This window comes from Aurantimonas sp. E1-2-R+4, from assembly GCF_036549515.1.
Lineage (GTDB): Bacteria > Pseudomonadota > Alphaproteobacteria > Rhizobiales > Rhizobiaceae > Aurantimonas > Aurantimonas coralicida_A.
This window is the reverse complement of sequence record NZ_JAZHLK010000015.1, coordinates 1-57,671: the sequence shown is the minus strand read 5'-3', so window position 1 is coordinate 57,671 and position 57,671 is coordinate 1. Positions and strand designations below refer to the sequence as shown.

Annotated in this window: 45 protein-coding genes, 1 pseudogene and 1 other annotated feature (1 of these 47 running past the window's edge); of the genes and pseudogenes, 17 read left to right on the top strand and 29 right to left on the bottom strand. The window is 64.3% G+C overall.

The features are described 5' to 3' along the window. Nucleotides 1–866 carry the 3' portion of a glycosyltransferase gene (locus tag VQ045_RS09200; protein ID WP_331829903.1) on the top strand. 442 nt of this gene lie to the left of the window's left edge, so the window shows 866 of its 1,308 coding nt (coding positions 443–1,308); its start codon lies off the left edge, out of view; it ends in the stop codon at nt 864–866. A 56-nt stretch (nt 867–922) separates the two neighbouring features. Here VQ045_RS09200 and VQ045_RS09195 read toward each other — a convergent pair whose 3' ends face one another. The 5 genes from VQ045_RS09195 to rfbF form a co-directional block, all read right to left on the bottom strand. Continuing rightward, the gene (locus VQ045_RS09195; protein ID WP_331829902.1) at nt 923–2,149 is read right to left on the bottom strand and encodes a class I SAM-dependent methyltransferase; all 1,227 of its coding nucleotides are present in this window, start codon (nt 2,147–2,149) and stop codon (nt 923–925) included. A 169-nt stretch (nt 2,150–2,318) separates the two neighbouring features. Further along, entirely contained in the window at nt 2,319–3,629 is a 1,311-nt protein-coding gene (locus VQ045_RS09190) for a glycosyltransferase family 2 protein (protein WP_331829901.1), read from the bottom strand. Next, a complete protein-coding gene (gene rfbC / locus VQ045_RS09185; RefSeq protein WP_327646725.1) occupies nt 3,626–4,156 on the bottom strand; it encodes a dTDP-4-dehydrorhamnose 3,5-epimerase in 531 nt (176 codons plus the stop codon). The genes VQ045_RS09190 and rfbC overlap by 4 nt, the downstream gene beginning before the upstream one ends. Continuing rightward, nucleotides 4,153–5,217, bottom strand: a complete 1,065-nt coding sequence (gene rfbG / locus VQ045_RS09180) for a CDP-glucose 4,6-dehydratase (protein ID WP_331829922.1) — start codon at nt 5,215–5,217, stop codon at nt 4,153–4,155. The genes rfbC and rfbG overlap by 4 nt, the downstream gene beginning before the upstream one ends. Continuing rightward, a complete protein-coding gene (gene rfbF / locus VQ045_RS09175) occupies nt 5,208–5,981 on the bottom strand; it encodes a glucose-1-phosphate cytidylyltransferase (protein WP_331829900.1) in 774 nt (257 codons plus the stop codon). Before rfbF ends, rfbG begins: the two co-directional genes overlap by 10 nt. Nucleotides 5,982–6,364: 383 nt before the next feature. On the opposite strand from rfbF, the gene VQ045_RS09170 reads away from it, so the two are divergent. Then, on the top strand, nt 6,365–7,177 hold the full coding sequence (locus tag VQ045_RS09170; protein WP_331829899.1) for a cephalosporin hydroxylase family protein: 813 nt from the start codon (nt 6,365–6,367) through the stop codon (nt 7,175–7,177). A 105-nt stretch (nt 7,178–7,282) separates the two neighbouring features. Here the strand turns inward: VQ045_RS09170 and VQ045_RS09165 are convergent, their stop codons facing one another. From VQ045_RS09165 to VQ045_RS09145, 5 genes and pseudogenes are all read right to left on the bottom strand, one after another. Further along, nucleotides 7,283–9,304, bottom strand: coding sequence for an O-linked N-acetylglucosamine transferase, SPINDLY family protein (locus VQ045_RS09165; RefSeq protein ID WP_331829898.1), 2,022 nt, complete (start codon nt 9,302–9,304; stop codon nt 7,283–7,285). Between the two features lie 372 nt (nt 9,305–9,676). Then, nucleotides 9,677–10,436, bottom strand: a pseudogene (locus VQ045_RS09160) (IS630 family transposase). 505 nt (nt 10,437–10,941) lie between these two features. Beyond that, complete coding sequence (locus VQ045_RS09155) at nt 10,942–12,126, bottom strand: acetate/propionate family kinase (protein ID WP_331829897.1); 1,185 nt, start codon at nt 12,124–12,126, stop codon at nt 10,942–10,944. 27 nt (nt 12,127–12,153) lie between these two features. Next, entirely contained in the window at nt 12,154–14,532 is a 2,379-nt protein-coding gene (locus VQ045_RS09150) for a phosphoketolase family protein (RefSeq protein ID WP_331829896.1), read from the bottom strand. A 31-nt stretch (nt 14,533–14,563) separates the two neighbouring features. Beyond that, nucleotides 14,564–15,403, bottom strand: a complete 840-nt coding sequence (locus tag VQ045_RS09145; protein ID WP_331829895.1) for a universal stress protein — start codon at nt 15,401–15,403, stop codon at nt 14,564–14,566. Between the two features lie 258 nt (nt 15,404–15,661). On the opposite strand from VQ045_RS09145, the gene VQ045_RS09140 reads away from it, so the two are divergent. Next, on the top strand, nt 15,662–16,345 hold the full coding sequence (locus VQ045_RS09140) for a phosphoribosyltransferase (protein WP_331829893.1): 684 nt from the start codon (nt 15,662–15,664) through the stop codon (nt 16,343–16,345). Nucleotides 16,346–16,419: 74 nt separating this feature from the next. Here the strand turns inward: VQ045_RS09140 and VQ045_RS09135 are convergent, their stop codons facing one another. The 3 genes from VQ045_RS09135 to VQ045_RS09125 all read right to left on the bottom strand — a co-directional run bounded on the left by VQ045_RS09135 (nt 16,420) and on the right by VQ045_RS09125 (nt 18,220). Beyond that, nucleotides 16,420–16,788, bottom strand: a complete 369-nt coding sequence (locus tag VQ045_RS09135) for a hypothetical protein (protein WP_331829892.1) — start codon at nt 16,786–16,788, stop codon at nt 16,420–16,422. A gap of 40 nt (nt 16,789–16,828) precedes the next feature. Beyond that, complete coding sequence (locus VQ045_RS09130; protein WP_327622629.1) at nt 16,829–17,164, bottom strand: c-type cytochrome; 336 nt, start codon at nt 17,162–17,164, stop codon at nt 16,829–16,831. A gap of 183 nt (nt 17,165–17,347) precedes the next feature. Then, nucleotides 17,348–18,220: a transporter substrate-binding domain-containing protein gene (locus VQ045_RS09125; RefSeq protein WP_327646715.1), complete on the bottom strand. Its 873-nt coding sequence runs from the start codon at nt 18,218–18,220 to the stop codon at nt 17,348–17,350. A gap of 71 nt (nt 18,221–18,291) precedes the next feature. Here VQ045_RS09125 and VQ045_RS09120 point away from each other — a divergent pair, with 71 nt between their 5' ends. Continuing rightward, complete coding sequence (locus VQ045_RS09120) at nt 18,292–20,322, top strand: glycosyltransferase (protein ID WP_331829891.1); 2,031 nt, start codon at nt 18,292–18,294, stop codon at nt 20,320–20,322. A gap of 61 nt (nt 20,323–20,383) precedes the next feature. Here the strand turns inward: VQ045_RS09120 and VQ045_RS09115 are convergent, their stop codons facing one another. Continuing rightward, entirely contained in the window at nt 20,384–21,088 is a 705-nt protein-coding gene (locus VQ045_RS09115; RefSeq protein WP_331829890.1) for a thermonuclease family protein, read from the bottom strand. Between the two features lie 55 nt (nt 21,089–21,143). Continuing rightward, nucleotides 21,144–21,788 (bottom strand): S24 family peptidase, encoded by a 645-nt coding sequence (locus VQ045_RS09110; protein ID WP_327622625.1) that lies wholly within the window; start codon nt 21,786–21,788, stop codon nt 21,144–21,146. A 280-nt stretch (nt 21,789–22,068) separates the two neighbouring features. Here VQ045_RS09110 and VQ045_RS09105 point away from each other — a divergent pair, with 280 nt between their 5' ends. Beyond that, nucleotides 22,069–23,097, top strand: coding sequence for a YihY/virulence factor BrkB family protein (locus VQ045_RS09105; RefSeq protein WP_331829889.1), 1,029 nt, complete (start codon nt 22,069–22,071; stop codon nt 23,095–23,097). Between the two features lie 182 nt (nt 23,098–23,279). Then, entirely contained in the window at nt 23,280–24,659 is a 1,380-nt protein-coding gene (locus VQ045_RS09100) for an L-serine ammonia-lyase (protein WP_331829888.1), read from the top strand. A gap of 61 nt (nt 24,660–24,720) precedes the next feature. Here VQ045_RS09100 and VQ045_RS09095 read toward each other — a convergent pair whose 3' ends face one another. Together VQ045_RS09095 and VQ045_RS09090 are read right to left on the bottom strand one after the other, a co-directional pair. Continuing rightward, complete coding sequence (locus tag VQ045_RS09095) at nt 24,721–25,812, bottom strand: SH3 domain-containing protein (protein WP_331829887.1); 1,092 nt, start codon at nt 25,810–25,812, stop codon at nt 24,721–24,723. 282 nt (nt 25,813–26,094) lie between these two features. Next, the gene (locus VQ045_RS09090) at nt 26,095–28,302 is read right to left on the bottom strand and encodes an FAD-dependent oxidoreductase (RefSeq protein ID WP_331829886.1); all 2,208 of its coding nucleotides are present in this window, start codon (nt 28,300–28,302) and stop codon (nt 26,095–26,097) included. A 160-nt stretch (nt 28,303–28,462) separates the two neighbouring features. Here VQ045_RS09090 and VQ045_RS09085 point away from each other — a divergent pair, with 160 nt between their 5' ends. Continuing rightward, a complete protein-coding gene (locus VQ045_RS09085) occupies nt 28,463–29,242 on the top strand; it encodes an EAL domain-containing protein (RefSeq protein WP_331829885.1) in 780 nt (259 codons plus the stop codon). 13 nt (nt 29,243–29,255) lie between these two features. Here the strand turns inward: VQ045_RS09085 and VQ045_RS09080 are convergent, their stop codons facing one another. The 4 genes from VQ045_RS09080 to VQ045_RS09065 form a co-directional block, all read right to left on the bottom strand. Then, nucleotides 29,256–30,464, bottom strand: coding sequence for an acetyl-CoA C-acetyltransferase (locus VQ045_RS09080; RefSeq protein WP_331829884.1), 1,209 nt, complete (start codon nt 30,462–30,464; stop codon nt 29,256–29,258). Continuing rightward, nucleotides 30,457–30,729, bottom strand: coding sequence for a hypothetical protein (locus VQ045_RS09075; RefSeq protein ID WP_331829883.1), 273 nt, complete (start codon nt 30,727–30,729; stop codon nt 30,457–30,459). Before VQ045_RS09075 ends, VQ045_RS09080 begins: the two co-directional genes overlap by 8 nt. A gap of 22 nt (nt 30,730–30,751) precedes the next feature. Beyond that, nucleotides 30,752–32,548 (bottom strand): acyl-CoA dehydrogenase C-terminal domain-containing protein, encoded by a 1,797-nt coding sequence (locus VQ045_RS09070; RefSeq protein ID WP_331829882.1) that lies wholly within the window; start codon nt 32,546–32,548, stop codon nt 30,752–30,754. Nucleotides 32,549–32,768: 220 nt separating this feature from the next. Beyond that, complete coding sequence (locus VQ045_RS09065; protein WP_331829921.1) at nt 32,769–33,296, bottom strand: MerR family transcriptional regulator; 528 nt, start codon at nt 33,294–33,296, stop codon at nt 32,769–32,771. A gap of 243 nt (nt 33,297–33,539) precedes the next feature. Here VQ045_RS09065 and VQ045_RS09060 point away from each other — a divergent pair, with 243 nt between their 5' ends. From VQ045_RS09060 to VQ045_RS09045, 4 genes are all read left to right on the top strand, one after another. Beyond that, entirely contained in the window at nt 33,540–37,292 is a 3,753-nt protein-coding gene (locus VQ045_RS09060; protein WP_331829881.1) for a peptidoglycan-binding protein, read from the top strand. Between the two features lie 129 nt (nt 37,293–37,421). Further along, nucleotides 37,422–38,345, top strand: a complete 924-nt coding sequence (locus VQ045_RS09055) for a sulfite exporter TauE/SafE family protein (protein ID WP_327622614.1) — start codon at nt 37,422–37,424, stop codon at nt 38,343–38,345. A 2-nt stretch (nt 38,346–38,347) separates the two neighbouring features. Beyond that, nucleotides 38,348–39,241, top strand: a complete 894-nt coding sequence (locus VQ045_RS09050; RefSeq protein ID WP_331829880.1) for a TIGR02186 family protein — start codon at nt 38,348–38,350, stop codon at nt 39,239–39,241. An 11-nt stretch (nt 39,242–39,252) separates the two neighbouring features. After that, nucleotides 39,253–39,768: a DUF3429 domain-containing protein gene (locus VQ045_RS09045; protein ID WP_331829879.1), complete on the top strand. Its 516-nt coding sequence runs from the start codon at nt 39,253–39,255 to the stop codon at nt 39,766–39,768. A gap of 16 nt (nt 39,769–39,784) precedes the next feature. On the opposite strand, the gene pdeM is transcribed toward VQ045_RS09045, so the two are convergent. After that, nucleotides 39,785–40,504, bottom strand: coding sequence for a ligase-associated DNA damage response endonuclease PdeM (pdeM, locus tag VQ045_RS09040; RefSeq protein WP_331829878.1), 720 nt, complete (start codon nt 40,502–40,504; stop codon nt 39,785–39,787). Between the two features lie 140 nt (nt 40,505–40,644). Continuing rightward, nucleotides 40,645–40,698: a sequence feature (sul1 is cis-regulatory element that is thought to sense ions involved in sulfur or methionine metabolism; They are found in Alphaproteobacteria), on the top strand. A gap of 84 nt (nt 40,699–40,782) precedes the next feature. Between pdeM and VQ045_RS09035 the strand changes: the two genes are divergently transcribed. Then, the gene (locus VQ045_RS09035) at nt 40,783–42,267 is read left to right on the top strand and encodes a SulP family inorganic anion transporter (protein ID WP_331829877.1); all 1,485 of its coding nucleotides are present in this window, start codon (nt 40,783–40,785) and stop codon (nt 42,265–42,267) included. An 11-nt stretch (nt 42,268–42,278) separates the two neighbouring features. Further along, complete coding sequence (locus tag VQ045_RS09030; RefSeq protein ID WP_327649711.1) at nt 42,279–43,127, top strand: universal stress protein; 849 nt, start codon at nt 42,279–42,281, stop codon at nt 43,125–43,127. Nucleotides 43,128–43,134: 7 nt separating this feature from the next. Here VQ045_RS09030 and VQ045_RS09025 read toward each other — a convergent pair whose 3' ends face one another. Further along, complete coding sequence (locus tag VQ045_RS09025; RefSeq protein ID WP_331829876.1) at nt 43,135–45,669, bottom strand: ligase-associated DNA damage response DEXH box helicase; 2,535 nt, start codon at nt 45,667–45,669, stop codon at nt 43,135–43,137. Between the two features lie 148 nt (nt 45,670–45,817). Between VQ045_RS09025 and VQ045_RS09020 the strand changes: the two genes are divergently transcribed. Beyond that, entirely contained in the window at nt 45,818–46,819 is a 1,002-nt protein-coding gene (locus VQ045_RS09020; RefSeq protein ID WP_331829875.1) for an NAD(P)/FAD-dependent oxidoreductase, read from the top strand. Between the two features lie 37 nt (nt 46,820–46,856). On the opposite strand, the gene VQ045_RS09015 is transcribed toward VQ045_RS09020, so the two are convergent. Continuing rightward, complete coding sequence (locus VQ045_RS09015) at nt 46,857–47,702, bottom strand: DMT family transporter (protein WP_331829874.1); 846 nt, start codon at nt 47,700–47,702, stop codon at nt 46,857–46,859. A gap of 79 nt (nt 47,703–47,781) precedes the next feature. Continuing rightward, a complete protein-coding gene (locus VQ045_RS09010; protein WP_327649717.1) occupies nt 47,782–48,522 on the bottom strand; it encodes an ArsR/SmtB family transcription factor in 741 nt (246 codons plus the stop codon). A gap of 90 nt (nt 48,523–48,612) precedes the next feature. On the opposite strand from VQ045_RS09010, the gene VQ045_RS09005 reads away from it, so the two are divergent. From VQ045_RS09005 to VQ045_RS08995, 3 genes are all read left to right on the top strand, one after another. Then, nucleotides 48,613–49,623 (top strand): ligase-associated DNA damage response exonuclease, encoded by a 1,011-nt coding sequence (locus tag VQ045_RS09005; RefSeq protein WP_331829873.1) that lies wholly within the window; start codon nt 48,613–48,615, stop codon nt 49,621–49,623. A 132-nt stretch (nt 49,624–49,755) separates the two neighbouring features. Continuing rightward, nucleotides 49,756–50,010: a DUF2188 domain-containing protein gene (locus VQ045_RS09000; RefSeq protein ID WP_331829872.1), complete on the top strand. Its 255-nt coding sequence runs from the start codon at nt 49,756–49,758 to the stop codon at nt 50,008–50,010. Nucleotides 50,011–50,190: 180 nt separating this feature from the next. After that, complete coding sequence (locus VQ045_RS08995; RefSeq protein WP_331829871.1) at nt 50,191–52,236, top strand: sensor histidine kinase; 2,046 nt, start codon at nt 50,191–50,193, stop codon at nt 52,234–52,236. Here the strand turns inward: VQ045_RS08995 and VQ045_RS08990 are convergent. The 4 genes from VQ045_RS08990 to gap all read right to left on the bottom strand — a co-directional run bounded on the left by VQ045_RS08990 (nt 52,219) and on the right by gap (nt 57,400). Beyond that, nucleotides 52,219–52,944, bottom strand: coding sequence for an SGNH/GDSL hydrolase family protein (locus VQ045_RS08990; protein ID WP_442879844.1), 726 nt, complete (start codon nt 52,942–52,944; stop codon nt 52,219–52,221). The two genes, VQ045_RS08995 and VQ045_RS08990, sit on opposite strands and share 18 nt — an antisense overlap. 130 nt (nt 52,945–53,074) lie before the next feature. Beyond that, nucleotides 53,075–54,271, bottom strand: a complete 1,197-nt coding sequence (locus VQ045_RS08985; protein WP_331829869.1) for a phosphoglycerate kinase — start codon at nt 54,269–54,271, stop codon at nt 53,075–53,077. Nucleotides 54,272–54,384: 113 nt separating this feature from the next. Further along, nucleotides 54,385–56,193, bottom strand: coding sequence for a potassium/proton antiporter (locus tag VQ045_RS08980; protein ID WP_331829868.1), 1,809 nt, complete (start codon nt 56,191–56,193; stop codon nt 54,385–54,387). A gap of 196 nt (nt 56,194–56,389) precedes the next feature. Beyond that, nucleotides 56,390–57,400: a type I glyceraldehyde-3-phosphate dehydrogenase gene (gene gap, locus VQ045_RS08975; RefSeq protein ID WP_327622597.1), complete on the bottom strand. Its 1,011-nt coding sequence runs from the start codon at nt 57,398–57,400 to the stop codon at nt 56,390–56,392. Nucleotides 57,401–57,671: the final 271 nt, after the last annotated feature.

Below are 57,671 nucleotides of genomic sequence, written 5' to 3'. Positions count from 1 at the left end.
AGGCACGCCCGGAGGCGTTCGGCATCGCCAATTCGGGCTTCGGCTTCGCCTCGCCCAAGCGCCGGGTGAGTCCCCGACACCCTTTGCGCTATGGCTATCTCGGCACGCTCGATTTCATCAAAATGCACCCGACTATCTTCGATGTGATCGATACGATGGACGGTGACGTTCGCGTCTCCATGTGGGGTCACCTTGACCCAACGGGGGAGGTCGCGGCCCGCGCCGCCGCTATGCGATATCCCGAGAGAATTCGGTTCGAGGGCTATGCCAAAGATCCGCGTGCGGTCCTGAAAGGGATCGACGTCTTCTTTTATCTCCTGAGCCCAGGCCACTACGGCACGGGCGAGAACGCACTGGTTGAAGCCATGTCGATGGGAGCTACGCCCATCGTGTGGGATAACCCGGCCGAACGAAGTATCGTGCGCCATGGCCGTAACGGCTTCGTCGTGGGGGATGTCGCCCAGTGCGCGTCGTTGCTCGACCGGATACGGCAAAACGCCGGCGAGGTGGCGAAGCTGGGAGCCGCGGCGGCTGCCGACATGGCAAGGTCGCGCACGCCCGCGAAAACGCTGGGCGTCTTCGCCGAGACCTATGCACGATTGGCCGACTACCCCCGCCAGCGCCGTGATTTTGTCGCAGCTCTGGGGCGCGATTCGCGCGCCTGGTTCCTCTCCAGCTTACGCGCGGACCCGCAAGAAGCGGGAAGGAGGGACAGCGCGCATCTGCTCTCCGAAAGCCGATCGAAGGGCAGCATTGGTCATTTTCGCGCCTGCTTTCCCGACGACCCAAGCCTCGCCCCCTCGGTCGGATCTGAACCATGGCAGACGTCGCACCGGCGTGACGAGACGCGAACCGTCGCGTCGTAAGCGTCCTCTGACTCGGATGCGCTGGGCTTGCGCCGACAGCATCTCTCCGCGACCCGTCAGATAAGGTTCATCCTCGGCACGGCAGTTACGAAGGCGCCACCCCACTCGCGGATGTAAGCCAATTGGGCCATGACCTCATCGGCGAGGTTCCAGGGCAGGATCAGGACACGGTCTGGCCGCGATGCCCGCAAGTGAGCTTCCGCGACGATCGGAATGCGGCTGCCGGGCATGAATCGTCCCTGTTTGACCGGGTTCTTATCCACGACATAGGGCAGAAGGTCGCGTTTCACGCCGGCGAAGTTGAGAAGAGTGTTGCCCTTGGCCGCCGCGCCGTACGCGCCAACGGTCAGGCCTTGGCGCTTGGCATCGATCAGGAAGTGCGTCAGATCGTCCCTGACCCGCTCGGCCGCGACCTGAAAGCCGCGATAGAAATCGGCGTCGTTCATGCCCGCGTTCGCTTCCCGCTCCCGTAGCGCCACAACGGAAGCGGACACGGGATGGGTGGCGGTATCGCGGCGCTGGGCGAACACCCGCAGGCTGCCACCGTGGGTCGGCAGTTCCTCGACGTCGAAAACCAACAGTCCGCTGAGGGTGAAGATTCGCTCCACCACTGTCAGTGACAAGTAGGAATAGTGTTCGTGGTAGGCGGTATCGAACTGCTTGTCCTGCACCATACTTAGCAAATGCGGGAACTCGAATGTCGCGACGCCACTCGGCTTCAGCAACCTGGCGAAACCTGCCACGAAGTCGTTGATGTCCGGGACATGCGCCAGCACGTTGTTTGCCGCTATGAGGTCGGCTTGTCGGCCCTGCTCAACCAAGGTTTCGGCCAGCGCATTGCCGAAGAAGCTCTCGATGATCTCGAGTCCTTTGACGCGCGCCGATGCGGCTGTGCCGGCGGTCGGCTCGATTCCATAGCAGGGGATACCGGCGGCGGCGACATATTGCAGGAGATAGCCATCATTGGCTGCGATCTCGACGACCGAACTTTCCGCTCCGAGGCCGAAGCGTGCCATCATCGCTTCCACATACCGCTTCGCATGCGCCAGCCAGGAAGACGAAAACGAGCTGAAATAGGCGTAGTCATCGGTGAACAGTGCGGCGCGGCCGGCGTGATCTTCGGTCTGCACGAGCCAGCAGCTGCCACAGACCAGCAGCCGCAGTGGAAACCAGATTTCCGGCTCCAGCAGCGCCCCCTCGGTGAGGTAGGCGTTGGAGGGCGGAGCGCTGCCGAGATCGAGAAACGGCAGACGAAGGGCGCCGCCGCAGTGCCTGCAGTTCACCAGATCGCTCCTTTGCGTCGGGTGGATCTCACTCGTTCGCCTCCAATGCGGTCCAGCGCCACCGAGGCGGCTGGTCGGTCAATGCTCGACTTTAGCCGCGGCGGCAAGCGGAAACGCGTCCGCTTGTGAGAGCGTGGAAGAGGCCTTCGGCCAGCGGGCAAGGGTTCGCTTAGATCAGAATGTTGGCGCTGATATTCCTTTCGCTGACGATGAGCCCAGGTTCATAGCCTTGATCCAAAAAATCCTGGCGCAGATCCTCTTGTCCAATGAAGACAAGGCAGCCAGTCCGGGCGCCTTCGTCAGGCGCATCCGAGGCGGCTTCAACCCGGATACGCTCCTCCAGCCCCAGATCCCGCAACATGGTCCCGACGGCATCGCTGTCGCCGATACCGGCCAGCACTACGCGGTCGATTCCGGCGATGCCGTTGGCGAGGCGCGCCAGCGTCTGCGCCATGATCAACGGCGACAGCTTCTCCAGATTGTCGATCCCCTCGATCGCGTTGGGGTTGAGATAGTTCAGGCGGCAGAGGATTTCATAGGCGCGGATATAATCCCGGCGGCCCAGCCACAGTCTCAAGGTCACGCGCATACGCAATTGCAGAAAGCTGTCCACCATGTCGCGGAACGCCAGCCGTACTTCCGCGTCGGGGGTTACGTTGTGCCGGCGCAGTAGGCTGAAGATCATATATTCGATGCCACCTCGGAAGCTGTCCCAGTTGGACAGGTTGTCGGCGGTCCCTTCCTGGGACCGGTTGGGCATGACGGGCGACAGTGTCACCGAGCGGTAGTAGGGCATCTGCCGGAAGGCGATCGGCCCTTGCGCGGCGATCGCGGCGAGGTAGCTGAACGCCCAGTAACAGAAGCGTGGTGCCGAGACGATGCAGCGCACGGCATCGGCCCGGTAGATCGCGATCTCCGGGATGATGTGATTTTTGACGAGCATGTTGAGCAGATCCACCTCCTGACCGGGATGGAAGACAGCGAGCTCGCTATCCAGCTGATAAAACAACTGATGCGAGGCCTTGTTCACATCGTCGTAGATGTCCCACGGGGTGTAGCAGGCCCGGATCTCCGGATTGGCCAGCATGAAGCGGATGTTGTCGGCCAGCGCCTCCGGTACGATCAGATCATCATCCGCCAGATAGACGAGATAGCGTCCCCGCGCGTGGTGGAAGGCGCTGAGGAGATTGGAAAGAACCTTGTTCTCTTCCTGACGGAAATAGCGGATCGGCAAGCCGTCCGCCTGGAAGCGCTCGACCACGGTGGCCGTATCGTCCGGCGAAGCATTGTCCGAGACAACGATTTCATAGGTGAAGTCGAAGGCCTGGCTCGCCTCGGCCAGATGCGGAAAGAGATGTTCGAGGAAGCGCGCGCGATTGTAGGTGGGCACGCAGATGCTGAGCGTCACATCGGACGGCGCCTCCATGACTGTGGTGGGCGCGCTGGCAGGCAGCTTTGCGGGATCGAAGGGAGCGTTCATGGCTTGAAGTCCTCTGCATTGGCATCACGGGCCGAGATGATCTGGGGTTCGGCCGGCCAGTTCACGCCGAAGGCGGGATCGTTCCAGCGGAAGGTGCGGGCGAGGTCGCGGGCGTAGATCTCGGAGACGAGGTAGAGGACCTCGCAATCGTCTTCGAGGGTAAGGAACCCGTGGGCACAGCCGGCGGGCACATAGAGGGCGTTCCAGCGGCTCGCGTCGAGTTCGACGGCGGCATGGCCGAGATAGGTCGGCGACTGCGGTCGCAGATCCACGGCGACATCGAAAATTCGGCCGCGCACGGCGCGAACGAGCTTGATCTCAGCCCTCGGAGGAGCCTGGAGATGCATCCCTCTCAGCGTGCCCCGGGAGGGGTTGAAGGAAATGTCGGCATGAACGAATCGATCCATCAGCCCTCGCGCCGCGAAGGTTTCCGCGCAAAACGCGCGCGCAAAAAAACCCCGCTCGTCGGAGAGTGGCTCGATCTCGATCTCCCAGGCGCCGGCCACCTTCGTCTCAATGAATCTCATCGCGACGCCCGCTCTTCATAGGCGGCAATCTGCGTCGTCGTGAATTCGCGCATGTCGGCACCGGCGCGGTGAGCGCGATACCAGTCGGCGGTCCAGGTAAGGGTTTCGTCCAGCGATAGGCGGGGTCGCCAGCCCAGTGCCTCGGCGGCGCGATCCGAGCGCAGACGCAACGCCTTCGCCTCGGGCGGATGCGGTCCCTCGTCGGCAAGCCAGGCTTCGGCAGCGCCCCAAGCGGCGGCGAGCCGCTCCGCCATCTCGGCTACCGTGGCGGACTGATCCGGGTCCGGACCGAAATTCACAGCCTGCGGCGCGCGGGCCGGCTCCTCCGTCAGCGCCTGCGCCAGTTTCAGATAGCCCGCCAGCGGCTCAATCACATGCTGCCAGGGCCGGGTCGAGCGCGGCGCGCGTAGATGGACGGGCCTCCCCGCTTCGAGCGAACGCACGCAATCGGCCACCAGCCGATCCTCCGACCAGTCGCCGCCGCCGACCACATTGCCGGCGCGGGCGGTGGCCAGTGCCGGGCCGCCCGAACCGAAGAAACTGTCGCGGAAACCCTGGACGACGAGTTCGGCACAGGCCTTCGAGCAGCTGTAGGGGGCATTGCCGCCGAGCCGGTCGTCCTCGTCAAACGGACGACCATCATCGCGATGGGCATAGACCTTGTCGGTGGTCACCACCACCACCGCCTGCACATCCGGTGCCCCACGTATGGCCTCAAGAAGGTTCACTGTGCCCATGACATTAGTCTCGAAGGTCTCGACCGGCTCGGCATAGGACCGCCGCACCAACGGCTGGGCAGCCAGATGAAACACCACTTGCGGGCGCGCCGTTTTTACCAGCGGCGCCAGCGCCGAGAGATCGCGGATGTCGGCGAGATGATGGTCTTGGCCGTTCCAGGGGCCAAGTAGGTAATAAAGCGCCGGCTCGGTCTCGGGCGCGCGGGCAATGCCCGTCACCTGCGCCCCTAGGCGTTCCAGCCACAGACAGAGCCAGCCGCCCTTGAAGCCGGTATGACCGGTGACGAGGACGCGGCGGCCGGTCCAGAATCCGGTCACGTCCAAACCTTCCATGGCGCGGCGCTGGCATTCCACATTTCGTTGAGGTGAATACGCTCGCGCAGCGTGTCCATGGGACGCCAGAAGCCATCATGGCGAAAGGAGGCGAGTTGGCCTTCGGCGACCAGCCGTTTCAGCGGCCCGCTCTCCCATACCGTGCCGTCGCCCTCGATGAGATCGAGCACCTCCGGTTGCAGGACGAAGAAGCCGCCATTGATGCGTTGCGTGTCGGCCGTGGGCTTCTCCACGAAGGCCGAGACGCGTTCGCCCTCGATATTGACCGTGCCGAAACGGCCGGGTGGTGCCACGGTACACATTGTCGCCTTGAGCCCGTGCGCGCGATGAAACGCAGCTTCGCGGGCCACGTCCACGTCGGCGACCCCATCGCCATAAGTCATGCAAAAGGGCTCGCCCGGCGTAAGATACGGCTTGGCGCGCTTCAGCCGCCCGCCTGTCATAGTGTCGAGACCGGTGTCGATCACGCTGACGCGCCAATCGAGCTTGTCCGATTGGTGATAGTGGATCAGGTTCCGGCCGAGATCTACCGTGACGTCGCTGTGGTGCAGAACGAGGTTCGCGAAATATTCCTTGATCTGGTAGCCCTTGTAGCCGGCACAGACGATGAAGTCCTTGAAGCCAAAATGGGCGTAGATGCTCATGATGTGCCAGATGATCGGCTTTTCGCCGATCTCCACCAGCGGCTTCGGCCGCACCGAGGTTTCCTCGGCCAGTCGCGAGCCGCGGCCGCCCGCCAGGATAACGACTTTCATGCCTTATTCCGGGCTTCTGCATGCGCCGATTTGCATGGCGCTACAGATGAAAACGGTGAATGACGCTGCATCAGAATCTGCCAGAAGCCCCAGGGAATCACCTGATTGACTTAAGGGAGACTCGCTTGTGTGGGCCTGATGATGAGCCGGACGGACGGCGGCTTCGTCGATTCCAGATGGCGGCAAGTGCCTGTCGACAACCATTGCTGACGTCGCGGTAGCCGCCATCGCCACCGGGGGTCCTACCCCTCTCCGCCCGACAGTGACCGAGTCGCGCCTGGCCCTTGAATCATCCGGCTTGTGCGTTGCTGCCGGCTCGCCTTACTGCAGGGGCCTGCCCGGGCCGACAGGACGCCTTGGAATGCGCGCCAATTGGAGACGAGATGGACCCCGCTGAACAGTTTCGCAATTTCGTAGCGTCGAATATCCGCGATGCCGGTGAAGACCGAGATTTTATCGGGCTGAGCAATATCTGGATTCGCGAGGCCATCCGGCATCGCTACGCGCAGAATTTCAGCTGGCTTGGACGGCCGATCATTCAGGTGCCTCAGGACATCTATGCCATCCAGGAATTGATCTGGGCGTGCCGCCCCGACCTGATCGTCGAGACCGGCATTGCTCACGGCGGATCCTTGATCATGAGCGCCTCGATGTTGGCGCTGCTCGATTATTGCGATGCAGTCGAAGCCGGAACCGTGATCGACCCGAAGGCGAGCCGGCGCAAGGTCGTCGGCGTCGATATCGACATAAGAGCGCATAACCGCGAAGGCTTGGATGCCCATCCGCTGCGACGCATGATCCATTTGCTCGAGGGGTCGTCCATTTCGCGGGAGTCGGCGGAGGCGATTTATGCGCATGCCGATGGCTATGAGCGTGTCATGGTGTTCCTGGACTCCAATCACACCCACGCGCATGTTCTGGAGGAGCTTGAACTGTATGCCCCGTTGACGTCCAGGGGGGGGTATTGCGTGGTTTGGGACAGCGGCGTGGAGAATCTTCCCGCGGACATGTGCGCCGATCGTCCATGGGGCAAAGGTAACAATCCCAAGACAGCGGTCTGGGAATACATCGAGACGCTGAACACCACCGGACGGACGGGCCGAGACGGCCAGCCCCTGCACTTTGAGACCGACAAGGACATCGAGCACAAGCTGATGATCACGGCCTCACCGGACGGTTTTCTGAGGCGTGTCTGAGCCACCCTTGAGGTCTTGCGGGTTGCAATGTACGCCGAGCAACCAGGTGCGGTTGCCCGATCTTACGGTCGTTGTGGTGGCGAGATCGAATTGTCGTCTGGGCAATCACCCCGCCCTATCGTCTTCTACCCGGATCGTGCCGGCTGCCTTGCCGTCGATATAGCGCTGACAGGCTTGCCGATAGGCAGTTTCCAGATGTTTCGTATAGCGCCTGCTGTCGAACAGCGGTTGGGTGAGGCGATTGTCGGCAAGCTTTTGCTTGATCGCGTCGAGCCTGCTTGGATCCGTCGCAAGGTCGAGGGCGAGCCTCTCATAGGCCTCGTCTGAATCAGCTATGAGTTCTGGAAGCCCTGCGGCATGCAAGACGCTCGCGGCCACTCTTGCCGCGAATTGCTCGCCCATTCTCGTGACGATCGGCAGCCCGGCCCATAGAGCATCGCTTGCCGTCGTATGGGCATTGACGTTGAACGTGTCGAGGAAAAGATCCGCATGCCGGTGCCGCGCCAGATGCTCAAGATGCGGCAGCCGTTCCGCGAAGACGAGCCGTGATTCATCGATTCCGTGCGTCCTGGTCGCCGCACGGAGGTTCGCTTCTGCCCACTTGTTGGATCGCAACAGCCAAAGAACACTTCCATCGACCTTGTCGAGAAGGCGCATCCAGATGGCGAATTCGCGCTGGGTGATCTTGTAGGTCGCATTGAAGCAGCAAAAGACGAAGCCGTCTGGCGGCAACCCGAATTGCTGGCGGCTCGACGGCTTGTCCGGAATTTCTCTGCTATTGTCGGTCGGCTGATACGAATGGGGAAGGTATATGACGTTCTCGGTATAGTGTTCACGGTGCGAGGGCGGAATGACCACGTCATCCGCGATAATGTAATCGATGAAGCGGGTGCCCATCGTGCCGGGATATCCGAGATAACTGATCTGGATCGGCGCCAGGCGGTGCGAGAAAATGCCGGACCGCGAATTCCGCGTATAGCCTTTCAGATCGACGGCGATGTCGAGGCCATCACGACGGGCGAGGCCGGCCAGATCAAGATCGGACAATTCCCGCACATCCTGAAAACGGGTAACGGCGTTCTTCAGGGTGGGCGTGATCCATTCGTCCTGCTTGGTGCCATAGGAATAGATGTAAATCTCGAACGAACTTCGATCATGCCCCAGCAGGACTTGGGAGAGAAGATACATGGTCGCGTGGCTGTGAAAATCGGCTGAGAAATAACCGATGCGCAAGTTTTTCCGCGGAACGACAGTCCGAATCGGTATGGGGAGGGGGCTCGCCTCGAACCTCTTAGCGGCAAACCGTTCCGAGCGGATACGCTGGCGCGAGGGCGAGTCTTCCAGGAACAACAAAGCGAACGGCTCGACCGGCTCGCCGACGATCCCCAGGGTCGCCGTGCCCGTGCTGAAGGATTGCAGTCGATCCCAGTCGCACAGATGCGCCAGCTGGTGCAAAAGCTGCGCTCGCGCCTTGTGGTAATCGGGAGCGAGTTCGAGCGCTCGAAGATAGTGACGGACGGATTCCTCTACCTCACCTTTTTCTTGAAGTGTCCCGGCAATATTGTAGTATATCGCCGCATCGCCCGGGTTTATTCGCTGTGCTTTGGCATAGTAGGTCAGCGCGTCATCAACGTGACCCGTATCTTTGACAAGATTTCCCAGATTCACGAGAGCGTCAGCGTGGTTCGGGTTGAACAACGTGGCGCGCTGATAGCTTTCGAGTGCTTCTCCGGTTCTATTCTGGGCTTTGAGGATCACCCCAAGATTGTTGTGTGCATCGGCGTCCTGCGGATTGATGTCGAGGGCTCGGCGAAAATTCTCCTCCGCGGCTTGGGTTCGACCGAGAGCCTGGTTTGCCGCTCCAATGATATTCCAAAGGGTGCAAGACCGTGGAAAGTCCTGCGCGAACCGCTCGCCCGTCTCCGCGACGCCGGCAAATTCGCCTTTCTGATATAGGGATTCCAAATCCCTCAACGTTTCCACTGGCGGATCGATGGCCTCAGCTCGCAGCTGTTCGAGCGCCTTCGACGCGCGCTGGTTTCCGGGATACGCTTCGAGAATTGTCAGATAAAGCCGACCGGCCTGCGCCAGATCGCCCTTTCGTCGAAGTTTGCTGGCCTGACCCATCAGCCTATCGAGATTCAATCGCATGAGGCAGTTACCACCCTGTAATTCGTGTCGACTTGACCCATACCAGCGAGCATCGAGCGTGACTCTCTTGGGGATCCCAAGCCGGTAGAATTCTCAATCACTGTGTCAAGCGGAAGTTTGCCATGGCACGCCCATTCCGCTGCGCGGCGATTTCGACGGCTCGATATTTCGGCGTCTGGCCAGGACGACAAAGGACGCGGCACCGGCCCTTCGCCTGCTGGCATTCGCCGAGCTTTGCGCTGGCGGTTCGCACAACGTGCCGGCGGTCACGTCTCCCGTTCGGGCAGGATCACGTCCGGCCGTCGCTCATATTTCCGGGCGTGGCAAGCGCGCTAGAGCGTTTTCCGATCATGTTGCGTCGTAGCCAGCGGCCTGGAAGTAGTTGGCGCATTCAGCGGGTTTGAATTCGTCGATCAACGTTCCGACGGTCGTCCAGAGTGTTTCGACGGTGCACTCGGCTTTGGTCCGAAGCAGCGGCTTCAGTTTTGAGAAGGCCATCTCGATCGGATTGAAGTCGGGACTGTAGGGCGGCAGGAAGCGCAGTTCGGCGCCGGCGCGTTCGATCGCTTCGCGTACGCCTTCGGCCTTGTGGGCCGGCAGGTTGTCCATCACGACCACGTCGCCTGGGATGAGTGTCGGCGCGAGCACCTACTCGACATAGGCCCGGAAGGCGACGCCGTTCATGGCGCCGTCGAGCACCATTGGGGCCGTCATGCCGGTGAGGCGCAACGCACCCGTGAAGGTCGTCGTCTTCCAATGTCCATTTTTCCACGTGATGCCGCGTCGATCGAAGAACCGCCAGAGCGTGCCGACGCCGACCTTAAGTCCACGCTCTTCGGCCAGCCGCTGCCGCATCTCGTGGATGCGTGATGTCGTCGGTCTCGTCGACCAGGGCGAGCAGAAAGCCGGCCTCCGCCTCGATCCGGCCGGAGCGGCGATCGCCGCCCATCGGCAAGGGATCGGTTCGCCCAGAGCGATCCTGAGACCGCCATCGAACCGTCGTCGCGATCGCGATCCCGAACCGCTCCGCCGCCGCATGTGTCGTCAGCCCGTCTCGCATCGCTTTCAAAACCCGATGTCGAAGATCCATCGACAAAGCTCGTGCCATCGCTGCCTCCCTTCCGGTCGACAGCTTGAATCACGAAATCGACCAAGACTCTACCCGGCCGGAAAACGCTCTAGCATTCAGGCCAATCGCTGGCTCACCACCCGACGGCTCGCAAGGCATTGAAGACGCCACGTTCATTCTGATTCAGACACTGAGAATGTCCTCGGAGCGCGCGAGTTCCAAGCCGGTAGGATCGAGCTACCGAAGGTTCATGCAGGGCATGCCCTCGGTACAATGGCATCCATTTATTAGCGTGGTATAGATCGGTGACGGTACTTTCCGGGACGGAGGCGGGTCCGCCGCGAGGCACAAAAATCGTCCGATGGTCGCCGATATTTGGCGAAGATTTTCCCTTTAGAATCAACAGCGTAGCCTTTTGACGGCCCCAGCGTCGGAGTTTGCGCGCCGCCTGAGTAAATTTTCTTTTGATTTCAATAGGTTGTAGAGTATCTGAACAATCGAGTGGGAATGATTGCGGTCATCTGCGGACGATGTCGCTGACGTTTTAGCCGACCGGCAACCTCGCCGCGTCGCGGGCGATGACGGCCTCTTCGTCGGTCGGAACGATCAGGATTTCGACGCGACTGTCCGGCGCGTCGATCCGCTCCACGGCGGCCCGATTGCGATCCGGATCGACCGCAAGGCCGAGCCAGACAAGATGCTGGCATATGGCATCGCGGATGCCGGGCTGATTCTCGCCGACCCCGCCGGTGAAGACCAGGCGCTCGAGGCCCCCGAGACTCGTCGCCATCACGGCCACCTGGCGCGCGACGCTGAGGGCGAACAGGTCGATCGCCTCACGGGCTGGCGGCGTGTCGGCTTTGAGAAGCTCGCGCATGTCGCCGGACAGATCGGAAACGCCGAGCAGCCCGGATTTGTAATAGAGCAGATGTTCGATGGCCTCAGGCGTAAAATCCTTCGCCTTGAGAAGATAGAGAATCACGCCCGGATCGAGCGAACCGCACCGGGTGGCCATCACGACGCCGTCGAGGGTCGAAAAGCCCATCGTCGTATCGGCGCTCTTGCTGTCCTTCAGCGCGCACAGGCTGGCGCCGGCGCCGAGATGGGCGACGACCGTCTTCTTCGCAGTGGTACCGGGCCAGCGATCGTCGAGCCGATGGGCGATGTAATCGTAGGACAAGCCGTGGAAGCCATATTTGCGGATACCTTCCGCTTCGAGCCGCCGGGGCAGGGCGTAGCGTGCGGCTTGCGGCGCGATCGAGCTATGAAACGCCGTGTCGAAGGAGGCGGTCTGGCGAAGGTCCGGCCGCAGACCGGCGATTGCGCGCACCGGCTTCAGCCCCAGTGGTTGGTGCAGCGGAGCCAGCGGCGTCAGACCCTCGATTGAGGAAATCGTCTCCGCTGTGAGCCGAACCGGTCCCGTGAACGCGGTGCCGCCATGGACGATCCGGTGGCCGACCGCAGCGAGGCGCCCTGGTCGCGCCAGATCGTCAGCCCAGTCGAGAAGCCGCTGATAGGCGCGCTGCGGATCGGCCGCGTCGTCCGCCACAATCTCGTCGAGCGCGATGCTGCCGTCGGGGCCCCGGGCCTCCAGACGAATTTCCTCCTTACCGCGCTTCAACTGACCGCGGGCCACCAGCGACGGCCAATCCGATAGGCCGATCCGGAAAAGGCCGAACTTCGTGCTCGATGAGCCGGCGTTCAGACAGAGGACAGCGTCGCTCGTCATCGTTCACCAGACAGGCTGGAAGGCTGGTTATTCCGCCGCGTCCAAAGTCGTTTGGTATCGCCAGGACCAGTCGCGGATTTCGGGCATGTCTTCGCCATTCTCGACGATATAGGCCCGATGCGCCGCAAGTCGCTGGCGAAATTGCTCGATCGCTTCTCCGCCGGCCGCTCCGCCGCGATCCGGCAGCCGCGCGATGGCGGCGATCGCCAGATGGAAACGATCCAATTCGTTGAGCACCACCATGTCGAAGGGCGTCGTTGTCGTGCCTTCCTCCTGGTAGCCGTGAACGTGGATGTTGTCGTGGTTGGCGCGCTTATAGGTCAGGCGGTGGATGAGATAGGGATAGCCGTGATAGGCGAAGATCACCGGCCGATCGCGGGTGAACAGCGCGTCGAAGGCGGCGTCATCGAGGCCGTGCGGATGCCGCTCCTTTGGCTGTAACGCCATCAGATCGATCACGTTGACGAAACGGATTTTAAGCTCCGGCAGCGCCTCGCGCAAAAGGGCGGTGGCCGCCAACGCCTCGATGGTCGGCACGTCGCCGGCCGCGGCCATGACGATGTCGGGCGTTTGATCCGCCGAGACGTTGGAGGCGAACGGCCAAGCGGAAATCCCCGTGTCGCAATGGGCCTTCGCCTCTTTGATGGTCAGCCATTGCGGCGCCGGCGCCTTGCCGGCGACGATGACGTTCACCCGGTCATAGGTCCCGAGACAGTGGTCGGCGACGCATAGGAGCGTGTTGGCGTCGGGCGGGAAATACAGGCGGACGACATCGGCCTTCTTGTTGGCGACGAGATCGACGAAACCCGGATCCTGATGGCTGAAGCCGTTGTGATCCTGTTGCCAGACATGCGAGGTCAGAAGATAGTTCAGCGACGCGATCGGCGCCCGCCATTCAATCTCGCGCGAGACCTTCAGCCATTTGGCGTGCTGGTTGAACATGGAATCGACGATGTGGACGAAGGCCTCGTAGCAGGCGAACAGCCCGTGCCGGCCGGTGAGGAGGTAGCCTTCCAGCCAACCCTGGCAGAGATGCTCGCTGAGGATTTCCATGACCCGGCCCTCGCGGGCGAGATGGACGTCATAGGGTTCGATCCGCTCCATCCAGACCCGCTCGGTGACCTCGAACACCGCGTCGAGACGGTTCGACGAGGCCTCGTCCGGACTGATCAGACGAAAGTTCCGCGCGTCGCGATTGCGCACCATGAGATCGCGCAGATACTGGCCCAGCACTCGCGTCGCCTCGCCTTGAACGCCACCGGGCCGCGTCACGTCGACGGCGAAGTCGCCGACATCCGGCCGGTCGAGATCGACCTTGAGCCGGCCACCATTGGCGACGGGATTGGCGCCCATCCGGCGCTCGCCCTGGGGCGCGAAATCGGCCAGATCCGGCCGCAACCGGCCCGCCTCGTCGAAAAGCTCCTCCGGTTCGTAGGAGCGCATCCAGTCCTCGAGGATGCACCGGTGCTCCGGATTGTCGCGGACCTGTGCCACCGGCACCTGGTGGGCGCGCCAGAAACCCTCGACCTTCTTGCCGTCGACCTCCTTAGGCCCGGTCCAGCCTTTCGGCGACCGCAGCACGATCATCGGCCAGTCCGGCCGCCCGGTGACCTTGCCGGACCGCGCCTCGGCCTGGATTTCGGCGATGCGCCCAAAGGCCCGGTCGAAGGCGGCGGCCATCTTGCGGTGCATCAAGGCCGGATCATCACCCTCGACGAAGATGGGATCGTGGCCATAACCTTCGAACAGGCAGGCAAGCTCGTCGTCGCCCATGCGGCCGAGCACGGTCGGATTGGCGATCTTGTAGCCGTTGAGATGCAGGATCGGCAGCACGGCGCCGTCGCTCGCCGGATTCAGGAACTTGTTCGAATGCCAGGAGGCGGCGAGCGCTCCGGTCTCCGCCTCGCCGTCGCCGATCACGCAGGCGGCGATCAGGTCGGGATTGTCGAAGACCGCGCCATAGGCATGGGCAAGGGCATAACCGAGTTCGCCGCCTTCGTGGATCGAGCCCGGCGTTTCCGGCGCGGCATGGCTGGGAATACCGCCGGGAAACGAGAACTGTCGGAACAGCTTGCGCATGCCCTCGGCGTCTTGGGAGATGTCGGGATAGATCTGCGAATAGCTGCCTTCGAGCCAGGTGTTGGCGACCATTCCCGGACCGCCATGGCCGGGACCGCAGACGTAGAGAACGGAGACGTCCCGCTCCCGGATCACCCGGTTCAGGTGGACGTAGACGAAGTTGAGGCCGGGCGTGGTGCCCCAATGGCCGAGCAGGCGACGTTTGAGGTGTTCGGGCCGAAGAGGCTCGCGCAGCAGCGGATTGTCGACCAGATAGATCTGGCCGACCGACAGATAGTTCGCCGCCCGCCAGTAGCGATCGAGAACGTCGAATTCGGCGTCGGTCATCACTCGGACTCTTCCGTTTTGCCAGCCGCGGTCAATGCGACATCAGGACGGGAACGGTCATATGGCGCAGGACATGGCGCGTCACACCGCCGAACAGCATCTCCCGGACCCTGGAATGGCCGAAGCAGCCCATCACCAAAAGATCCGAGCCGTCATCGGCGAGGCGGGACAGGATGTCGTCGGCGATCGAGATCGTATCGCTGAAGGAGGTTGCCGCCTCCGCCTTGACCCCGTGCCTTGCCAAGGTGACGGCGAGATCGTCCGCCGGCGCAAGGCCGGTATGTGACCGATCCTCGCTGGGGTCGATGGCCAGCACGCGGACATGGCTTGCGTCTTTCAGGATCGGCAGGGCGTCGAAGGCGGCTCGTGCGGCCTCGCGCGTGGCGTTCCAGGTCAGCATAACCCGATCGCCGATGCGGTCGAACCGGCCGGCATATGGGACAAGCAGAACCGGCCGCCCCGATCCCATGACCAGATCGACCAGGATAGTGCCGCCGCCCCATTCGGCGTCGCGGGCCTGCCCGGCGATGACAAGGTCGGCGCACATGGCGTGCCGGTTGAAGACACGGTGCTGGTTCGGGCTGGTAGCCTCCTCGCGACGCCACTCGCTCCTGATCGCGGACGCGCGCGTCCGCTCCGCGAACATGCGTTCGATCGCCTCGGCTTCCGCCTGCATCAAGCGGCGGTTCTCCTCGAAGAATTCCACCGGAACCTCCGCCGGGGTCATGCCGCCGGCGTAGTTCGAAAAGCTGGGAACCACATGCAGCCCGACCAGATGCGCGTCATGGCGCTCCGCCAGCGGGAGGGCGACGTCCAGAAGCGCTGCGGCGCGATCCCTTGACCCCAAACAGACCAGTATCGTCTTGAACATCGCGTTTTTCTCCCGAATGTCGGCAGCCGCTGCCTGATGCGTCAACGGATTGCGGCTTGGCCCTCGTTTATCCGCTCATGAAATTGGCATCCTTGATCTGGCTCAATCGTGGCTGGGGGCCGTCGCTTTATTCGCTGTGGGCACGGTTGATTGACGTGGCGCAAGGCAGCGTTGGTTGCCCGGGAGTATCGCACACAGTGCAAGTGCCCATGCGCTTCGCGCCGATCGCAGCGCAGGCCTGACAGCGGGAGGACCCTAATGGACGAGCCAGTCCCTTTTCCAGATCGCGCTACGGCCGGTCGTCTGCTTGCCGATCGGCTGGCTCGGATGGAACTCGCCGATCCTGTGGTGCTGGCCCTACCGCGCGGCGGTGTGCCTGTGGGGCTGGAGATAGCGCGAAAGCTTGCGGCCCCGCTTGATCTGCTGGTCGTGCGCAAGATCGGCGTGCCGTGGCAGCCCGAACTCGCCGCCGCGGCGATCGTCGGGGGCGAAGGCGAGGGTGCCGAGGTGGTGCGCAACGACGACGTGATGCGGCTCGCGGGGCTCGATGACGCCACCCTCGACAAGCTCGCCGACAAGGAACTGCGGGAGATCGCCCGGCGGCGGGACGCCTATCTTTCCGGCCGAGCGCCTGTCTCGACGGCCGGCCGGACGGCGATCCTCGTCGATGATGGCATCGCCACCGGCGCCACCGTCCGTGCAGCGCTCATCGGCTTGCGCCGCCGCGGTGCCGCCCGTCTGGTGCTGGCCGTGCCGGTGGCCCCGCGCGAGACGCTGGTGGCGCTGCGGCCGCTCGTCGACGATCTGGTCTGCCTGACGACCCCGGAGCCTTTTTATGCCATTGGCATTCATTACCGGGACTTTCACCAGGTCGGCGACGGCGAAGTTGTTGCCATGCTGGACGCGGCGCGCGGCGAGACGTCCGAACAGCCCGGCGGCTGATAGGTCAGCCGACGATAGGAAGGCGCTATCGGAACGAGCCACGAGACGCGGTCGCACATCCGCTCGTCACGTATCTACACGGCCGGCCGCACCGAGATGATCTTGAAGGTACGCAGGCCCAGGCCGGGCTCGTCGATGGAGACATACTCGCCTTCGCGGAAGACATGCTGGGCAAACCGGTAACCGGGTTCGTCGTCGGCGTCGGCCTCGTAATCATAGTCGAAGACCCATTCGCCCTTGCGATAGCTGAGTGTGCCGAGCGCCGTGCGTTCGCCGTCCCAAAACCGTGTCACGGTAAAGCGCTCCGGCGCCGTCTTCCAGGCCTCCGGGTCGAGATGGCCGTCCGGCGTCAGCGCCGCCGTGAATTCGTAGCCTCGATGGGCATTGCCCCCGGGATTCTCGCGGTCGCGGGCCAGTTCCATATGGATGCTGTTGAGATTCATGGTCGCTCGCTTTCTCATGGAGCCGGAAGGGGTGCAGGCTCTATTCCTGAATGCCGTCGATGTAGGCGATGATCGCGGCCGTCTGGACCGGCGTCGCCATGAATTCGGGCATGTCGGGATGGCCGGTGACGATTCCTTCGACGAATGCCTCGCCAAGCGCTTCGATGGGATAGCGCTTCGACAGCGTGCGAAATTCCGGTGCGTCGGGATGCGAACTCTTGTCGGCTTTGCCGATGCCATGGCAGCGAACGCAATTGTCCTCGACCAGCGCCAATCCGTGGGCGATCTCCTCTGCTGACTGGGCGGCGGCGAGGGCCGGCGCGAGCAGGGCCACTCCCACGGCGGTGGCGAATGCCAGTCCTGATTTTTGTCGCATCCCAGTCTCCCGATCCTCCTTCGTAGACCGCCACGCTAGCAGCGCCGAAGGACCTTGATCTTGATGCGGATCAAACCGACGAGATATCTCGCCGCCGGATCAGGGGGTGGGCGCGCCGTCGCGCGGGCTGGTGAGCCGCGCGTCGGCTCCCTCGATCTGCCGAGATGAAACGACGGGGGAGGGCTAAAATGCGCTGACCGGAAAATAACGCAGAAGAAGCTCCGAGAAGCCCTTCTTCTCGACGATCCGGCCGATGGCGTAGTCGATCGAGCGGGCCAGTGCGCGATCGTTGGGCGCGACGGCGATGGCGAGGCCCTCGCCGAGAAAGCGGTCGGACAGATAAGGGCCGCCCGAGAACACGCAGCAATCGGCCGCGGAATCGCTTTCGAGCCAGAAGGATAGGCCGACGCCGTCGCCGAAGAATGCGTCGATCTCGCCGTTCTTCAGTGCTTCCAGCGCATCGCGGCGGGTGGCGAAGGGGCGCGGCGCGGCGGATGGAAAAAACGCCCCCAGCATCGCCGCGTGGGCGCCGCCTTCTTCCACCCCGATGCTCTTGCCGGCTGTTGCCTCGGCGACCGGCTCCTGAAACTGGCGGTCCTTGCGGGTCACGAAGCGGGCGGGATAGCGGAAATACGGCTCGGTGAAGGCTAGTTCCTGCCGGGTTGTGGGCGTCATCGCGAGACCGACCACGATGGCGTCGCCGTCGCCGCGCTTCACCGCAGGCACGAGGTCCTTGAAAGCCATTGCCTCGATCTGACAACGCGACAGTACGTCCAATTCCTCGCAGATCGCCCGGACGAGATCGACGTGGAATCCCGCGAGCCGCCCCCGAGGATCGAGGAAATTGAACGGCGGATAGTCGGTGGTTGTGAGGAAGCGGATTCGCTGGCGGCCGTCCAGCTGCGGTTTCGTCATACGCTGACGCTGGTCGAAGAAGTTGGGGATCGACACCGTCTCCATTTCGGCGGCCACGGAGCGAAGCTGGCCGGTGCCGAGGACAGGCGCCAGCGCCAGAACCAAAACAAGAAGCAACCGGAGCGAGAAATTTTCTCTCATAAGTTTGTTTCCCTTGCGTAATCGCTCGCTCAAGATGAAAGAGGGCGCCGTGACTGCCGAAGTTCGCAAACGTGCGCCGCGAACTCGAGCGGGTGGCCCGATTGCGCGACGATCCTTTGCAACTCCCGTCGGCGTACGCCGCCAAACCCGCCGTCTTTCCGACGCTGTCGCTCGGTGACGGAGCGCGATCCCCAATCCGTTTCCCGCTGTCGCCCAAAACGGTGGCAACCGCAAGGCGCTCTCGACAAGGTCTGTGCGAGGGCGTGCTGGCCGCCCTCGGCCTCGACACCGTGACGATCCGGGCCGCGCGATCCGCGGCGAAGCGAAACGGCACCGATCTCCTGGCCGAAATCGTCGCCGGCGGGGCCGCCGATGCGCAGACTGTCGCCGCCGCCATGGCCGAAGCGCTTGATGTCCCGTTCGACGGGATCGCCCCGGGCAACCGGATCATCGGCGCCGAGCGTTGCAAGACGGTGGCCTTGCCGCGCCTCGTCAAGACCTGCGACGATGAGCTGAGGACGAAGCTGTTCCTGCTGCCAAAGCTCGAAGGTCTCGATCGGACGGCGGATTTCCTGTGGCGTCGGCCGGAGGTGAAGGACAGGGCGCGGGTCACTACGGAGGCCGATGTGAAATCGGCCATGGCGCGACAGAGCGAACGTCAGCGTCTCGATGCCGCCGTCCTCAGTCTTGCCGCCGAGCAGCCTCGTCAGTCGGCTCGCACCGTTCTGGAAGCAGGCCAGGCGATCGGCCTCATGTTGGCATTCGGCCTGTTGCTTCTGGCGTTGTTCTCGGCGCCTGGGGCCACGGTTGCGATCCTGCATCCCCTCGCGGGCGTGTTGTTCGCCGCCTGTCTCACCATCCGGCTCGCCGCCGCGATCAGTCGGCAGCCGCCGCCCGCGGACGCATACGCGTCATCGCGATCAGACGAGCCGCCGCCACTCTATTCGGTCCTCGTCGCGCTCTATCACGAAGCGGCAATGGTCGACCGTCTGGTGCGGGCCTTGAGCAAACTCGACTGGCCGGTCAGCCGGATCGAGATCAAGCTGATCTGCGAGGGCGACGACGCGGCGACGATCCGCGCGGTCGAACGCGCCATCGCCGGTCATCCGCAATTCGAGGTGGTCGTGATTCCGGCTTGCGAACCCCGCACGAAGCCGAAGGCGCTGAATTACGCCCTGCCGCTCACCGCGGGGGAGTTCCTGGTACTCTACGATGCCGAGGACGAACCGGATCCGGGCCAATTGCGCGAGGCCTTTGGACGGTTTCGTCAGGGGCCGGCCAATCTCGTCTGCCTTCAGGCGCCGCTTGTCGTGCGCAACGGCGCGAACAACTGGCTGGCGGGCATCTTCGCGCTGGAATATGCAGCGCTGTTCCGCCGGCTTCTGCCCTGGCTTTCTGGACATGGCTTTCCGGTTCCGCTTGGGGGCACGTCGAACCATTTCGTCCGCAGCCGCCTGATCGAGATTGGGGGGTGGGATTCCCACAATGTCACGGAAGACGCCGATCTCGGCATGCGCTTTTATCGCGCCGGCTATCGGGTCGAGACGCTATCGTCCCCGACGATGGAAGACGCACCCGAGCGCTGGGCGGTCTGGCACCGGCAACGAACCCGCTGGACGAAGGGTTGGGCGCAGACCTGGCTGGTCCATATGCGCCAGCCGGGCATACTCCGGCGGCAAATCGGCCTGCGCAACTTCCTCGTCTTCCAGTTGCTTTTCGTGGGGATGCTGGCCTCGGCGCTGGCCCATCCGGTATTCCTCGCCCTTGCGATCCTGTTGCTTGCGAGCTTCGCGACGAACGGTATCTCGAGTGCTTATCAGGGGCTCGTCTTCGCGCTCGACCTGTTCAACGCGGTCGGGGGCTATGCCGCGTTTATCGCCCTGTCGATCGGCGCCCTCGATGCCAGGGAGCGGGGCGTGCTGGTCAAATATTACCCGCTTCTCTACCTCTATTGGCTGCTGATTGCAGTCGCCGCGCTGCGCGCCCTCGGGCAACTCGTCAGCGCACCACACCAATGGGAAAAGACTCCGCACGATATTCGCTCGCGAGCCGATCCCGGTGACGCGCGGTATCGGCTCGAACCGCATTTCGGCGAGGACTGAGGGCGAAACAGGTCGGCGCAGGGAATGGCGCCGCAGTTGCTGACGCCGCCGGCAGCCGTCCTTATCGCCAGACGCCGCGGCGCTCCTGCCGGGCCTCGGTCTCGGCGTCCTCATAGGGGCCGCCGGTGACCGCTTTCGCCCAGCCATTGCGCACGATCCACGCGCCGACGTCGTTGCCTTGCAGGGTACAGGCGCTCTCGATCGTCTCCGGTTTCCGGCCGAAATCTTCCGGTGCCTGGCAGCGGACCGCGCGGGAGCGCAGATACCCCCGCAGCGCCGTTCGGGCCCGCATGCCGCAGGGCCAGGCGCCGGCGTCCGCTTCGCATGTCTCGCCGAGCGGGAGCGGGTCGATGCCCGTAAGGACGATGGTGCCGTCGCCGATTTTCAGATGGGCCGCGTCGACGGCGACCGGGCGAGGAAGCAGCACCTGCCGCGTGCTCCTCGGCGTCTCGTCCTCCTCGACCGCCGGCGTTGACAGGGGCCGGCGCGGCGGCAGGCGGTCGAAGGCCTCGCCGGCGCGTTGACCGAGGGTAAAGCCGCCGGGCGTCACATCGCGGTCGGGCGCGACAACGGAGGGCGTTCCTGAATCAGCTTGGGCTGGCCGATCCGCGGAATCTGGCGGGTTCTCGATGGAAGCGTTCTCGCCGGCTGGAATCTGCTGCGGTGCACCGGGCTCTGCTGCTCCGCGCTCGCCGAGCGGCGAGAGACGGATAAGGAGCACGACCAGTGCGACCAGCGCCGCTGCGATGAACAGCGCGCGAATCATGCCGGACAGCGGGCATCCGCCGGCCGGCCCGCAGGTTTTAGCAACACGGACCGCCTCATTGGCTGGCCCAGAGTATCCGTGCCATCCATTCGATTTGGTCGACCGCGAAATGGAGGTCGGGATAGTCGGGATTGACCGAGCCGAGTTCGATGCTGCGGCTGGTTCGGCGTTGCAGGATCTTCGCCATCACCTCCCCGTCACGGGTTCGCACGACGACCCGGTCGCCGCGGCGGACCGACGAACTCGGCGAGACGATGACGACGTCGCCGTCGCGATAAAGCGGCATCATCGAATGGCCGGACACTTCCAGCGCATAAACGGCTTCGTCGCCGGTCGTCGGTAGCGAAATTTCGTCCCAGCCCTGACCGACAGGAAAGCCGGCATCGTCGAAATAGCCACCGGTGCCGGCCTGGGCGAAGCCGAGCAACGGCACGCTGGCGGTTCCGCGCGTAGGCGACAGTTCGTCCCCACTGCCGCGAACCAGCGCTGTGAATTCCTCCAGGCTCGTGCCCGTCGAATGGATGACCTTGGAAAGGGATTCCGTCGATGGCCAGCGCGGTCGTCCGTCCCCGGCATTTCGCTTCGACTTGTTGAAAGTAGTGGGATCGAGGCCCGCGCGCCGCGCCAGCCCGGAGGCCGATAGCTGGTTGCGGGCGGCGAGGGCGTCGATGGCGGCCCAGATCCGGTCATGCGAAAACATCGTGCGGGACTCGTGGCGACAGCGACAAAGGAATATATACCTTGAACGCTCATAGAGTGCCGAGCGGACCTTGTCCATATCGCAACGTCAAATTTCACGGAAAATAGCGCGGCTATCCCCAAGCGCAAAGAATTCGTGCGACGAAAGGTTCGGCCGGAACCACATCGAGATTATGCTATTCCTGAGACAGGTTTTCTCTATGACCGACCGGTTCAATCCGTCGCGGCGAGAGGGCGCGGGGTCGAACAGGAGGATGGATCGGCGGATGGACGGCAAATTCATGGCACACGCCAGCGACGAGATGCGCCGCCGGGCCAGTGAACCTGGCCGGGGCCGCGAGGCCGCCGGGCCATTCTCGATTCCCTGGAAGGGCTGGAAGGATATTCTCCTGAGGATCTACCACTCGTTCTGGGAGGATCGGGTGATGCTGATCGCGGCGGGGGCAACCTTCTATCTGCTCCTGGCGCTATTTCCGGCCTTCGCGGTGTTCGTCTCGCTTTACGGCTACGTCAACGATCCGGCGACGATCAGCGAGCATATCGCCTTTGCCGGCCGTTTTCTGCCACAGGCCGGCACCGAACTTCTTCAGGCGCAACTCGACAATCTGGTCAATCAGAAACCGTCCTCCCTGTCGATCGGCTTCATTTTCGGTTCCCTGTTCGCGCTGTGGAGCGCCAATAACGGCATCAAGACGCTGTTCGAGGCGATGAACGTCGCCTATGGCGAGAGCGAAAGACGTAGTTTCATCAAGCTCAATCTCATCGCGCTCTGCTTCACCCTCGGCGCGATCTTCATCGGCATCGTTCTGATCACCATGGTCGGCGTGGTTCCGGTGGTGATGGCGTTGTTTGGGTTGCGCGGTTTCACCGAAACCCTGATCGCCGCGATGCGCTGGCCGGTGGTTTTCCTTCTGATCGTGGTGGCGATCGCCCTGATCTATCGCTATGGACCGAGCCGCAATCGCGCCCGCTGGAGTTGGGTGCTGTTCGGCGCGGTGCTGGCGGCCGTCGTCTGGGTGGCCGCCTCGATCGGCTTTTCCTGGTATCTCCAGAACTTTGCCAACTACAACGCGATGTACGGTTCCCTCGGCGCCGTGATTGGCTTCATGATGTGGGTCTGGATTTCCTCGCTGATCTTTATCATCGGCGCGGAGATCAACGCCGAGATGGAGCATCAGACGGCTCAGGACACGACCCAACCGCCGGCCAAACCCATCGGTACCCGCGGTGCGCGCGTGGCGGATACGGTCGGGCAGAGTTCGCGGCGCAATCCCGACCCGACCGCCGAGAAGCGCGGGTTTTTCGGCTGATCGTGCTGGTCTGCTTCCGTCCGGGCGGTCCGATCGAGTCGCCCGCGCGTCGGATTCGTCGCAAACCAGACGGGGGCGCCCGCATTGATGGTGTAAGCGGCGCAATGCTCGGCGTGGCCGCGGACCATCCCCACACAGGGGGATGCTCGGCTCCCTCCGAGTTCGTCTTTTCTGGAGGCCTCATGTCCGTCAGCTTTTTCGAGCTTTTCAAGATCGGGATCGGCCCGTCGTCCTCGCATACGGTCGGGCCGATGTGGGCGGCCAGGCGCTACCTCGATCGCCTTGACGTTCGCGGGCTGAAGGGCGCGGCGGCGCGGATCGTCGTCAAACTCTACGGTTCGCTTGCGCTGACCGGAAAGGGGCATGGCACCGACAAGGCGGTGATGCTCGGCCTTGCCGGGCTCAAGCCCGACACGCTCGATCCGGACGATGCGGAGGATCTCTACGTCTATATTCGCGACAAGGGCGAGTTGCAGCTCGATCGCGGGCAGCGCATCGCCTTTCGCGAAGGCGAGGAACTGTTGCTGCTCAAGCGCGAGCGGCTGCCCCACCATTCCAACGGCATCCGTTTTGCCACTTTCGACGCGGCGGGGGCCGAGATCGATACCGCCGACTACTACTCCGTCGGCGGCGGTTTCGTGATGTCGGCCGAAGACGCCGCCGGTGAGGCGCCGGTCCTGACCAACGCGCGGGCGCCCTATGAATTCGGTTCCGCCGACCGGCTTCTGGAGATCTGCGAAGCCAAAGGCCTGTCGATCGCCGAACTGGTGCTCGCCAACGAGGAAACCTGGCGCTCCAAGTCCGAGGTCCGCGATGGTATTCTCGCCATCCGCGACGCCATGTTCGAATCGATCGAACGCGGCTGCCGCATGGAAGGGATTCTGCCGGGCGGTCTCAAGGTCCGGCGGCGCGCCAAGCAGCTTCACGGCGAACTTCTGAAACGCCCAGAAAGAGCCTTGCGGGACCCGCTGACGACGCTCGACTGGGTCAATCTCTACGCCTTGGCGGTCAACGAGGAGAACGCCGCAGGCGGACGGGTCGTCACGGCGCCGACCAATGGTGCCGCTGGCGTCATTCCAGCGGTGCTCGCCTATTACGAACGCTTCGTTCACGGCGCGTCCGATGAGGGGGTCGTGGATTTCATGGCGACCGCCGCGGCGATCGGGGCGCTCTACAAACAGAACGCCTCGATCTCGGCGGCCGAAATGGGCTGTCAGGGAGAGGTGGGCGTCGCCTGCTCGATGGCCGCGGGCGCGCTTTGCGCTGTCCTCGGCGGAACGCCCCGGCAGGTCGAGAACGCTGCCGAGATCGCCATGGAGCACAATCTCGGGCTGACCTGCGATCCGATCGGCGGGCTTGTCCAGATTCCCTGCATCGAGCGCAACACCATGGGCGCGGTCAAGGCGATCAACGCCGCGCGGCTGGCCCTCAAGGGCGATGGCACGCATTTCGTCTCGCTCGACAGCGTCATCGAGACCATGCGCCAGACCGGCGTCGACATGAGCGAGAAATACAAGGAGACCGCCCTCGGCGGCCTCGCCGTGAACGTCACGCTTTGCTGACCTGACATCCGGGGCGTTCACACGCGTCCCGGATGGGGAAGCACGATCTTGGTTCGCAAGGTTAGCCTTTGCGGCTGACGAAGCTCTTGAAGACGAAGCCACGCTTGCCGTCGGCGGAAACCTCGCACCACAGTTTGCAACCGTGGACTTCGACCGTACGTCCCTTGGGCAGCACGGCGATCACCTTGGCGCCGTTGTCCGGTTTGGCCCGCAGGTTGACCGCGACCTTGACGCTGGCCGTCGACTTGGTCTCCGGCTCGGTCGGGGTCTCCGCGTTCGTGCCAGCCGCCGCCGCCTCGATCGCCGCGGGTTCCTCGGCCGTCGTCTCCAACGCGGCGATTTCTGCCGCGTCATAGCCTGCCGTCGGCTCGCTGACAGGGCTGACAGGATCGGTCTCCGGGATCGCCCAACGCGCCATATCGGGCGTTCCATCCGCGCCGACCGGCGCACTGACGATCGGACGCTGGCCGACGAGGGACGTGATACTTCCGGTCGTCAAAAGATCCGCCGACATGCCGGTGGTGGCTTCGCTCGGGGCCGAAGGCAGACGCAGGGCAAGCGCCACCGCCACCGCATCGCTCGACGGCGCGGGAGCCTCGGCCGCACTCTTCGGGAGGTCTTCAGTAGTGGGGCGAAGCCGCCCATCGGTCTCGGCCGCGGGGACCGCGACCGGCTCGACCGCCAACTCAACTGGGGTCTCCAGCGCCGCCGCCCGCGTGTCGCTGGCGGACGACGCCATCGCTGCCTCGACAGGCGTGCGCGCGGCCGAGGCCGCGGCTGTTGCCGCGCTTTCCGCCGCCGGAGCGCGAGCGGTCATCGCCGCCGGGCCGTTGGAGGCAGCATCGCCGCCCGAAGACATGGCCAGCAGCGCGACGGCGCCGACAGCCACCGCCGAGACGAGCGTCATCGTCAGATACGCAGCGACCGGTCGGCGCCGCAGACCGCCCACCGATTCACGAGGTTCCCAACGGTTCGCCTTGTTCTGAGTCGGTCCCGCAGCCGGCTTACGGCGTGAGAAAAAGCGCGCGAAACTTGCGCTTTCACGCGTTTCAGCCTGCGCCTGCTCAAAGTCGGTCCGGCGCTCAGCCAGCCGCTTCAACAGCTCAGCTTCGCTCGCGCGTCCCCCGCTTTGCAATCCATCCCCTGTCGTCATTGAGACGTCTCCTTGCCGACCCCCCTCTCGGGCCGGACGTTCATCCGCCGCACCGGTTCAAGGTCGCAATCTCTCGACAGGCCCGTTTGGCCTGCCATGCGCGATATCCCTAGGCGAAGGTTAAACCCGCGAATTATGGCCAATCAGGGGTCTGAGCGACTCAAATTCGCCGGCAAGCCGACTCTTTTTGCGTTTTCCGGCCCGACAGCCGGCTCGGTTAGGCCACGAGGCAGCGCCGGATCGCCGTAGACGCGCGGTCATCGTCCCGGCCTGGCGCTCGCCTCAGGCTGCCCTCGCCTGGGGCGTTTTCGGCGGAAAGCGACCGTAAAAGCTCTCGCCCTTGTCCGCCATCTCCCGCAACAGCGGCGTCGGCCGAAAACGCTCGCCATGGCGGTCCGCCAGCTTGTCGCAGAGCGTAACGAAGGCCTTGACGCCCATGCCATCGATGTAGCTGATCGTGCCGCCGGTGTAGGGCGCGTAGCCGAAACCAAGGATCGAACCGACATCGGCCTCGCGCGGATCGACGACGACGCCTTCCTCCATGGTGCGGGCGGCCTCCAGCGCCATGGTCGCGAGGAAGCGCTGCTGCAATTCCTCGAAGTCGATGCCGTCGGCCGGCTGCTGCTCGAACATCTGCTTGAGGCCGGGCCACAGCGACTTCTTGGCGGGCTTGGCCGGATAATCGTAAAAGCCCTTGCTGGCCTTGCGACCCAGCCGGCCATCGCTGTTCATCTGCTCCACCAGCTTGAAATGACGCGGGTCGACGGAATCGTCGCCCATGTCGCGCATGGTCGCCTTCATGATCCGAAGCGACAGATCGACGGCGGTCTCGTCGTTGAGGGCGAGCGGCCCAACCGGCATGCCGGCGAACTTCGCCGCGTTCTCGATCATCGCCGGCGGAATGCCCTCGACCAGCATGTCGTAGGCCTCAGACATGTAGCGAAGCACGCAGCGATTGGCGAAGAAGCCGCGGGTGTCGTTGACCACGATCGGCGTCTTCTTGATCGCCCGCACGAAATCGAGCGCGACCGCCAGCGCCTTGTCACCGGTCTTTTCGCCGAGGATCACCTCGGTCAGCATCATCCGGTCGACCGGTGAGAAGAAGTGGATGCCGATGAAGCGCTCCGGATCGTCGAAGGCTTCGGCAAGACCGCTGATCGGGATCGTCGAGGTGTTGGACGCGTAGACCGCGGTTTTCGGCAGGACGGCGGCGACCTTGCGGGTCACCTCGGCCTTGACGTCGCGGTCCTCGAACACTGCCTCCACGACGAGATCAGCATCCTTCAACGTGTCATAGTCGGGGGTAGCGGTGATCTTCGAGAGGACTGCCTCGGCCTGTTCCTTGGTGGCGCGGCCCTGATCGACGAGCTTGTCCATCAGCGTCTTGGAATGTGCCTTGCCCTTGTCGGCGGCGTCCTGGTCGCGGTCGATGAGCACCACGTCGAGGCCGCCCTGTGCCGCGACATAGGCGATGCCGGCGCCCATGAATCCTGCGCCGACGATACCGATTTTCTTCAACTGCGAGGCCGGTACGTTTGCCGGCCGGCGCGCGCCCTTGTTCAACTCCTGCATGGAGACGAACAGCGATCGGATCATCATCGCCGCTTCCGTCGTCTGCAAAACCTCGGTGAAGTAGCGCTGCTCGACCCGCAGCGCCGCGTCGATCGGCAAAAGCAGGCCCTCATAGACGCATTTCACGATGGCGCGGGCACCGGGATAATTGTCGCCCGTCTCCTTGCGGTAGAGCGAGGCGACCGCCGGCCAGACCTGTGCCCCTTGCGCCGAATAGACGGGCCCGGATGGCAGCTTGAAGCCCTTCTGGTCCCAGGGCTGCACCGGCGACAATCCGGCCTTGAGCATCTCCCGGGCCGTGGCGACGAGGTCGCTTGCGGGCACGACCGCGTCGATCAGCTTCATGCCTTTGGCCTTCTCGGCCGAAAGGGTCGAGCCCTTGAGCAGCATCTGCAACGCCGACTGGGTGTCGGTCAGGCGCGGCACGCGCTGAGTGCCGCCGGCGCCCGGGAAAATCCCCACCTTGACCTCCGGCAGGCCCATCTTGGCGCCGGCCGCCGCGACGCGGCCGTGACAGGCCAAGGCGAGTTCGAGGCCGCCGCCCATGCAGGTGCCGTTGATCGCCGCGACGAAGGGCTTGCCGCAGGTCTCCAGCTTGCGCCAGAGCCAGGACATGCGTCCGACCCCGTCGAACAGTTCCTGGATCGCCGCGTCCTTATCCTCGCGCTTCTTGGCCTCGAAGCGTGCGAACATACCGGACAGCATCTTGAGGTCGGCACCGCCGGTGAAGGAGCCGGTCTTGCCCGAGGTGATGACGGCGCCCTTGATCGCAGCCTCGGCGACGACCTGATCGACGATGCGGTCGATCTCGTCCATCACCGCCGCTGTGAAGACATTCATCGACCGGTCGGGCATGTCCCAAGTGATCAGCGCGATGCCGTCAGCATCGGTTTCGACGGTGAAGTTCTCGTAGCTCATTGGTCCACTCCCGGTCTTGTCTGCCGGCATCGATTGCCGGCTGAGGAAATTCTTGTCTGCCAGTCGCATCGGGCCGGACAAGGCGATCGTGTTTTCAGAATTGCGAAACCGTTGTTTGGTAAGGATCCAGGACGATCGGCCACTGCGAGGAACCGAAACCATGACCGCCAAATGCGAGGGGTGCCAAACGTCCCGTCCGCTCGATTTCGAATTCTCGATGGCATTCCAGCCGATCTACGATGTCGCGACCGAGCGGGTCTGGGGCTACGAGGCGCTGGTTCGCGGTCTCGCGGGCGAGGGCGCCTACACGATCCTGTCGAAGGTCGAGCCCGAGCAGCGTTATCGGTTCGACCAGGCCTGCCGGGTGAAGGCGATCGAACTTGCCAGCCGACTGTTCACTCCGGGCAGCGGAACCAAGCTCTCGATCAATTTCATGCCGAATGCCGTCTACGAGCCGGCGGCTTGCCTTCGCGCGACATTGACCGCCGCCCGGAAAGCCGACTTTCCGCTCGATTCGATCATGTTCGAGTTCACCGAAGACGAGAAGGTGGCCGATATCGGCCACCTCCAGAACATCATCGCTGAATACCGCCGGATGGGATTCACCACGGCGCTCGACGACTTCGGTGCCGGCTATGCCGGGTTGGGGCTTCTCGCCGACTTCCAGCCCGACCTCATCAAGATCGACATGAAGCTGGTGCGCGGCATCGACACCTCGCGCGCCCGCCAGGCCATCATCGCGGCGATGTTGTTCGTCGCGCGTGAGCTCGACATCAAGGTTCTGGCCGAAGGCGTCGAGACCGAAGCCGAATTCGTCAACCTGAAGGCGGCGGGTGTGAAGCTCTTCCAGGGCTATTACTTCGCCAAGCCGGCCTTCGAGGCGCTGCCGGCTATCGGCCCGGACGTCGGCACGCAGGTCATGCGCCACCATTACGCGTGAGCGGCCATTCATCTCACACCCGCTCGATGATCGTCGCCGTGCCCATGCCGGCGCCGATGCACAGTGTCACCAGCGCGATATTCTTGTCCTGACGTTCCAACTCGTCGAGGACGGTGCCGAGCACCATCGCGCCGGTCGCCCCCAGCGGATGGCCCATGGCGATGGCGCCGCCATTCACGTTGATGATGTCGTGGTCGATATCGAAGGCCTGCATGTAGCGAAGCACCACCGCCGCGAAGGCTTCGTTCAGCTCAAACAGGTCGATGTCCGACAGCGACATGCCCGAGCGCTTGAGCAGCTTTTCCGTCACGTCCACCGGCCCTGTCAGCATCAGCGCCGGGTCGGACCCGATATTGGCGAAGGCTCTGATCCGGGCCCGCGGCTTCACGCCAAGGGCCTCGCCGCCGGCCTTGGAGCCGATCAGCACTGCGGCCGCGCCGTCGACGATACCCGACGAGTTGCCGGGGTGATGGACGTGGTTCACCGCTTCGAGTTCCGGGTGCGCCTGAATGCCGACCGCGTCATAGCCGCCCATCTCGCCGTGCACGGCGAAGGAGGCGTTGAGGCTGCCGAGCGACTGCATGTCGGTGGACGGCCGCATGTGTTCGTCACGGTCGAGGATGGTCAGGCCGTTCTGGTCCTTGACCGGGATGACGGACTTGGCGAAGCGGCCTTCGTCCCAAGCTTTGCCGGCGCGCTTCTGGCTTTCCACCGCATAGGCGTCGACGTCGTCTCGCGAAAAGCCGTATTTCGTCGCGATGAGGTCGGCTGATACCCCCTGCGGCATGAAGTAGGAGGGAATGCCGACCGACGGGTCCATGATCCAGGCACCGCCGGACATGCCCATGCCGACCCGCGACATCGACTCGACGCCGCCGGCGATGACGATGTCGTCGGCGCCCTGTACGACCTTGGCGGCGGCGAGATTGACTGCGTCGAGGCCGGAGGAGCAAAAGCGCGAAATCTGCATGCCGGGGGCGGCGAAGTCGTAACCGGCCTCGAAGGCGGACGCCTTGGGAATGACGCTGCCGGCCTCGCCGACCGGATCGACGCAGCCGAAGATGATGTCGTCCACGGTTTTGGTGTCGATGCCGTTGCGCTCTCGCACCGCCTCGAGAACCTTCGCGCCGAGCCGCACCGCCGGTACCTCATGCAGCGCGCCATCCTTCTTGCCGCGGCCACGGGGTGTACGGACGTGATCGTAGATGAAGGCTTCAGCCATCGGGTCTCTCCGGTTTGCGGGCGCTCATGCCGCCAGGCAACGGCGCACCATACTCTGAGATGAAATCGTCGAAGACCCGGGCGAGCCGGTCCGGGTCGGCATAGTCGTCGAGGCGCGACAAGAGCACCGTCAGGAGATAATTGTTCGACAGAGCATAGTCCGAATTCAGCGCCCGCAGCCGATCATAGGCCTCCTGCGTCAGCGCGACGGACATTCGCTTCGGCAAAGGCAGGCGCTTCGGCAACGGCAGGCGCTTCGTCGGCATCTCGGTCTCCTCACGCCGAAGGTTAGAACGCGTCGGCCTCCAGCGCCATCATCGCGTCGGCCCCGGACGAAATGCGGGCGAGATGCGCGGCGCTCTCCGGCATCAGGCGCTCCATGAAGAACCGGGCGGTGATGCGTTTCTTCTCCAGAAACGCCGTCTTCCCGTTGGCGCCGGCGGCAATCTTCTCCTCGGCGATCTTTGCCATGCGGCCCCACATATAGCCAAGCGCCACGAGGCCGAAGAGATGCATGTAGTCGGTCGAGGCCGCGCCGGCATTGTCGGGCTTGGCCATGGCGTTCTGCATCAGCCACATGGTCGCCTGCTGCAGGTCGTTGAGGCCCTTCTTCAGCGCCTTGGTGATCGGCGCCATGCGCTCGTCGCCGCGATTTTCTTCGCAGAACTGGCCGACCTCGGCGAAGAAGGCCTGCACCGCACGGCCGCCATTCAGGCCGAGCTTGCGGCCGACGAGGTCGAGCGCCTGGATGCCGTTGGCGCCTTCGTAGATCTGGGCGATGCGCGCGTCGCGGACGAACTGCTCCATGCCCCATTCGCCGATATAGCCATGACCGCCATAGACCTGTTGCGCCATGACGGCGTTGTCGAAGCCCTTGTCGGTGAGGACGCCCTTGATCACCGGCGTCATCAGGCCCATCCAGTCGTCGGCCGCCTCGCGCTCGGCCGCGTCGGCGGAGCGATGCGACAGGTCGCCCTTCAGCGCCGTCCACAGCACCAGCGCGCGGCCCGCCTCGTTGATCGAGCGGATGGTCATCAGCATGCGGCGGATGTCCGGATGGACGATGATCGGATCGGCGCTCTTGTCGGGCGCCTTGACGCCTGACAGGGACCGGCCCTGGGTGCGTTCGCGGGCATAGGCGACAGCGTTCTGATAGGCGACGTCGGACAAGGCCAGCCCCTGCACGCCGACGCCCAGCCGCGCCTCGTTCATCATCGTGAACATCGCCCGAAGGCCCTTGTGGGCCTCGCCGATCAAATAGCCGGTGGCGTCGTCGTAGTTCATGACGCAGGTGGCGTTGCCATGGATGCCCATCTTCTCCTCGATGGAGCCGCAGACGACGCCGTTGCGCCGGCCGGGCTTACCCTCCGTGTCGAGAACGAACTTCGGCACAATGAACAGCGAGATGCCCTTGACCCCCTCGGGCGCACCCTCGATCCGGGCAAGAACGAGGTGGATGATGTTCTCGGCGAGGTCATGCTCGCCGGCGGAAATGAAGATCTTCTGGCCGGTGATAGCGTAGCCGCCGTCGTCTTGCGGGACCGCCTTCGTGCGCAGCAGGCCGAGGTCGGTGCCGCAATGAGGCTCCGTCAAATTCATCGTGCCGGTCCACGATCCCTCGATCATGTTCGGCAGGTAGGTTGATTTCTGCTCGTCGGTGCCGTGGGAGGAAATGGCCGCGATGGCGCCGGCGGTCAGGCCGGGATACATGGCGAAGGCCATGTTGGCGGCCGACATGTATTCGCCAACGGCTGTGGCTAGCGTGTGCGGCAGGCCCTGGCCGCCATAGGCCGGGTCGAAGGCGAGGCTTCCCCAGCCGCCCTCGCGCCATGTCTCATAGGCTTGCTTGAAGCCCGTCGGCGTCGTCACCGAACCGTCGTCGGAGCGGCAGCAGCCCTCGCGGTCGCCCTGCTGATTGAGCGGTTGCAGCACTTTTCCGGCAATGCGCCCGGCTTCGCCGAGAATCGCTTCGACCGTGTCCGGCGAGGCCTCGGCGAATCCCGGAAGATTGCTGTAGCGTTCGAAGCCGAGCAGGTCGTTCAAGACGAACAGCGTATCTTCGATGGGCGCCTGATAGGTCGGCATGTCATTCCTCCGTCGCGGTCGGTCGGAGACGGTATGAATATCTTTTACGTAAACGTCAATAAGAGCGCCAACGTCTTCGCCGCCGGGCGCGCCGGCTGGCTCTCTTGTCACACACCAGTGTCTGAGATTATGCGGGCGCGCCGTAAGGCGGTCGCGCCCGTTTATGGCTGTGGAGAGTTTCGATCATGATCCGTTGCAGGCCAATGCCGAGCGGGACGGATCAGGCGTCCAATTCGCCCAGTTTTTGGCGCAAATGGTCGATCGATACGGTCATCGCACGGATCGAATCCTCGATTTCATCCCGCTGTTCGTAGAGAAGCTGCTGCTGCTCCTCGAAGCGCTCCAGCGCCACCTCGATCTGCTTCCGCTTGCCGTTGGGCTGGTGGTAGATCTCGATGAGCTGCTTCGCCTCAGTGAGCGAGAACCCCAATGTTTTGGCCAGCAGGATGAGACGGAGCCGGGTCCGGTCCCGGCGGCTGTAAAGCCGGGTGGTGCCACGGCGCTCCGGTGAGAGCAGGCCGCGATCCTCGTAGAACCGCAGTGTTCTCAGGGTGACGCCGAATTCCTTCGAAAGATCGCCGATTTTGAACACTGACTTTTGCGAGGCGGCCTCTTGGCTTCGGCCCAGCAGAAAATCGATATCGACGGAAGACTCTTCGTCCGCCGTTTCGACTGGCTTCAAGTTTGGCATGAGCAGATTTCCGTATTCGCGCAAATTTCCAGAACGCACTTCGCAAAGACGCAGCACGGTCAAACGGGGCCGCTGGACCCGCACCGGAACCGAATATCGCTTTAAATGAGGCTGTTACAAGACGCTGCGTCAATTCCCGGTCCAGTTTCGGGCCGGCTTATGCGGTTAATCCCTAACGAGATCGTAATTGCGTTAACCGATCATTTACCATGTTCGGGTCAGTTTTTCGAACTTACCGCGCGAGCACGTGCCGACGAGACAGAGCCGATCACGGGGCTCCAGCCGACCGGGAAAGCTGAGATGGCCGATCACACAAGACAGGGAAACGGTCGAAAGCCGGAGGAGGCCTCCTCGCTGGATGCGCTCAGCCGTACCCTGGAGGAACTTGAGCAGCGGCTCTCGCGCGTCACGGCAGCCAAGCAGGATCGCGAGCGGCCGGACAGCAAGACACCGGTGCCCGACCCGGCAGAGACCGGCGGCCTCCCGAAAGCCGCCCGTCCGACCTTTTCGGACGCGGTGTCACAAATTGTGATGCGGCAGAAGATGCTGGAGCGCGAGCCGGCGGAGCCTGAAGCTGCGCCAAGGCCGCAACGCGCGTCGGCCGGCGGGCTCAGCGTATCCAAGGGCGACGACGCAGGTTCCGCCGCGATGGCGGACCTTGCCCAACAGCTTGAGCGGCTGCGTGCGGAACTCCGCGACGACATGACACAGAGTCTGCAGCCGCGTTTCGACAATATGCGCGCGGCTTTCGACGATCTGCGCAAGATGATTGCCGAACGCGCCAGTGCCGACCGAATCGATGCCGAGATATCCAAGGTCGACAACGGCCTGACCCGAATGGTCGACAGCGGCGTGGATCGCGAGACGGTCCGCTCGCTTCGCGAGGAGCTTGAAGCGATCCGCGGTCTGGTCGGTGACACGGCGCGCGAGGAGAGCGTCCAGTCTGTCAGCCGTCGCTGGGACATGTTCGAGACCAAGCTTGCCGGACAATCAGAAGATGACAGCAAGGCCAGGCACGAGTTGAAGGACGAGTTGGAGCGTTTGCGCACATCCCTCGGCTCGCTCGCGAGCGAGGAGCAAGTCAAGGCGGTCGAGCGCCGCTGGGACGAATTCGAGGATCGTTATCTCGCGGCGCCGGCGGCAGGCGAGGGGGCCGGTTTGTCGGATCTCCTGAAGACCGAGATGAACAAGCTGCGCGAGAAGCTCGAGACGCTCGCCTCCGAAAAGTCCATGCGTGCCGTCGAGGAACGCTGGGGCGCGCTCGAGGATCGATTCGCCTCGCGCGAGATCGAAGGCAAGATCGAAGCGATGGGCGAGCGGATGGAGCAGCTCGAGGCCGCTCTCGCCAAACTGCCGGAAACCCTCGCCATCGGGCCGCTGGAAAAGCGGGTCCATACCCTGGCGGTCGGCATCGAGACACTGGCCAAGCGCCAGCAGGACGAATTGGACCTGGATCACTTTGCCCTGCTCGATGAACGGCTCGACGAGATCTCGCGTGCGATCATGGCGGCCGCGAACCGCACGCCGACGATCGACATGAGCCCAGTCGAGCGCATCGAGGCACGTCTTCAATCGCTCACCGCCCGGGTCGACGAACTTGCCGAAGACGGCGATTCGGCGGTTCTGTCGGATCGCATCGGCGAACTCGCCAATCGGATCGAGGCGCTGTCCAGCGACAATGCGGCGCAAGAATTGGCCGAACGGATCGAGCGGTTTTCGCTGCAGCTGGAAACTCTCGTCAGCGCGGGCGACGGCGACCCCGTCAAGGCTTTGGCGATGGAAACCCGCCTGCAGTCTCTCGCCGAGCGACTGGAAGAGGTCTCCGCGCCGCGGGTCGATGAGGAGATGGTCAAGGCGCTCGAAATCCAGATCGCACGGCTGTCGCAGCAGATCGGCGAGAACGGCATGCCGGCGGCGATCGCCGATCCCGAACTTGACCAGCGTCTCGCCGACATCGAGCGCCGGCTCGATGAACACCGCGAGGATATCATCGTCTCGGCACGCGCGGCCGCCGACGAGGCGGTTCGTCAGATGATCGAAAGCGGCGATCTTCGACAGAGCGAGCACGTCGCCCGTCTTTCCGACGATCTGCGTGCGCTGGAAGCCTTGTCGCGAGACAGCGGCGCGCAATCGGAAGATTTCTTCCGCACCGTGCATTCCACTCTGCTGAAGCTCGTCGAGCGCATTGATCAGATCGAGAGCGAGCTCACCGGCAAGGGGCGCGCACGCCGGGACGAACCGGTGGTCTTCGGAAATCCGTCGGCCGCCCCGACCGACGCGGCCGCGACCTCCGCCATCGCCGCCGAGGCTTCAGGTCTGCGCGCGGTCCTCGCGCGTACCCTCAAGGGGCGCAAATCCGCGATCGCGAGCGGCACTGCCGACCCCGCCGCGCGGCCCCCCCGGCGCGGGGACGATCCCGAACTGATGCTGTTCGACGCCGATGTCGAAACCCGCGAGCAGGCCACGTCCCATAGCGCCATGGAAGCGCCGTCTCTGGATGCCGCCGACATTTTCGATACACCGGAAGCCAACCGGCCGCTGGCGATCGGATCGGGCACGCCCGACATCACGGCGCTGCTCGAGCGGGTTCGGGCGCAACAGGCGGGTCGTTCGAAGGATGGCGGTCCGGACGGCAAGGCCGACTTCATCGCCGCCGCCCGCCGCGCGGCCATGGCGGCGGCGGCCGAGGCCGAAAGCCTCGATGGCCCGGAGCCGCACACCGCGGCCGGCAGGGTCAGCCTCACCGACATGATTTCGCGTCGCCGCAAGCCGATCCTTTTGGCGATTGGCGCGGTGCTTCTGGCGCTCATGGCCTTGCCGCTCGGCCAGGCGCTGACGTCGATCCCGGATTCCGATGACGAATCCGGACCGTCTATTATCGCGGCCACGCCGTCCGCACCGACCGGGAAGCCCGCCGCCTCCGTCGCCGCCACGGCGGATATGTCGAGCGACGATACGCGAGCGAAGCAGGCATCCGGTGTCGCGACCCCGTCGACGATGCCGGACGGGCTCGTCCTGCCGCCCGCCACTTTGCCCGCATCGCAGGCCGAGAACAGCGAACCGGCCGGGCCGGCAGGGGCGGGCGAAGCCCGCGCGCCCGCAGCCGACGATGCCATGCAGGATTCGCTGGTGAGCCGCTCCTTGGAGGCACAGGCCGGCACGGCGCCGGCCGCGGGCGCCGCGATCCCGTCCATGCCGGAAACCATTGGTAATGAGGCACTCGCCAGCGCGGCCCGTGATGGTGACCCGAAAGCGTTGTTCGAAGTCGGGTTGCGCTTGATGGAGGGACGCAAGGACGAACCGGACGCCAAAGCCGCGGCGAGGTGGTTCATGGCGTCGGCCGAACGCGATTTTGCGCCGGCGCAATACAGTCTCGGCACACTTTTCGAGAAGGGCAACGGCGTCACCCGCGACACTTCTTTGGCGCGCGACTGGTATGTGAAGGCGGCAAACCAGGGCAATGTGCGCGCCATGCACAACCTCGCCGTTCTCTACGCGACCGGTGTCGACGGCAAGTCCGACCCGAAACTGGCGGCACGCTGGTTCGAGAACGCCGCCGAGTTCGGAATGACCGACAGCCAGTACAATCTCGGCATTCTCTACGCGCGTGGCGCTGGCGTGGAAGTCGATTTCATTGAATCGTTCAAATGGTTCTCCATCGTCGCGGCGGCGGGCGACGAAGACGCCGGGCGAAAGCGGGACGAAATCAAGAAATCCTTGACGCCGGCGCAGAGCAAACTGGCCGAAGCGAAGGTCGCGGCCTTCAAACCGAAACCGCGCGACGAAACGGTCAACACGGTCGAGATGCCGAAAGAGTGGACCGACAAGGAAAACGACCCGATCCAAACGTCTTCGATCGACATGACTCGGGCAGTCCGCAACATTCAGGCGATTTTGATCAAACTCGGTTATGAACCCGGCGCTCCCGACGGGATTGCCGGCGCGCAGACGACCGAGGCAATCAAGTCGTTCCAGAAGGAAGCGGGGTTGCAGCCCAGCGGCGACATCAACGAGGCGTTGATCCGCGCTCTTCTGGCGCGCAAGGACGGCTAACGCCCACAGGGTCAACGGCCGCGCGGTTGACCTTGACACACATCGGCGTTTGACAGGCGCGGGGGTTCGGGCCAAGACGGTTGGACCCGTTTGTCTTTCTGGCTCCTTCGAGCAAAGAGCCGACCCGCCGTGAACCTTTACCTTCCGATTGCGGAAATTTCGGTCAATGTCCTGGTCCTCATCGGGATGGGGGCGGCCGTCGGCTTTCTCTCCGGCATGTTCGGGGTCGGCGGCGGCTTTCTGATCACGCCGCTCCTGATCTTCTACAACGTGCCGCCCGCGGTCGCCGTGGCGACGGGCGCCAATCAGGTCATCGCATCGTCGTTTTCCGGCGCGCTCGCCCATTACAAGCGCGGGACGATCGACCTGAAGCTCGGCGGCGTGCTTCTCGTCGGCGGCGCTCTCGGCTCGGTCGCCGGCGTGGCGTTGTTTACCCTGCTGCGCCGAATCGGCCAGCTCGATCTGGTCGTCTCGCTTCTCTACGTCATTTTCCTCGGCGGTGTCGGCGGGCTCATGCTGGTCGAGAGCATCCAGTCGATGCGACGGGTATCGGGCGGCGGCAGCGGCGAATTTCGTCGCTCGGGCAAACACAATTGGGTGCACGGGCTACCGCTGAAGATGCGGTTCCAGCGCTCGAAACTCTATGTCTCGGTGATCCCGGTGCTGGGCCTCGGCTTTTTGATCGGCATCCTTGCCGCGATCATGGGCGTGGGCGGCGGTTTCATCATGGTGCCGGCGCTGATCTACCTCTTGCGGGTTCCGACCAACGTCGTGATCGGAACGTCGCTGTTCCAGATCATTTTCACGGCCGCTGTCACCACGGTTCTCCAGGCTGCGACGAATTTCACCATCGACATCGTGCTGGCTTTCCTCCTCATGCTCGGCGGCGTAGTCGGGGCGCAATTCGGCGCCGCGGCGGGGCGGCGGCTGCGCGGCGACCAGCTGCGAGCCCTGCTTGCCCTGCTCGTCCTGGCCGTCGGTCTGCGCCTCGGCTTCGAACTGGTGATCACGCCAACCGAATTTTATTCCATCAGCTCGCCCACTGGAGAGTGAGGATGACCGGCCGTCAACGCACTCGCACGCGCCGTCTCGGTCGATCCTTCGGCAGGATCGCGGCCGCGCTGGCGGCGGTTGTCGCGCTGCTTGTCCCGGCTAGAGCGCAACAGGTGGAAAGTTTCGAAATCGGCCTGTCGACCAACGAGATCGCCATCACGTCGAATTTTACCGGTGCGCGGCTCGTGGTCTTCGGGGCGCTCGACAACGCCGATGCCCGTCTCTTGCGGCAACAACGCTACGATATCGTCGTCGCACTCGTCGGTCCGCGCCGGCCGGTCGTGGTGCGCAAGAAGGAGCGTACTCTCGGAATATGGATCAACCGGGGGTCGGAAACCTTCAACGCTTCGCCTGAATCCTATGCGCTCGCATCGACCCGCCCGCTGTCCGATATCACGCGCGAGAGCCTGCGCGTCAGCCTTTCCCTTGGGATCGACGATTTGCGGCTGAACATCCGCGATCCCGAGACCGTGGGCGCGGCGATAGTCACCGAACCGGTTGGCCAGGTGATCATCGGCGAATCCGCTGTCGACGGCGAGGGCGACCCTGTGGTCAACCGGGATCAATATGCGAGCGCGCTACGCCGGATCCGCATGGAGTCCGGCCTCTACAACCAGAGCTTCGGCAGTGTCGAATTCGTCAGTCCGACGCTGTTTCGCGCCGATCTGCGGCTCCCCGCCGATCTTCCGGTCGGCCGGCATACGGTGCGCGCCTATCTGTTCCGCAGCGGGGTGTTCATTCGCGGCGATTCGGAAGCGCTGGTCGTGGTCAAGACGGGTCTCGAGAGCCTGATCGACGATTTCGCCACCCGCTACGGCTTTCTCTATGGGCTGTTCGCGGTGGCGCTGGCGATCTTCACCGGATGGTTCGGACGGATCGTTTTCAAGCGCGATTAGTTTACTCGTCAATGACGAACACAGATTTAGAAACGCCCGATCGGTCGGCGCGACAGGTCGCCGAAACCCTCTCCGCTTCCACCGCGTCGGTCTATGCTTCCCACAAGACGGCGTGGACGCTCGGCGTCCTCGGACTGGTTCCTTTTGTGCTGATGGCGGTGATCTTCGCCTATGCCGGCCGGTCGTTCATCGCTTATCCGATGCTCGTCCTGGCGTTTTCCGGCTATTCGGCGACGATCCTCGCCTTTCTCGGCGGCATCCGCTGGGGGATCGGAATGGTGTCGCACGCGCATCGGCGCCGCGTGCTGATCCTTTCGGTGCTGCCGTCACTGGCCGGCTGGATCTTGCTGTTTGTACCGAGCCCTTGGATCTTTGCCGGTTTCGCGGTTGCCTTCGCGCTGCAAGGTGCGTGGGACATGCTCGCGGCGCGTCGGCGCGAACTGCCCGCCTGGTTCGGCCGGCTACGGCTGGTGCACACGGGCGTCGTCGTTCTGTGTCAGCTCGTCGCCTTCGCCTCCACCTATTGAGGCGTATCCGGGCCTGCTAGCCGTGGCAGAGCGCGCGGAAGCCGATCGGGTAGATGCGCGCCAGACCGATCACGTAGGCTTTGGCGAACCGAAGGTCGAACAAGCCGTGAAAGGCGCGGTCGAGCACATTAAGCCCGCCGGTGGTGACGCCGAAGGACGGCAGGATCATCCGGTTGCCGTCGCTGGCAAAGCAAGCGCCGCGTGTCGAGCGGCCCGCGCCGGCGACGCGGGCGACCGGATGCAGATGCCCGGCGACTTCGCCGCTTCGATAGTCCCGGCTCGGCTCGTGCCGGAAGAGCCACGGCCCGACGGCGATCTGCGCCAAGGTTTCGCCGCCGATCCGCGCCGGCGGCTCGGGGTCGTGATTGCCGGTGATCCAGATCCACTCGCGCCCGGCCATCAGGCGGGCGAGCGTCTCGCGATAGGTGGCCGGCATGAAGGCCGCGCCATGACGGTCATGGAAGGAATCGCCGAGACAGATCACCCGCCGGGCGTCGTAGCGGGCGAGCGCTGAACCGAGCAGCGCCAAGGTAGCCGCTGTGTCGTAAGGCGGCAAAAAACTGCCCCGGCGAGCAAAGGCCGCGCCCTTTTCCAGATGCAGGTCCGAGACGATCAGCAGGCGCTCCGACGGCGCGTAAAGCACGCCGGACGGGTCGCAGACGACCGCCGCGTCGGCAAGGGTCGTTTCGAGCCCCTCGCACTCGGTTTGCCGCATCCGCCGCGCCAGCGCATTCATTCGCAGAGATCCGTTATCATCCGGTGATTCGCGTTTCGTTCCTATCGAACCCTTCATTCGGGCAAAGGCAAGGCGACACGACGTCTCGCAACGGCATGGGTTGATTTGAGCGCCGCGATCGGCGATGAGTGCGCCGCACATAAGGACCCGCTCCGCGCGGGTGGCTATGCCGGGCGCCGATCCCCCGGCCAATCCAGACGCCACATTGACCGAACCGTTCCGCGGCACCGTCGCCCGGTCCGTCGCGGCAATTTGGCGTCCAGATGTCTTCGGAGCCGATGTTCTCGACTCGCAATCTTTATGCCGACTGGTTCGGCAATGTCCGTGGCGATCTCCTCTCCGGTCTCGTCGTGGCGCTGGCCCTGATCCCCGAGGCCATCGCCTTTTCGATCATCGCTGGGGTCGATCCGAAGGTCGGGCTCTACGCTTCCTTCTCGATCGCCGTGCTGACTGCGATCTTCGGCGGCCGACCTGGCATGATTTCGGCGGCGACCGCCGCGACCGCTGTCCTGATGGTGACGCTGGTCGCCGATCACGGCCTGCAATATCTGTTCGCCGCGACGATCCTCGCTGGCCTGTTGCAGCTTGTCGCTGGCCTGTTGCGCCTCGGCGACGCCATGCGCTTCGTGTCGCGCTCGGTGATGACTGGTTTCGTCAACGCGCTGGCGATCCTGATCTTCCTCGCCCAGATTCCCGAATTGGTCGGTGTGCCGTGGATGACCTACGTCATGGTCGCGGCGGGGCTGGCGATCATCTATCTGCTGCCGCGGCTGACCACCGCCGTACCGTCGCCGCTGGTCACCATCGTGGTGCTGACCGCCGTGTCGCTGTTCTTCGGCTTCGATCTGCGCACCGTCGGCGACATGGGCGAATTGCCCTCGACGCTGCCCTACTTTTTCATGCCCGACGTTCCGCTGACGCTGGAGACGCTCCGCATCATCCTGCCCTATTCGGCCGGGATCGCGATCGTCGGCCTCCTGGAATCGCTGATGACCGCATCGGTAGTCGACGACCTGACGGACACCGGCTCGGACAAGAACCGCGAATGCTATGGGCAGGGCATCGCCAACACCGTCACAGGTTTCTTCGGCGGCATGGCCGGCTGCGCGATGATTGGCCAGTCGGTCATCAACGTGAAATCCGGCGGTCGCGGAAGGCTGTCCTGCCTGTTCGCGGGCGTGACGCTCTTGTTCCTCATCGTCGCGCTCGGCGATTGGGTGGCGGTGATCCCGATGGCGGCGCTGGTCTCGATCATGATCATGGTCTCCATCGGCACGTTCAGCTGGGACTCCTTCATCAATCTGCGCACCCACCCGCGCCGCTCCAGCGCGGTGATGCTCGCCACGGTCATCACCGTCGTGTGGACCCACAATCTGGCCATCGGCGTCCTTGTCGGCGTCATGCTGTCGGGCATCTTCTTCGCCTCCAAGGTCTCGCAGATCTTCGCCGTAACCTCGAAGCTGTCGGAGGATCGGACGCACCGGACTTATCACGTCCAGGGGCAGGTGTTCTTCGCCTCGGCCGAGGATTTCATCGCCGCCTTCGACTTCAAGGAAGCCATCGACAAGGTCACCATCGACGTCGGCCGCGCCCATATCTGGGATCTGTCCGGGGTCGGCGCGCTCGACCGGGCGGTGATCAAGTTCCGTCGCGGAGGCACCGACGTCGAGGTGCTCGGCATGAACGAGGCGAGCAGTACGCTGGTTGATCGTCTCGGCGTGCATGATAAGCCGGGCGCGCTGGACGAGTTGCCAGGGCATTGAGGGAGGACGGTATGAGCAAGATTCTCGCGCTGGTCGACGGCTCGCAATACACCCAGAGCGTCTGCGACAACGCTGCCTGGGCCGCCGACAGGCTCGGCGCCCCGGTCGAACTGATGCATATCATCGGCCGTCGGGATACTCCCTCGGCGCCCGCCGACCTGTCCGGCAATCTCGATCTCGGCGAGCGCGAGACGCTGCTGAAGGAACTCGCCGATTTCGACGAGCAGAAGGGCAAGCTGGCGCGCAAGCGCGGCCGTCTGGTGCTGGCCGAGGCCGGCGCGCGCTTGAACGAAAAGGGCGTCTCGGCGGTCGAGGAGCGGCTGCGCTCCGGCGATGTCGTCGACACGCTGCTCGAGTTCGAAAAGGACGCCGATCTCGTCGTCATCGGCAAGCGTGGCGAGGCGGCGGATTTCGCCAAGCTGCATCTCGGCTCCAATCTTGAGCGGGTGCTGCGTGCCTCGACAAAGCCGGTTCTCGTCGCCGCCCGTGCCTTCCGGCCGATCCGCCGGTTCATCGTCGCCTTCGATGGCGGCCCGAGCGCGACGAAGGCGATCGACCATCTCGTCACCAGCCCGTTACTGAACGGCGCGGCCTGCGAACTGGTCATGGTGTCGGCGAAGAGTTTGGACGAGCGGCTGGACCGCGCGGCCGCGCGCCTGCGCGAGGCCGGCTACGACGTGACCGCGACGCTGGAAAAAGGTGAGCCCGACGAGGTGATTGCCGCCCATGTGAAGCGCGACGACGTCGATCTGATCGTCATGGGCGCCTATGGCCACTCGCGCATCCGCAACTTCCTGATCGGCTCGACGACCAGCGAGATCGTCCGTGCCTGCCTGCGGCCGGTGCTGATGTTCAGGTAGGCGGACGCTAATCCAGCGCCGCCCGAACCAACTCGGCCTCCATCGCCTCGGCGAAGACCTCGTCGCGCGCCTCGCCCATGATGCTTTCGCGGCCAATCTCCAGCATGATCGGCACCGCGAGCGGCGAGACCTGGTCGAGGTCCTTGTGGACGATGTGGTGCTTGATGCGGGCGAGAAGGTCGGACACGCGTCTCACATCGAGAAGCCCCGTCGCCGCGTCGTCCCACGTCGCCCGCATCAGGACGTGGTCGGGCTCGTGCGCGCGTAACACGTCGTAGATGAGATCGGCCGAGACGGTCATCTGCCGCCCGGTCTTCTCCTGGCCGGGATGGCGCTTTTCGATCAGCCCCGAGATCACCGCGCATTGCCGGAAGGTGCGTTTGAGCAGCCAGGAATCGGCCATCCAGGCCTCCAGGTCGTCGCCGAGCATGTCCTCGTCGAGGAGCGCATCGAGCGAGAGCTTTCCGTCGGCGATCATCGCGCCGATGTCGCCCTTGCCCCAGATCGAGACCGCGTAGTCGGTGGCGACGAAGCCCAGCGGCTTGGCCCGCGCCCGCTCCAGCCGGCGGGTGAGCAACATGCCGAGGGTCTGGTGGGCAAGACGCCCCTCGAAGGGGTAGAGCACCATGAAAAAGCGCTGGCCGTTCGGAAAGGTCTCGATCAACAGATCGTTCGCCCCGGGGATGACCGACTTGCGCTGCTGGATCGCCAGCCATTGCGCCACCTGTTCGGGAAGCGCGCCCCAGCGCGCGGGGTCGGCAAGCATGGCGCGCACCTGTTCGGCCAGATAGGTGGTCAGCGGGAATTTCGCTCCGGCATAGGCCGGGATCCGGGCGTCCTCGGCGACGGTCTTCGAGACATAGCACTCGTTCTCGCGAATGCCCTCGAAGCGCAGCACCATGCCGGAGAAGGAAAAGGTGTCGCCGATCGCCAGACTCTCGACGAAGCCCTCCTCGATCTTGCCGAGGACCGGCCCGCCGCGGCCGATCGCGCTCCGCGTCTTGCGCCGGATCAGCCGGACGGCCAGCATTGGCGCCTCGATGATCGTGCCGGCGTTCATCCGATATTGCTGGGCGATGCGCGGATGGGTGATGCGCCAGGTGCCGTCCTCGGTCAGCTTGATCTTGGCGTAGCGCTCGTAGACCTTGAGCGCGTAGCCGCCGGTGGCGACGAATTCGACGATGCGGTCGAACGTCTCGCGGTCGAGCTCGCGATAGGGCGCGGCCGTCGTTACCTCGTCATAGAGGTCATCGGCGCGGAACGGCTCGGCGACGGCCATGCCAAGCACGTGCTGGGCGAGCACGTCGAGCGCGCCGTCCCTCAGCGGCGGCGTGTCCTGCGCGCCGAGATAATTGGCGTCGAGCGCCGCCTGGCATTCCATCACCTCGAAGCGGTTGGCCGGCACCAGGATCGCCTTGGAGGGCTCGTCCATGCGGTGGTTCGACCGGCCGATCCGCTGGGCAAGGCGGGACGCGCCCTTCGGCGCGCCGACATGGACGACGAGGTCGACGTCGCCCCAGTCGATGCCGAGGTCAAGCGTCGAGGTCGCAACGACGGCGCGCAACCGGTTATCGGCCATCGCCGCCTCGACCTTGCGGCGCTGGGCGACATCGAGCGAGCCGTGATGCAAGGCGATCGGCAGCGTCTCGTCGTTGATCCGCCAGAGTTCCTGGAACAGCCGCTCGGCCTGGCTGCGGGTGTTGACGAACAACAGCGTTGTCCGGTGGGCGCGGATCGCCTCATAGACCTCCTTCATGGCGTAGGTCGCCCCATGCCCCTGCCAGGGCACGCGCTCCTCGGATCGGAGGATGGTGATGTCGGGCTTGGCACCGCCCTCGACCGTGATCAGGTCGGCCATCGGGGCGGCATCGGCCGGCTGCGCGACGAGCCAGCGGCGCAGTTCGTCGGGCTCGGCGACGGTCGCCGAGAGGCCGATGGTTTGGAGGTCCGGCCGAAGCTGTCTTAATCGCGCCAGCCCCAGCGACAGAAGATGGCCGCGCTTCGAGGTGACCAGCGAGTGCAACTCGTCGAAAATCACACAGCGCAGATCCGAGAAGAAACCGCGTGCGTCCTTGGCGGCGAGCAGCAGCGCGACTTGCTCCGGCGTGGTCAGGAGAATGTCCGGCGGTTTCAGCTTCTGGCGCTGGCGGCGCACCTGCGAGGTGTCGCCGGTACGCGTCTCAAGCGAAACGTCGAGGCCGATCTCAGCGACGGGCCTTTCCAGGTTGCGGCGGATGTCGGTTGCGAGCGCCTTCAGCGGCGAGATGTAGAGCGTGTGGACGCCATGCGGCCGCGTTCCCGGCTTCGTGGGGCCGCGACGGTGAAGATCGACGAGCGAGGGCAGGAAGCCGGCTAGGGTCTTGCCGGCACCGGTCGGCGCGATCAGCAGCACCGAAGCACCTACCTCGGCGCGCCGCAGAAGATCAAGCTGATGCGGTCGCGGCGACCAACCGTTTCGCGCGAACCAGTCGTGGAACGGTTCGGGCAGCGAGGCCGCGCCGTCGGGCTGCGTGCCGCCCGGGAGTTTGCTCCTGGCTGTCATGATCCGGACCGATCCCTCAGAGACCCGCCCCACAGCTGCTCGCTGATTCGGCGGCGGGTTGGCCGTTGACGTTCTCGAGCAGACAGTCATCTTCGCGGCGCACCCGCCCGATAGTCATCTTTTTCAGCGACAAACGAGGAAGCCCGCGATGCCCGTCTCCGATTCCGACACCTTGCTCGACTGCCTCGTCATCGGAGCAGGCCCGGCGGGCCTGACGGCGGCGCTCTATCTTGCCCGCTTCAAGCGCCGCAGCCTGATCGTGGACGCGGGTGATCCCAGAGCCGCCTGGATACCGACTAGCCATAATATTCCCTTCTTCGAACGAGGCATCAGCGGCCGCGAGATTCTGGTGCGCGAGCGCGCGCACGCTTGCCATTACGGAGCGGAGATCGCCGAAGGCAAGGTCGTGCGCCTCGAGAAGCGTGACGACGGTATTTTTCACGCCCACGTAGAGGTCGTGCCGGGTGCCAAAGGTCGGTCCTTCGACGTGACGGCCCGGAACGTCCTGCTCGCGACCGGCGCCCGTGACATCGAGCCGGACCTGCCTGACGTGCCCGATGCGGTGCGGCGCGGACTGGTGCGCTATTGCCCGATCTGCGACGGCTACGAAGCCCAGCACAAGGCGATCGCCGTCATAGGGCGCGGGGCGCGGGGGCTTGGCGAAGCCGCATTCGTGGCGCGGACCTATTCGCGCGATGTGACCTTCCTGACGCTCGGCGTCCCGATGGAGCTCGATGGCGAGGAATGGGAATTGGCCAACCGACACGGGGTGAAGGTCGTGACTGAACCAATCGGCGAGCTTCGGGTCGAGGGTGACCGGATTGCCGCGATACGGTTGGAAAGCGGAGCCGAACACCGGTTCGATCTCATCTATTCGGCATTGGGGCTGACGCTGCGATCCGAACTGGCCGTGGCTCTCGGCGCGGAACATGACGCCACCGGGGCGTTGACCGTCGACGAGCACAACCGCACGAGCGTCGGGGGGCTCTATGCCGCCGGCGCGGTTGTGCGCGGGCTCGACCAGATCGTCGTCGCCATGGGGCACGCCGCCATCGCTGCGACCGACATCCATAACCGTTGCGCGCTCCCGACCCAGGAGGAGCCGAAGGAGCGCGCAACGAAAGATCGGACGCGGTTAGCTCCTGCATAGAGCCGTCGGGCCCACTCTCGGGTGAAGGGGCCGACAATCAGCGCTTCCGTACCAGCAGGGCCAGCGCGATACCGCCGAGAATGAGCGTCGCCGCGAGCACGAAGCGCAGGGTCAGCGCCTCGGCGAGAAACAATACGCCGCCCAGCGCAGCGATCACCGGCACGGTGAGCTGCACGATGGACGCACGCGTCGCCGTCAGGCCGGGCAGCGCCCGATACCAGAGGACGTAACCCAAGCCCGAGGTAACCGCGCCGGAGGCGATGGCGATGACGATTCCGGAGGTTGTCATGCCGCTCTGGAACGCGGAGAGCGCGATCAGCGGGATCGCCAGCGGCACGGCACGGATGAAGTTGCCGGCGGTCTCGCCCATCGGGTCCGTTGCCGCGCGTCCGCGTAGCGAATAGACGCCCCAGGCAACGCCCGAGGCGATCATCAGGACGGTTCCGAGGAGAGCCGGCGTCACCAACGCGGGGGCGATCCAGTAGACGAAAGCAGCGAAGGCGATCGTCAGTCCGGCGATCTCTGAAAGGCCAGGCCGCTCGCCTCGAATCAGGCCCCACGCGATCATCGTCGCCTGTACGGAGGCGAACAGCACCAGCGCGCCGACTGCCGCGCCGAGTTGCAGATACGCATAGGAAAACGCCACGGCGTAGACGAACAGGGCCAGCGCCGAGGGCCAGCCGCCCGGCAGCCGGACTGTCGGGGATGAATTCCGGTTGGCGTTGACGAGCAGCAGCGCCAGCACCGCCGCGCCGGACGCGAGCCGCACCCCGGTATACCCCGCGGCGTCGATGGCGCCGTCGCCGAGCGCCAGTCGGGCAAGGATCGAATTGCCGGCGAAGGCGACCATCGCCAATGTCGTCAGCCAGAACGTCGATGACATGAGCCGCCTGCCGGGTGGGAAGAATCACCCGGCAGTATCGCCGTGAAGCTGGCGGCCGCGTCAACCGCCTTTACCAAGCTCACGCCGCTGAGGGGAGTGGCTCGCCGGTTTCCAGAAGCGTCTTCAGGCCGCTGGCGATCTTCGCCCAACCGGTCCGAATGCCCTCGGCGCTCTTGACGAGATCGGTATGCGTGATGGTGAATTTGCAGACTTCGCCCTGCGCCTCGATCTCGAAGGTGACCGTCGAGACGGGATGCTGATCCTCGTCCCATTTGGGCTGGAACGTCGCCTTCAAGCGACGCGGCGGATCGGCCTCGATGATCTTGCCGTCGAGCATCGTTTTTCCGTCCGGCCAGACATAACGCAATTGGGAGCCAACCGCGCCGTCGGTCTCGACTCGGCTGTTCATGTAGTACTTTTCCGTCATCGCCGGGTCGAGCAGGGCATTCCAAAGGCGCTCCGGCGTCGTGCGGATGAAGGTTTCGAGGAGAAAGTCGGGCTTCGTCATGGGGGTCTCCGTTTCGAGGGCCGTCTTCAGATCCATCGCCAGCCTGGCCCAGGGTTTGCGGAACGGTTCGATCCACCGGTCAGCCAGCGCCTGGATCGGCGCCGGGTTGAGGTAGTGGTGTTTGAACCGTCCCGACTTTCGGGTGACGACAAGGGACGCCTCCTCCAGAACCCTCAGATGTTTCATGACGCCGAAGCGGCTCATGCCGACCCTTCGCTCGAGTTCTGTCAGGGTCTGACCGTCCGCTTCGCGTAGTGCATCGAGAAGCAGCCGGCGGGTCGGATCACTGAGGGCCTTGAAGATGGCGTCCATGGTCGTTTAATACGTTACTTTATAGTCACGTGACAATAGGGTAACATAAAATCTCTCGACGGATCGAACCGAAATGCTACATAGCCGGAGGTGAAGCTCGACGACCTCCTCCACCCGACGCCCGAAGGGCTCTATTGCCCGCCCGGCGATTTTTATATCGATCCGGTGCGCCCGGTCGCTCGCGCCTTGGTCACCCACGGCCATGCCGATCACGCGCGGCCGGGAAACGACAGCGTTCTGGCCACCCGGCAGACCCTCGACATCATGGCGCTGCGCTATGGCGAGGCGTTCTGCGCCGAACGTCAGACCGCTGCACTTGGCGAGACGGTCCGGATCGGCGACGTGTCTGTCAGCTTTCATCCCGCCGGCCATGTGCTGGGTTCGGCGCAGATCGCCGTCGAGCACAAGGGCCTCAGGATCGTCGCCTCGGGCGATTACAAGCGTCGGCCGGACCCCACCTGCGCCGGCTTCGAGCCGGTCGCCTGCGACGTGTTCATCACCGAGGCGACCTTTGCGCTGCCGGTGTTTCGCCATCCCGATACCCGCGACGAAGTCGCCAAGCTCTTGAAATCGGTCGAGCAGTTTCCCGAACGGGCGCATCTCGTCGGCGCCTATGCCCTTGGCAAGGCGCAGCGCGTCATCAAGCATTTGCGCGAGGCCGGCTACGATGCGCCGATCTACATCCATGGCGCGCTGACAAAGCTCTGCGACTACTACCGGAGCGAGGGTATCGACCTTGGCGAATTGCGGCCGACGACGGTGGAAGGGGGCGGCAAGGGCGATTTCGCCGGCGCCATCATCGTTGGGCCACCCTCGGCCTTTGCCGACAAATGGGCGCGGCGGTTTCCCGATCCGGTGTCGTGCTTCGCGAGCGGCTGGTTGCGGGTGCGCCAGCGCGCTCGCCAGCGCGGCGTCGAACTGCCGCTGATCATCTCCGACCACTGCGATTGGGACGAACTGACCGACACGATCGAGGAAATCGCCCCGGACGAGGTCTGGGTGACCCACGGCCGCGAGGAGGCATTGGTGCGCTGGTGCGAATTGCGGCAGTTGCGCGCGCGGCCGCTGCATCTGGTCGGCTACGAGGACGAGGCGGAGTAGCGATGCGTGATGACGCCGGACGCTCGAAGCCTGGTGCGCGTTTTATCTGCCGAGGTTCGTGAACGCCGGAACGCATCGGTGTATCCTCACGTTTGCGAATGAGACAGTCCCGGAAACGCAGGAAGGAGTTCCATGACCCAGGTTCACTACGAGGTTGTTCGGCACGACGGCGGCTGGGCCTACAGGGTTCAGGATGTTCTTTCGGAGACTTTCCCGACCCATGATCGGGCGCTCTTTGCCGCCCGGAGCGCTGCGGCGCGGCAGCGTGCGGCGGGCGAGACGATCGGAATCCGCTACGAGGACGCTGACGGCAACTGGCATGACGAAATCGCCAAAGGCGACGACCGTCCGGAAACCGACGTTGAGGATACTGCCGGGGCGGTGTGACGCTTTCGGTGAGCGATCATTGGGGCGCAGCCGCCTACGTGAAAGCGCGTCATCACTCCTCGCTGGTTCATGCAGGCCGCGCGGGTGCGCGATATCTGATGGTGTTGTGGCATTCGGGTTGTGGTTCGTGGCTAGCCCGGTCACACTCTCCTCCGTTGCATTACGTGGGAGAAAATCGGGATGTGGTCATGTCGAACGGTTCTGACATCGACGCTGGTGGGCCTGCAGGTCGCCGCGTTGCTGGCCGTTCTAGCGTTGACCTACTTCGCGTCCCAAAGCGTGCTTCTGTCCTATGCCGAACAGCTGACGGAAAGGGTCGCGCACGACACCACCCGGTTTACCGAAAATTTCCTGAACCCCGCCGATGACGCGGCTACTCTCTCGCAAAGACTGGCCGAGCGGGCGGTCGTTCAGACCGACAACCGAGCGATTCTCACGCGATACCTTTATGAGGTTCTGCGCGCGCGGAAGGATTTCGCAGGCATCTTCTACGGCGCGACGGACGGATCCTTTGTCTATGTCAGCCGCGACGACACGGTCGAGGGTGCGACGTATCGAACCAAATGGATCGAGACCGACCCCGTCCGCTCCGTGCAACTGGACTATTTCGATGACGAGTTGCGCCGTGTCTCGCGGCGCCGGGATGACGCGGATACCTACGATCCCCGCACCCGCCCCTGGTATCTGAGAGCCATGGAGGGAAGGGAGGTCGTCTGGACCGATCCGTACATCTTCTTTTCCTCGCAACGCCCGGGAATCACCGTCGCCACGCCCGTCCTGGGCGAGGATGGCATGACCATGCGCGGCGCGGTCGGCATCGACATCGAGATCGGCGCGCTATCGCAATTCCTAGATGGTTTGCAGGTCGGCCAGAATGGTTCGGCGGCAATTGTCTCCCAGACCGGCGATGTGATTGCTCACCGTGATGCGTCATTCGTTCGCGCCGCAGATGGCAAGGGGCAGCAGCGCTTTGCCAAGGTGACCGAGATCGATGATCCGGCGCTCGCCCAAGCGGTTGCCAGCCTGCCAGGCGGTCTGGTGAATCTTGATCCTGGCGAGACGCGGCTCACACGTTTCACAGCGCAGGGCGAGAACTGGCGCGGTGCGGTGCGGCGTCTCTCTGGTTCGCGCACGCCATGGGTGGTCATAACCTATCTGCCGGAGCGCGATATCTTGAGTCCGCTCCAGCGGGTCCGCAATATCGGGCTGTTGGTAGTCGCGATCGTCGTCGCGATAACCGCGCTCTTTGGCGCTCTCCTCGCTCGTGCCCTGACCAAGCCGATCAAGGCTCTGGCCGCGCAGGCGAGCCATATTTCCAAGGGCGAGTTCGACGACACGCCGCTACCGTCCATGCGGATGAAGGAACTCGCCGATACGGGCCGGGCGATGCGACGGGCGACGAGCTGGCTGCGGGACTACAGGCGGGAGAACGAGCAGTTGACCGGGCAGTTACGGGAGGCGGGCCGCGTTCTCGAGCGGCGCGTCGATGAGCGAACCGAGCAACTGGCCCATTCCAATCGCGAACTGGAGGAAGCGAACCGCAACACCAGCATGCTGGCGCATGAACTGGATCACCGCGTCAAGAACCTGTTCGCGATGACCTCGTCACTGGTTGCGCTAGCCGCGAGCCACGCGACCACGCCGCAGGAGGTGGCCGACGAGGCGCGCGGCCGCATCAACGCGTTGGCCCGCGCCCACGCCGATACGCAAGGCGCCACGGAATCGCAGCTGGGGTCGATCGTCAAAAGCGTGCTCGAACCCTATGCAAACACCGATGACTTCCGGATCAATATCGCCGGCGACCCCCTGACGGTTTCCAGGTCCAACGTCACGCCGATCGGCCTGATCCTCTACGAATTAGCCACCAACGCCGCGAAATATGGCGCTCTGGGCTGTTCAGGCGGTGAAGTGGACGTGACCTGGAAACGCACGGCGAGCGGCGTCGTCACGCTGGTGTGGGCCGAACGCTCGAAGGTGCCGCCCGACGACAAGTCGGATTCGGAAGGGAAAACGAGCGGATTCGGCTCGGTCATGCTCAAGGCGATGGCACATCAACTCGACGCGACGGTTGAGCGTGACATAACGTCCGCGGGCCTGCGGATGACCTTGACCATGAAGGATCTGGAGGAACGCCGGGAGGCACCGCTCGACACACAGATCCTCGATCCGTTGCAATCCTCCACGCGGTCGGCGGATCGCAGCAAGCGTTCAGCGGAGAGCGCCTGAGGTCTCGTCCGCCCGCGAGCGGTCCCCCAGCACGTAGCCGACCAGATGGTTGGCGTAATAGGCATAGCCCTCGATCGAGGCGTGGAAACCGTCGCGGGAAAAACCCGCCGGCTCGACCCGGGGCAGCGACGTCGAGGCGATCGCGCCGCGCTCGACGCACAGCCGCGCGCCCATGCGGCGGATGATCCGGGCGCGCAGTTCCAAGACATGGGCAAGGCCGCGCGGCAGCGCCGGCACGCGCTTCAGGTCGACCGGCGGCGACCAGACGATGCGCGCCTCCGGCCACTTTGCCTTCAGCGCGTAGAGGAGGCCGCCGAAGCCCTTCTTGAACTTGCGGGCGCCGTGAAAATTCTTGGCGTCATTGGTGCCGATCATCAGGACGATGTGGGTGAACGCCTCGCGCGCGAGATTGGGCACGACATGGTCGCGCACCTCGGCCGAGACGGCGGAGTTGGAGCCCGCCGTCCGCCAGAACACCGACAGGCCGGTGAGGGCGTAGAGCCGTTCCGCCAGCTTCGGGGCGAGGCTGTCCTCGATATTGGCGACGCCGACGCCTGCGGCCGAACTGTCGCCGATGACCAGCAGCCGGATCGCCGTGTCGCGGATTGCCTCATTGCCTAAGAAACCGGTGACAGCGCCGTCTGGCGGCGGCATGCGCTCGACGCGGCGGCGGACTCCGATGCCCTGCCAGACATAGACCGGAAACATCAACCAGGAGAGAAAGGCAGTTTGAAATGACACGGCAGACCGGGCTCCGCTGATCCTAGATGTGGCTCGTGGCAGAAGATATAGCCACGCGCCTCGTCTTTCGAGCCCTTGGAGCGTCGCGATTTTCGCGTCAGGCCTTGAGAATCTCGACGCCGGGCAGCGGTCTACCCTCCATCCATTCCAAAAACGCCCCGCCGGCCGTGGAGACGTAGGTGAAATCGTCGGCAACGCCCGCCTGGTTGAGCGCGGCGACCGTGTCGCCGCCGCCCGCGACGGAGGTGAGCTCGCCGGTCTTGGTCCGTTCCGCCGCGTGGCGGGCCGCAGCCATCGTCGCCGTGTCGAAGGGCGGGATTTCGAAGGCGCCGAGCGGGCCGTTCCAGACCAGCGTCTTCGCCTTGTCGAGCCAAGCGCTGACCACCTTCACCGTCTCGGGCCCGGCGTCGAGGATCATCGCGTCGTTCGGAACCGCATCGACCCAGACGACCTCACTGTCCGCGCCCGCCTTGAACTCGCGGGCGATGACAGCATCGACGGGCAGTACGATCTCGCAGCCGGCGTCTTTCGCCGTCGCCATGATCGCCCGAGCCGTGTCGGCCAGATCGTGCTCGCACAGGGACTTGCCGACGTCCTTGCCTTGCGCGGCGAGGAAAGTGTTGGCCATGCCGCCGCCGATAACCAGCGCGTCGACCCGTTTGACGAGGTTCGAGAGGAGGTCGATTTTGGTGGATACCTTGGCGCCGCCGACGACGGCGACGACCGGCCGGGCGGGATCGCCAAGGCCCTGTTCGAGTGCTTCCAGTTCGGCCTGCATGGTGCGACCGGCATAGGACGGCAGATGCCGGGCGAGGCCTTCGGTCGAGGCGTGCGCCCGATGGGCGGCGGAAAAGGCGTCGTTGACGAAGATATCGCCGAGCGAGGCGAGGCGGCTGACGAAATCCTCGTCATTGGCTTCCTCACCCGCATGAAAACGGGTGTTTTCCAGAAGCACGACGTCGCCGTCCTTGAGCCCGGTGACGATGCCGGCCGCGATGGGCCCGATGCAATCGTCGGAGAAACCGACCGGCATGCCGAGCATTTCGGACAGGACCGGCGCCAGCGGCTCCAGCGACATCTCGGGATTCGGCCGCCCCTTCGGCCGGCCGAAATGGGCCAGCAGGATGACCCGGCCGCCCTTGTCCGAAATTTCGCGGATGGACGGCAGGATACGGCTGATGCGGGTGCGGTCGGAGACCTTGCCGTCCTGCATCGGTACGTTGAGGTCAACCCTGAGGAGGACGCGCTTGCCCGCGACGTCTGCGTCGTCGAGCGTCTTGAACTGCGTGGTCATGAGAGGTCCTCCATTCATGTCGGCCGCCGCTGCGGCTCCTCGGTGTTACGATGGGCTATAGTGCAACAATCCATGTTTGTAGATGCCGGGACATCGGGCGCGGGCTGCCCGGCTCAGGGCTTTGCCGCGCCACGGCCGCTGATGCGGCGCAGCAGGCGGACGATGTCTTTCAGGTTGAGGAACAGGGGGATGCCGCCGCCGCGCCGGCTCTCCGGCTCCAGCGACAGGCCGGCATCGACGACGGCCCCGTCGACGCCGGTCTGGCGCACGATCAGTTCGACCGGCGATACGGCCACCCGGTCGCCGTATTCGGCGCGCCCGCCAAGCCGGCGGATCATCATGTCGGAGATCGACAGGTCGGCTTCGTCCTCCTGGAGGCGGATTCCATAGGCGTTGGCGAGATCCTTGGCGGTCGCCGCCGGATCGACCGAAAATTCGCCGAAGAATTCCGCGTCGTCGGGCCGAACGGTGGCGGGGCTGGCGAACAGCCGGTCGAGCAGCGGCGGATAGCGCGGCGAGATGAACAGATAGACGGTGTCGCCGGATCGAAGTCGCCCGGCATACTGGTATCGCATCGATCGTCCGTCGCGGATCACCAGTGACGGTCGCGCCCAGCGTGGCACCCGTTCGCCGCGTTCCACCGGGCTGTCGGGCACGACGCGGTAGGAGAGAAGTTCGTGATCGGGCGTGCCGGGAAGCTCCAGTTCGAACTTTTCGATGGGGCCGATCCGCGGCGGTACGACGAGTCCGAGCCGCCGGGCAACCACGGCGAGCGTCCAACCCTGCACAAGCAGTGAAGCGAGAACGATGATGAAAGCGGTGTTGAAGAACAGCCGGGCGTCGTCGAGACCGCCGATCAGCGGAACGATGGCGAGCAGGATCGACACCGCGCCCCGCAGTCCGACCCACGAGACGAAGGCGCTTTCGCGGCGCTGGAAGTCGAAGGGCAGCAGGCAGAGCCACACCGCCACGGGTCGGGCAACGAAGATCAGGAAAGCGGCGAGGCCGATGGCCGGCAGGAGGATATCGCCGAACTGCGAGGGCGTCGCCAACAGGCCTAGGATCAGGAACATCACGATCTGTGCAAGCCACGTCAGCCCATCCTGGAAACGCTTGAGGCTGACGGTATTGCGCAGGCCGCTGTTGGCGGCATACAGGCCGGAAATGTAGACAGCGAGGAAGCCCGACCCACCCAGCGCTCCGGTCACGCCGAAGATGAGCAGGGCCAAGGTCAGCGTGAACACCGGCAGCAGCCCGCGGTCGATCGCTAGTTTGCCGACGAGGGTCCGTATCAGCCAGCCGCCGCCGAAACCGAAGACGATGCCGAGGCCCATCTGCTGGGCGAAGCCGAGCAGGACGTCGACTCCGAGCTGTTCGAGCCCGGTGCCGGAGGCCAGGAGTTCGACGAGCGCGATGGTAAGGAAGATCGCCATCGGATCGTTGGTGCCGGATTCGATCTCCAGCAGTGAGCGCACGCGTTCCCGGATGATGACGCCGCCGACCCGGAGCAGGAAGAATACCGCCGCCGCATCGGTGGAGCCGACGATCGCGCCGAGGAGCATGCCCTCGATCAGCGACAGATCGAGGAGATAGGAGGCGGCGACGCCGAAAAGGCCGGCGGTCAACAGCACGCCGAAGGTCGCCAGGGTGATCGCCGGCACGGCCGCCTGCCGGAAAGCCTGCAGCGACGTGCCGAAGCCCGAATCGAACAGGATGATGGCAAGCGCCAACGTCCCGACGACATAGGCGAGGTTCGCATTGTCGAAGTCGATGCCGATGCCGTCGACGCCGGTCAACAACCCGATCGACAGGAATAGCAGCAGGAGCGGCGCGCCGAAGCGGAAGGCAAGCAGGCTCGAAAATGCCGCGATGAGGATCAGGACGGTGCCGACGATGATGGCGAGGTAAAGCGTTTCGAGCATCGGCTGGAAATCAGAGCCTTGGAACAGCGAGACGAACCCCGCGCGCGACCGCCGCTACGTGAAATTCCGGTATCTGGACCGTCGCCATATGGGTTCTATGGCCGGATCGGGGGAAGCGTTGCGTTCAGAGTTTAAACTTACATGCCACAGGTGTGTGGCGGGATGCCCTCCCGCCACACACCTGTCCACCCGGCCGTTAGCGCGCCTTGGCGAGGGCGACGGCGGTGTCCGACATGCGGTTGGAGAAGCCCCACTCGTTGTCGTACCAGGACAGGATGCGCACGAAGGTGCCGTCCAGAACCTTGGTCTGGTCCATGTGGAAGACCGAGGAGTGGCTGTCGTGGTTGAAGTCGATGGAGACCAGCGGCTCCTCGGTGTAGCCGAGAATGCCCTTCAGCTTGCCGTCGGCGGCCGCCTTGATCGCCGCGTTGATCTCCTCGATCGAGGTCTCGCGCTTGGCGATGAAGTTGAGGTCGACGACGGAGACATTCGGGGTCGGCACGCGGATGGCGACGCCGTCCAGCTTGCCGTTCAGCTCCGGCAGCACCAGGCCGACGGCCTTGGCGGCGCCCGTCGAGGTCGGGATCATCGACATGGCGGCGGCGCGGCCGCGATAGAGATCGCTGTGCATCGTGTCGAGCGTCGGCTGGTCGCCGGTATAGGAGTGGATCGTCGTCATGAAGCCCTTTTCGATGCCGACGAGCTCATTCAGGACGTAGGCGACGGGCGACAGGCAGTTGGTGGTGCACGATGCGTTGGAGACGACCAGATCGTCCTTGGTCAGCGTGTCGTGGTTGACGCCGTACACGATGGTCTTATCGGCGCCGGCCGCCGGGGCGGAGACGAGCACCCGCTTGGCGCCGGCTTCCAGATGCAGGGACGCCTTGTCCTTGGCGGTGAAGATGCCGGTGCATTCCATGGCGACGTCGACGCCGAGGTCGCCCCAGGGCAGATCCTTGGGATCGCGGATCGCGGTGACCTTGATCGGCTTGCCGCCATCGATGCTGATGGTGTCGCCGTCAACGGTGACCTTGGCCGGGAAACGGCCATGCACGGAATCGTAGCGCAGCAGATGGGCGTTGGTCTCGACGGGGCCCAGGTCGTTGATGCCGACCACTTCGATGTCGGTCCGTCCGGATTCGACGATCGCCCGCAACACATTGCGGCCGATGCGGCCGAAGCCATTGATTGCAACGCGAACTGTCATTGATCCGTCTCCTTCGATGGCGCGCCCTGCCGGCAAACGTCGCGGGGGTGTCGCGGTCACCTTGGGCTGTACAGAAGCAGGCGGTCGGGATCAATATTCGGCCCGGTCAGCTTTTTTTATGCGGACGCTGATTTTCGATGCCGTAAGGGCGGTGCTCGCTAGGCTCAGGACCTATTAATTTCTCTTGATGTGTGATTCAGAGCTTCCGTCAAGGAGGTTCTGATGGCTGGTTTGTTTTTGCTGAGCGAGCGCCAGATGGCGCGGATATCGC

Excerpts from the sequence above, each read along its gene's own strand:
- VQ045_RS09190 (WP_331829901.1), bottom strand. The coding sequence starts at position 3,629 with ATGAACGCTCCCTTCGATCCCGCAAAGCTGCCTGCCAGCGCGCCCACC.
- rfbC (WP_327646725.1), bottom strand. The coding sequence starts at position 4,156 with ATGAGATTCATTGAGACGAAGGTGGCCGGCGCCTGGGAGATCGAGATC.
- rfbF (WP_331829900.1), bottom strand. The coding sequence starts at position 5,981 with ATGAAAGTCGTTATCCTGGCGGGCGGCCGCGGCTCGCGACTGGCCGAG.
- VQ045_RS09170 (WP_331829899.1), top strand. The coding sequence starts at position 6,365 with ATGGACCCCGCTGAACAGTTTCGCAATTTCGTAGCGTCGAATATCCGC.
- VQ045_RS09165 (WP_331829898.1), bottom strand. The coding sequence starts at position 9,304 with ATGGGTCAGGCCAGCAAACTTCGACGAAAGGGCGATCTGGCGCAGGCC.
- VQ045_RS09155 (WP_331829897.1), bottom strand. The coding sequence starts at position 12,126 with ATGACGAGCGACGCTGTCCTCTGTCTGAACGCCGGCTCATCGAGCACG.
- VQ045_RS09150 (WP_331829896.1), bottom strand. The coding sequence starts at position 14,532 with ATGACCGACGCCGAATTCGACGTTCTCGATCGCTACTGGCGGGCGGCG.
- VQ045_RS09145 (WP_331829895.1), bottom strand. The coding sequence starts at position 15,403 with ATGTTCAAGACGATACTGGTCTGTTTGGGGTCAAGGGATCGCGCCGCA.
- VQ045_RS09140 (WP_331829893.1), top strand. The coding sequence starts at position 15,662 with ATGGACGAGCCAGTCCCTTTTCCAGATCGCGCTACGGCCGGTCGTCTG.
- VQ045_RS09135 (WP_331829892.1), bottom strand. The coding sequence starts at position 16,788 with ATGAATCTCAACAGCATCCATATGGAACTGGCCCGCGACCGCGAGAAT.
- VQ045_RS09130 (WP_327622629.1), bottom strand. The coding sequence starts at position 17,164 with ATGCGACAAAAATCAGGACTGGCATTCGCCACCGCCGTGGGAGTGGCC.
- VQ045_RS09125 (WP_327646715.1), bottom strand. The coding sequence starts at position 18,220 with ATGAGAGAAAATTTCTCGCTCCGGTTGCTTCTTGTTTTGGTTCTGGCG.
- VQ045_RS09115 (WP_331829890.1), bottom strand. The coding sequence starts at position 21,088 with ATGATTCGCGCGCTGTTCATCGCAGCGGCGCTGGTCGCACTGGTCGTG.
- VQ045_RS09110 (WP_327622625.1), bottom strand. The coding sequence starts at position 21,788 with ATGTTTTCGCATGACCGGATCTGGGCCGCCATCGACGCCCTCGCCGCC.
- VQ045_RS09105 (WP_331829889.1), top strand. The coding sequence starts at position 22,069 with ATGGCACACGCCAGCGACGAGATGCGCCGCCGGGCCAGTGAACCTGGC.
- VQ045_RS09100 (WP_331829888.1), top strand. The coding sequence starts at position 23,280 with ATGTCCGTCAGCTTTTTCGAGCTTTTCAAGATCGGGATCGGCCCGTCG.
- VQ045_RS09095 (WP_331829887.1), bottom strand. The coding sequence starts at position 25,812 with ATGACGACAGGGGATGGATTGCAAAGCGGGGGACGCGCGAGCGAAGCT.
- VQ045_RS09090 (WP_331829886.1), bottom strand. The coding sequence starts at position 28,302 with ATGAGCTACGAGAACTTCACCGTCGAAACCGATGCTGACGGCATCGCG.
- VQ045_RS09085 (WP_331829885.1), top strand. The coding sequence starts at position 28,463 with ATGACCGCCAAATGCGAGGGGTGCCAAACGTCCCGTCCGCTCGATTTC.
- VQ045_RS09080 (WP_331829884.1), bottom strand. The coding sequence starts at position 30,464 with ATGGCTGAAGCCTTCATCTACGATCACGTCCGTACACCCCGTGGCCGC.
- VQ045_RS09075 (WP_331829883.1), bottom strand. The coding sequence starts at position 30,729 with ATGCCGACGAAGCGCCTGCCGTTGCCGAAGCGCCTGCCTTTGCCGAAG.
- VQ045_RS09070 (WP_331829882.1), bottom strand. The coding sequence starts at position 32,548 with ATGCCGACCTATCAGGCGCCCATCGAAGATACGCTGTTCGTCTTGAAC.
- VQ045_RS09060 (WP_331829881.1), top strand. The coding sequence starts at position 33,540 with ATGGCCGATCACACAAGACAGGGAAACGGTCGAAAGCCGGAGGAGGCC.
- VQ045_RS09050 (WP_331829880.1), top strand. The coding sequence starts at position 38,348 with ATGACCGGCCGTCAACGCACTCGCACGCGCCGTCTCGGTCGATCCTTC.
- VQ045_RS09045 (WP_331829879.1), top strand. The coding sequence starts at position 39,253 with ATGACGAACACAGATTTAGAAACGCCCGATCGGTCGGCGCGACAGGTC.
- pdeM (WP_331829878.1), bottom strand. The coding sequence starts at position 40,504 with ATGAATGCGCTGGCGCGGCGGATGCGGCAAACCGAGTGCGAGGGGCTC.
- VQ045_RS09035 (WP_331829877.1), top strand. The coding sequence starts at position 40,783 with ATGTTCTCGACTCGCAATCTTTATGCCGACTGGTTCGGCAATGTCCGT.
- VQ045_RS09030 (WP_327649711.1), top strand. The coding sequence starts at position 42,279 with ATGAGCAAGATTCTCGCGCTGGTCGACGGCTCGCAATACACCCAGAGC.
- VQ045_RS09025 (WP_331829876.1), bottom strand. The coding sequence starts at position 45,669 with ATGACAGCCAGGAGCAAACTCCCGGGCGGCACGCAGCCCGACGGCGCG.
- VQ045_RS09020 (WP_331829875.1), top strand. The coding sequence starts at position 45,818 with ATGCCCGTCTCCGATTCCGACACCTTGCTCGACTGCCTCGTCATCGGA.
- VQ045_RS09015 (WP_331829874.1), bottom strand. The coding sequence starts at position 47,702 with ATGTCATCGACGTTCTGGCTGACGACATTGGCGATGGTCGCCTTCGCC.
- VQ045_RS09010 (WP_327649717.1), bottom strand. The coding sequence starts at position 48,522 with ATGGACGCCATCTTCAAGGCCCTCAGTGATCCGACCCGCCGGCTGCTT.
- VQ045_RS09000 (WP_331829872.1), top strand. The coding sequence starts at position 49,756 with ATGACCCAGGTTCACTACGAGGTTGTTCGGCACGACGGCGGCTGGGCC.
- VQ045_RS08995 (WP_331829871.1), top strand. The coding sequence starts at position 50,191 with ATGTGGTCATGTCGAACGGTTCTGACATCGACGCTGGTGGGCCTGCAG.
- VQ045_RS08990 (WP_442879844.1), bottom strand. The coding sequence starts at position 52,944 with ATGTTTCCGGTCTATGTCTGGCAGGGCATCGGAGTCCGCCGCCGCGTC.
- VQ045_RS08985 (WP_331829869.1), bottom strand. The coding sequence starts at position 54,271 with ATGACCACGCAGTTCAAGACGCTCGACGACGCAGACGTCGCGGGCAAG.
- VQ045_RS08980 (WP_331829868.1), bottom strand. The coding sequence starts at position 56,193 with ATGCTCGAAACGCTTTACCTCGCCATCATCGTCGGCACCGTCCTGATC.
- gap (WP_327622597.1), bottom strand. The coding sequence starts at position 57,400 with ATGACAGTTCGCGTTGCAATCAATGGCTTCGGCCGCATCGGCCGCAAT.